At 39.2% G+C, this 57671-nt stretch carries 38 protein-coding genes and 2 pseudogenes (1 of these 40 running past the window's edge); 5 read left to right on the top strand and 35 right to left on the bottom strand.

What is annotated here, in order from left to right:
• Nucleotides 1-207, bottom strand: a pseudogene (locus MUB24_RS15255) (hypothetical protein); the annotation flags it as partial.
• 1240 nt (nt 208-1447) lie between these two features.
• On the opposite strand from MUB24_RS15255, the pseudogene MUB24_RS15260 reads away from it, so the two are divergent.
• Together MUB24_RS15260 and MUB24_RS15265 are read left to right on the top strand one after the other, a co-directional pair.
• Nucleotides 1448-3012 (top strand): annotated as a pseudogene (locus tag MUB24_RS15260) (endo-beta-N-acetylglucosaminidase); the annotation flags it as partial.
• A 6-nt stretch (nt 3013-3018) separates the two neighbouring features.
• Nucleotides 3019-4044 carry a discoidin domain-containing protein gene (locus MUB24_RS15265; protein ID WP_244705540.1) on the top strand — a complete coding sequence of 342 codons (1026 nt, stop codon included), beginning with the start codon at nt 3019-3021 and terminating at the stop codon, nt 4042-4044.
• A 356-nt stretch (nt 4045-4400) separates the two neighbouring features.
• Here the strand turns inward: MUB24_RS15265 and MUB24_RS15270 are convergent, their stop codons facing one another.
• From MUB24_RS15270 to MUB24_RS15320, 11 genes are all read right to left on the bottom strand, one after another.
• Nucleotides 4401-5186 (bottom strand): DeoR/GlpR family DNA-binding transcription regulator, encoded by a 786-nt coding sequence (locus MUB24_RS15270; RefSeq protein WP_244705541.1) that lies wholly within the window; start codon nt 5184-5186, stop codon nt 4401-4403.
• Nucleotides 5187-5390: 204 nt separating this feature from the next.
• Nucleotides 5391-6725 (bottom strand): ABC transporter substrate-binding protein, encoded by a 1335-nt coding sequence (locus MUB24_RS15275; RefSeq protein ID WP_244705543.1) that lies wholly within the window; start codon nt 6723-6725, stop codon nt 5391-5393.
• Between the two features lie 425 nt (nt 6726-7150).
• Nucleotides 7151-8161: a histidinol phosphate phosphatase domain-containing protein gene (locus MUB24_RS15280; protein ID WP_244705545.1), complete on the bottom strand. Its 1011-nt coding sequence runs from the start codon at nt 8159-8161 to the stop codon at nt 7151-7153.
• 22 nt (nt 8162-8183) lie between these two features.
• Nucleotides 8184-9092 (bottom strand): metallophosphoesterase family protein, encoded by a 909-nt coding sequence (locus tag MUB24_RS15285; protein WP_244705547.1) that lies wholly within the window; start codon nt 9090-9092, stop codon nt 8184-8186.
• A 251-nt stretch (nt 9093-9343) separates the two neighbouring features.
• A complete protein-coding gene (locus tag MUB24_RS15290; protein ID WP_244705549.1) occupies nt 9344-12451 on the bottom strand; it encodes an alpha-mannosidase in 3108 nt (1035 codons plus the stop codon).
• A 5-nt stretch (nt 12452-12456) separates the two neighbouring features.
• Nucleotides 12457-13071: a YesL family protein gene (locus MUB24_RS15295; RefSeq protein ID WP_244705551.1), complete on the bottom strand. Its 615-nt coding sequence runs from the start codon at nt 13069-13071 to the stop codon at nt 12457-12459.
• A gap of 157 nt (nt 13072-13228) precedes the next feature.
• A complete protein-coding gene (locus MUB24_RS15300; RefSeq protein ID WP_244705553.1) occupies nt 13229-14533 on the bottom strand; it encodes a glycoside hydrolase family 125 protein in 1305 nt (434 codons plus the stop codon).
• A gap of 2 nt (nt 14534-14535) precedes the next feature.
• Nucleotides 14536-17244 carry an alpha-mannosidase gene (locus tag MUB24_RS15305; protein WP_244705555.1) on the bottom strand — a complete coding sequence of 903 codons (2709 nt, stop codon included), beginning with the start codon at nt 17242-17244 and terminating at the stop codon, nt 14536-14538.
• A 268-nt stretch (nt 17245-17512) separates the two neighbouring features.
• Complete coding sequence (galT, locus tag MUB24_RS15310; protein ID WP_244705556.1) at nt 17513-19042, bottom strand: UDP-glucose--hexose-1-phosphate uridylyltransferase; 1530 nt, start codon at nt 19040-19042, stop codon at nt 17513-17515.
• 73 nt (nt 19043-19115) lie between these two features.
• On the bottom strand, nt 19116-20105 hold the full coding sequence (gene galE / locus MUB24_RS15315) for a UDP-glucose 4-epimerase GalE (protein WP_244705558.1): 990 nt from the start codon (nt 20103-20105) through the stop codon (nt 19116-19118).
• 49 nt (nt 20106-20154) lie between these two features.
• The gene (locus MUB24_RS15320; protein ID WP_244705560.1) at nt 20155-21327 is read right to left on the bottom strand and encodes a galactokinase; all 1173 of its coding nucleotides are present in this window, start codon (nt 21325-21327) and stop codon (nt 20155-20157) included.
• 240 nt (nt 21328-21567) lie between these two features.
• Between MUB24_RS15320 and MUB24_RS15325 the strand changes: the two genes are divergently transcribed.
• On the top strand, nt 21568-22761 hold the full coding sequence (locus MUB24_RS15325; RefSeq protein WP_244705561.1) for an ROK family transcriptional regulator: 1194 nt from the start codon (nt 21568-21570) through the stop codon (nt 22759-22761).
• A 206-nt stretch (nt 22762-22967) separates the two neighbouring features.
• Nucleotides 22968-24152 (top strand): M14 family metallopeptidase, encoded by a 1185-nt coding sequence (locus MUB24_RS15330; RefSeq protein WP_244705563.1) that lies wholly within the window; start codon nt 22968-22970, stop codon nt 24150-24152.
• An 80-nt stretch (nt 24153-24232) separates the two neighbouring features.
• On the opposite strand, the gene manA is transcribed toward MUB24_RS15330, so the two are convergent.
• From manA to MUB24_RS15435, 21 genes are all read right to left on the bottom strand, one after another.
• Complete coding sequence (manA, locus tag MUB24_RS15335) at nt 24233-25180, bottom strand: mannose-6-phosphate isomerase, class I (protein WP_244705565.1); 948 nt, start codon at nt 25178-25180, stop codon at nt 24233-24235.
• A gap of 4 nt (nt 25181-25184) precedes the next feature.
• Nucleotides 25185-25598, bottom strand: coding sequence for a VanZ family protein (locus MUB24_RS15340; RefSeq protein WP_244705567.1), 414 nt, complete (start codon nt 25596-25598; stop codon nt 25185-25187).
• A gap of 108 nt (nt 25599-25706) precedes the next feature.
• Nucleotides 25707-26318, bottom strand: coding sequence for an SGNH/GDSL hydrolase family protein (locus MUB24_RS15345; protein WP_244705569.1), 612 nt, complete (start codon nt 26316-26318; stop codon nt 25707-25709).
• Between the two features lie 282 nt (nt 26319-26600).
• Entirely contained in the window at nt 26601-27887 is a 1287-nt protein-coding gene (locus MUB24_RS15350; protein ID WP_244705571.1) for a DUF4129 domain-containing protein, read from the bottom strand.
• Between the two features lie 21 nt (nt 27888-27908).
• Complete coding sequence (locus tag MUB24_RS15355; RefSeq protein WP_244705573.1) at nt 27909-29009, bottom strand: DUF58 domain-containing protein; 1101 nt, start codon at nt 29007-29009, stop codon at nt 27909-27911.
• The gene (locus tag MUB24_RS15360; protein ID WP_244705622.1) at nt 29006-29980 is read right to left on the bottom strand and encodes an AAA family ATPase; all 975 of its coding nucleotides are present in this window, start codon (nt 29978-29980) and stop codon (nt 29006-29008) included. The genes MUB24_RS15355 and MUB24_RS15360 overlap by 4 nt, the downstream gene beginning before the upstream one ends.
• 305 nt (nt 29981-30285) lie before the next feature.
• Entirely contained in the window at nt 30286-31341 is a 1056-nt protein-coding gene (locus MUB24_RS15365; RefSeq protein WP_244705575.1) for an aldose epimerase family protein, read from the bottom strand.
• 306 nt (nt 31342-31647) lie between these two features.
• Nucleotides 31648-32196, bottom strand: a complete 549-nt coding sequence (locus MUB24_RS15370) for a DUF4870 domain-containing protein (RefSeq protein ID WP_244705577.1) — start codon at nt 32194-32196, stop codon at nt 31648-31650.
• 442 nt (nt 32197-32638) lie between these two features.
• A complete protein-coding gene (gene lacZ, locus MUB24_RS15375) occupies nt 32639-35761 on the bottom strand; it encodes a beta-galactosidase, LacZ type (protein WP_244705578.1) in 3123 nt (1040 codons plus the stop codon).
• Between the two features lie 54 nt (nt 35762-35815).
• On the bottom strand, nt 35816-36871 hold the full coding sequence (locus MUB24_RS15380; RefSeq protein ID WP_244705580.1) for a LacI family DNA-binding transcriptional regulator: 1056 nt from the start codon (nt 36869-36871) through the stop codon (nt 35816-35818).
• A gap of 122 nt (nt 36872-36993) precedes the next feature.
• Nucleotides 36994-37845, bottom strand: coding sequence for a carbohydrate ABC transporter permease (locus MUB24_RS15385; RefSeq protein ID WP_244705582.1), 852 nt, complete (start codon nt 37843-37845; stop codon nt 36994-36996).
• The gene (locus tag MUB24_RS15390; protein WP_244705584.1) at nt 37845-38786 is read right to left on the bottom strand and encodes a carbohydrate ABC transporter permease; all 942 of its coding nucleotides are present in this window, start codon (nt 38784-38786) and stop codon (nt 37845-37847) included. Before MUB24_RS15390 ends, MUB24_RS15385 begins: the two co-directional genes overlap by 1 nt.
• A 335-nt stretch (nt 38787-39121) precedes the next feature.
• On the bottom strand, nt 39122-40402 hold the full coding sequence (locus MUB24_RS15395) for an ABC transporter substrate-binding protein (protein WP_244705586.1): 1281 nt from the start codon (nt 40400-40402) through the stop codon (nt 39122-39124).
• A 63-nt stretch (nt 40403-40465) separates the two neighbouring features.
• On the bottom strand, nt 40466-41860 hold the full coding sequence (locus MUB24_RS15400; RefSeq protein ID WP_244705588.1) for a glycoside hydrolase family 30 protein: 1395 nt from the start codon (nt 41858-41860) through the stop codon (nt 40466-40468).
• A 682-nt stretch (nt 41861-42542) separates the two neighbouring features.
• Nucleotides 42543-44708, bottom strand: coding sequence for an FIMAH domain-containing protein (locus tag MUB24_RS15405; RefSeq protein WP_244705590.1), 2166 nt, complete (start codon nt 44706-44708; stop codon nt 42543-42545).
• Between the two features lie 719 nt (nt 44709-45427).
• Nucleotides 45428-46579: a mannitol-1-phosphate 5-dehydrogenase gene (locus MUB24_RS15410; RefSeq protein WP_244705592.1), complete on the bottom strand. Its 1152-nt coding sequence runs from the start codon at nt 46577-46579 to the stop codon at nt 45428-45430.
• 1 nt (nt 46580) lies between these two features.
• Complete coding sequence (locus tag MUB24_RS15415) at nt 46581-47015, bottom strand: PTS mannitol transporter subunit IIA (protein ID WP_244705594.1); 435 nt, start codon at nt 47013-47015, stop codon at nt 46581-46583.
• Nucleotides 47016-47030: 15 nt separating this feature from the next.
• Complete coding sequence (locus tag MUB24_RS15420; protein WP_244705596.1) at nt 47031-49121, bottom strand: BglG family transcription antiterminator; 2091 nt, start codon at nt 49119-49121, stop codon at nt 47031-47033.
• 19 nt (nt 49122-49140) lie between these two features.
• Nucleotides 49141-50583 (bottom strand): PTS mannitol transporter subunit IIBC, encoded by a 1443-nt coding sequence (locus MUB24_RS15425; protein WP_244705598.1) that lies wholly within the window; start codon nt 50581-50583, stop codon nt 49141-49143.
• Between the two features lie 492 nt (nt 50584-51075).
• Nucleotides 51076-52230, bottom strand: coding sequence for a DUF2264 domain-containing protein (locus tag MUB24_RS15430; protein ID WP_244705600.1), 1155 nt, complete (start codon nt 52228-52230; stop codon nt 51076-51078).
• Nucleotides 52231-52714: 484 nt separating this feature from the next.
• Complete coding sequence (locus tag MUB24_RS15435; protein ID WP_244705602.1) at nt 52715-53749, bottom strand: LacI family DNA-binding transcriptional regulator; 1035 nt, start codon at nt 53747-53749, stop codon at nt 52715-52717.
• 165 nt (nt 53750-53914) lie between these two features.
• Between MUB24_RS15435 and MUB24_RS15440 the strand changes: the two genes are divergently transcribed.
• Nucleotides 53915-55624, top strand: a complete 1710-nt coding sequence (locus MUB24_RS15440; RefSeq protein WP_244705604.1) for a heparinase II/III family protein — start codon at nt 53915-53917, stop codon at nt 55622-55624.
• 76 nt (nt 55625-55700) lie between these two features.
• On the opposite strand, the gene MUB24_RS15445 is transcribed toward MUB24_RS15440, so the two are convergent.
• Nucleotides 55701-56990 carry an ABC transporter substrate-binding protein gene (locus tag MUB24_RS15445; protein WP_244705606.1) on the bottom strand — a complete coding sequence of 430 codons (1290 nt, stop codon included), beginning with the start codon at nt 56988-56990 and terminating at the stop codon, nt 55701-55703.
• Nucleotides 56991-57406: 416 nt separating this feature from the next.
• Nucleotides 57407-57671 carry the 3' end of a sn-glycerol-1-phosphate dehydrogenase gene (locus MUB24_RS15450; RefSeq protein WP_313898457.1) on the bottom strand. It continues 905 nt past the right edge of the window, so only the last 265 of its 1170 coding nucleotides appear in the window; its start codon lies off the right edge, out of view — the gene reads right to left on this strand; its stop codon occupies nt 57407-57409.

The raw sequence follows: 57671 nt of genomic DNA on the forward strand, positions 1-57671 counted from the left end.
TTCCCCTCCTGCCGCCCGCGATGAAATGACGATCAATACAGCACAAACTAGCAGGATAATGAACAGGGTTGAAAGACAATTACTTATCCACTTTAAGATGGTTTTCCCTTTCATATTCGTCTCACTCCGATGGATCTGATTTTGCAAATCTGACTCTATTATGGTTTTGTCAGAATCTAGCTCGTGATCCTCTTGTTTTTCAAACAAACCCTCCTCATCCTAGTATAGTTCTATTATCCTGTCATTTTCTCCAAATTCATTTCCTTCTTTCTCACAAAATAGCCAGTCATCAGAATCTTCAATTCATATTTATCGCCACCTTCCATCAAAATCTATTTTTAGGGATCTACTTTCCTCTAATAATAGCTCTCCATGTGAACTTCCCCAGTAATAATCCGTTTATTTTCATCCTGTTTAGGAACTGGAAAACATTTTTAACAACTTATACTAAGCCGATCTTAAAAAAAGCACTAGAAAAATAGAAAGGTTTTTGAATATAGGTATTTATTGTTAGCGTATTCAATACAATCACTTGGGGAAAATGTAAAAATTTACCAACAAAGTATTATGACTAGCATACTCTTCAATAATCAGTTGGAACAAGTGTACAAACTTTATATTTACTGTGATAATTTTAAAATATAGGTTTCTAACTAGAAAAGAAGGAATTAGAAGCTTTTATATCACTTATGCCAAATGCTTCTAGTTGCCTCCGTTTTCAATATCTAGGTTAAGGAAAATAGACTCGAGCAGCTCCTTCTAACCTTCGAAATATTCTATGACTTCTCTGCATTCAACCAACTTACGGCACTTAACTATATCTGTTGAGTGTAACAAGTTATCCACTGCAATAAGGAAACTAACCATCTTTTTTGATAAAAGAATGGGATTTTTTGTGGACTAACCTTCGAAACGATGAAAAAAACTTACAATATTCAGTCGGTATATTGACATTCTAATTAGCGCGTTATAGTGTGCTTGGTAGACTGATTAAATGAAACGTTGTGTATTTTGGAAGCGCCTTCCGTAGCGGGAGGCAAATAGTATTGGGGAGCTCGCTTTAAGCTTCAAAATAAATTAATAGAAAAGAAGGTGTGGGAAAATGAATGATGTGAAAAAGCACCATTGGTTAATGACTGTCTTTTTCGGTTTGTGTTTTATGCTGTTATGGCCAGGTATCGGCTCAGCGGAGCAACCAGAATCATCCTATTGGTATCCGGAACAATTATTGAACTGGTCTCAAGACAGCGATCCAAACGCTGTATTTAACCGCAGCCAAACCCCATTAGCCAAACGAGAAGTATTATACAAAGTAAATGACAATGCACAATCAAAGAGTAAATTAGTGGCATTGTCTGCACTTAACCCCACTACTAGTGGGGTACCTTCCCAGGGTGGCAAGGATTTCTATGCAAACACGTTCAGCTATTGGCAGTATGTTGACCTGATGGTGTATTGGGCAGGTTCTGCCGGTGAGGGCATCATTGTACCGCCAAGTGCAGATGTGATTGATGCTGCTCATAAGAATGGTGTGCCAATTTTAGGAAACATTTTCTTTCCTCCCGCTGTTTACGGAGGCAAAATTGAGTGGCTAAATCAAATGCTTACCCAGCGTGAAGACGGTTCCTTCCCAGCGGCTGACAAGCTTCTCAAAGTGGCCGACTATTACGGATTTGATGGCTGGTTTATTAACCAGGAAACGGAAGGCGGAAATTCAAAAACTGCCCAAAAGATGAAAGAGTTCCTAGTTTATTTACAGGAGAATAAGCCTGAAGATATGCAGATCATGTGGTATGATTCAATGACGAATGATGGACGTATCAATTGGCAAAACGCTTTGACAGACAATAACAGTAGTTTTCTACAAGATGGTGAGACACGTGTTTCTGATAGCATGTTTTTAAATTTCTGGTGGAATAACCAGCAATCTTCCTTTGACAAAGCGAAGGAACTCGGCAGAAGCCCATATGATTTGTTCGCTGGGGTTGATGTAGAAGCGAATGGAATAAACACAAGAGTTGCTTGGGAAGGTATCTTTCCTAAGGGTAAGGAACCATTAACCTCTTTAGGGATTTATCGTCCAGATTGGACCTTTAAAACCTCCGAAAATATAGAGCAGTTTTATCAAAAAGAAAATGAATTTTGGATTGGAAGGTCCGGTAATCCTGCAGAAACAAACGAGAACGGTACTTGGAAGGGAATGGCACATTATTTCACTGCCAAAACGGCTATTGAGAAACTGCCTTTTGTCACTCACTTTAATACCGGAAGCGGAAAGTTTTTCTCTGTTGATGGGAATGTGGTAAGTGAACAGTCTTGGAACAACCGCAGCCTGCAGGATATTCTACCAACTTGGCGCTGGCTGATAGAGGGCGGACAAGCTGTAAACGTTAATTTTGATTGGGATAATGCTTATTATGGCGGAAGTTCTTTAAAGCTTTCAGGTGCAATTTCTGCTAACAATCCAACGCATATTAAGCTTTATAAAACCAATCTGCCTATTCAAAAGGGTACTGAAATCTCTTTGACATACAAAACAGATTTGAAAAATCCAAACATGAAGCTTGGGGTAAGCTTCACCGATAACCCCGATCAATTTGTCTTTTTCGATGTAAAAAAACAAAGCCAACATCAGTGGATAACCGATTCTTTTAAACTGAAAGAGTACAGTGATAAACAGATTGGAGCCCTCTCTTTGTTGGTAGATAGTGACCAGCAAGTGGAAGATTTTACGACAAATATTGGAGAAATTAAGATTTACAATAAACAAGAGAAAGATAATGACGTTCATTCTCCAAAGAACGGAAAGGTAAGTGATGTTAAGTTTAACGAAGGTATCTATGCTGATGTAGCACTTGCCTGGGAGTCATCTGATTCCGAGGTAAGTCACTATGAAATTTATCGGAAGCTGTCAAACAATAAAAAAGAGTTTTTGGCGCTACACCAAACCAAGTTTACTATATTTCAGATTTAAAACGAGAAGGTAAAGAAAGCAACACCAAATTGGAAACTGTTACAGTGAATAAAGAGTTCGAACGAAGCAAGCCAACCATGGTTACTTTCGATTGGCCAGCTTATCCAAAACCGAAGGCTGACTTCCTTGCTGACCAAACGGTGGCTGCGCCCGGAGGAAAAATTCAGTTTTTCAATCATTCATCGGAAGTAACGGAAGAAGTAGAATGGCATTTTGAGGGTGGAACCCCATCTATCAGCCATGAAAATAATCCAATTGTGACGTATGAAAAAGAGGGCGTTTACCCTGTCACCTTGATTGCGAAAAACAGTGAAGGGGAAAGTGTTCTTACAAAAGATGCGATGATTACCATTTCCGAGGCAGTTAAAGATATTGAAAATGTTGCTTTGAATAAAATTGCTACCGCTAGCGGGCAATGTGCCCCAAATGAAGCCGCAAAATATGCTGTTGACGGTAACGTAAACAGCAAATGGTGTGCCTTAGGAGATGCCCCACATTGGTTAAAGGTTGATCTTGGTGGTCAATATGCCATTTCAAAATTCGTCGTTCACCATGCACAAGCAGGTGGAGAGCCGAAAGCCTTTAATACACAAGCATTTAGAATTGAAATAAGCGATGACGGAGAAAACTGGGCAGAAGCTGTCAAAGTGACTGATAATACAGAGGCGGTTACGGAGCGCAGCATAAACTTAACTAATGCACGCTATGTACGATTAATGGTCGACAAACCCACACAAGGCGGGGACCAGGCTGCAAGAATTTATGAATTTGAAATCCATGGATTTCCTAATGAAAAGGTAGAGATAAAGAATTTAAGTCAATTGATTGAGGAGATGAATGAAGAAGGCGAAATTGCCGATGAAAAGACTGTCCAAGCTTTGACATTGCATGTGACTTCACTAGAACATTTTCATCGTCAAAATAAAATGGATAAAGTAATAAAACACTTGAATGGTTTTAATGTACTGCTAAACGGTCTGTTGGACAATGAACAAATTTCTGAAAAGGCATATCAGCTTTTATCACAACAGACTAAAAAATTGATTGCAAAATATCAAGACGAAAAGTAAAAAATTTTATAACTTGGTTAATGTGGGAGTCCAGTATTTTTAAAATGCTGGACTCCTTCTGCATCTCTTAAGTCGACACATTTAGCCTAAGTTTCGGCTTGAAGTCTTAGAAAGCCACGTATATGAATATTTTCATTTTTTGCCAATACTAACTTTTACTTTGAAAAGACATCTAACTTTGCGAAAAGCTTGATTTCTTTGCAACTCGGGAATTGAATCCATTTTTAACTTTAGGATTTATTCAGATCCTCATACTCTTTTTGTGGTTAAAAGTCACCAAAAATGATTCTAACTAAATTAGAACTGTCCCAATTTAAAATGCTAAGCGTTAAAAATAGGACAGCTATCTATTAAAACTAATCAGCCATAATCCAGTCAACATTTTTTTGCTCTAATACGACCTCCCATGAAGGTGGTTGTTTTTTGTCACATATAATCGCATCTACCTGATCCAAAGTTGTAATCTTGGTGAAGGATTGGACGCCAATTTTACTATGATCTGCTAGTACGATGACTTCCTTGGCATTGGTAGCCGCTAATTTTGAAATGGAGGATTCATTAAAATCATAATCACTTATCCCGTTTTTAAGGGATACACCGCCAACAGATAGGAAGGCTTTATCAACATAAAAGTTTTTCAACATTTCTTCACAAAGATGGCCACTCACGGACTGCTGGTCAGGGGAGAGTTCTCCCCCTAAAAGAATGACTTTCCCACGGAACAATCCTTGTGCTAAGGAATCTTTTAAAACATTGGCTGCAGGCAAGGAATTTGTGAGGATCATCAGTCGATTGAGATTTTTTATAAACTCAGCCAATTTTAAGACCGTGGTGCCCGTATCCAAAAATATCGTATCTCCATCTTTGATTAAGGAAGCCGCCCTTCTCCCGATGAGTTTTTTTTCCGTATAATGAATAATCTGCCGTTGTTGGTAAGGAGGTTCCCCATCTTCATAAGATACCTTTACTGCTCCCCCATAAACCCGTTTTAATTTCTTATGTTTTTCTAGGGCTTCCAAATCTCTGCGGATCGTTTCATTGGAGACATTTAATTTTTGTGCCAATTCAGACACGCGCACTTTTCCATGTGTATCAATTTCATCGATTAATAGTTTCTTCCTTTCTTCAGATAGAAGAGACATTGTTCACCTTCTCTCTTTCGCATTTCTCTAATCTTATGTCTCAATTTTCGCAATTCGGGGCTCAATCAATGCTTCTACCCGTTGCAAAGCTTCATAAATTATCGTACCGTTTTCCTATCATATTTTCAAATGAGTTGTAAAAAAAGCGCTGGAGCAAATCCAACATTGTCCAAATCGCAAAACTGTATAGGTCTAATCCGAAAGCTATTCCTGATCTTTGGCATTTTGGATTTTGGTCGTTGACTCTTCTTCCAATTTCCTTAAAAGTGTAGGCACATCGATATCCGTTGTGGCCAGCTCTTCAATTGCTTTATTGATATCGACGTAAGCATCCCATTTGGCGCTTCGTCTTTCTTCCCCAAGCGCAGGCTCAAGCGCAAATAGGGCGGAAACATTTTTCCCATCATAGAATTCATGATCAGCCGCAAAGTTCTCAAGCACTTTTGGATAGACAGTTGTCGGCCCTGCTGATACGGTTTTCGCCATATTTAACTGGTTTTCTTCTGAAACATATTCCATTAAAACTTGAAACGCTTCATCGGGATGTTCACTGTAGGATGAGATCATAATCGGCCAACCTTGTAATTTCGGTGCTGTATTTGGAAGATCCGGCCAGACGGGAAGGGGGGCTATATCCATATTTTCCACATTGGAAACATCATCATCCCATCCCCAAAGAAACATACCGTGCCAACCAATTGACATAGCTGCTCCTTTTTCACAAAAAAAGCATGTATCATTATAATCAACCCCAGGGATATTATAATAGTCTTGCAGCAAATTAAAGAAGGATTGCAACTCAGGTTTGTCTGCTATCTGTACTTCACCTGTTTGCGGATCTGTATAATTGACAGCAAACTGCCACAAAGGGGGATCAAAGTCATTCCCATCAAACTCTAAACCGATATAATCGGTCCCATTCCGTTTCCCTGTTAATTGCCTGCTTAACTCGACCACTTCATTCCATGTCATCGATTTATCAGGATCAGGATACGCAACGCCGAATAAATCGAATATTTCTTTATTATAATACAAACCATACCGGGAGGAGCCATCGGAAATTCCAATCATACTTTGTTCATCATTAAATGATCTTAAAAAGGTAACGATCGATGGATCAATAACTGAAGTATCAAACCCATGTTTTTCGATTAATCCATCCATCGGTAGAATGGCATCATATTCCTGAAGTAATGCAACATTCCCTGTATTAAAAATATCTGGAACAGTCTTACTTGCAAATAGTTCTTCTAACCCTTCAGATGTTCCATCAAAGTAAACCATTTCCAAGTTAATGTTGGGCAATTTTTCCTGAATGATGCCATAACGATCTTGAAAAATATCTTCTCCGAACGGAAGAGCAATGGTGATCGTGACTGGCTCTCCATTGTCTCCTGATTGTTTATTTTCTTCCGATTGTTGATCTTCTCCTCCATCCGTCTCCACTTCCGTGGAACCTGTTTTTTCTCCGACACATCCGCCCATTAGAATAAGAGAAAACAAGCATAGAAGGAAATACATCCCATTTCTTTTGTTCAAGTTGACAACCCCCAAATTGTTTTTTACTTGCATTACATCTTGGCATACCAAAACAAGAAATACATAATACTCTGTTTCGATTCCTACTTATCATTTCACCCGGTTAGTGTACTTCCTCCGTAGTCATCTAGCTAGTGTTAGAACACCCCCTGATGAAACCGCATACATTTTTGGATAAATTCTTACTTCATTCCCCCTTAATTTGTGACATTTTATTATATACCTACCTCTTATTCGTCTTAGCTGAACACTTGTTATTGCTTTGTTCACGTGCTGAACCAATCTACAAACCTTTTAACATTGTTATTTGTCACACGTTTGCTCCATCAACTTTAGGAAGTCATCTATCTTCGTTTGCACCTCACCCCCTCTCATTGCCTTTTCTCTCTCCTCATACTAAAAAGGATTATTTCCAAACATTTAGATTAAATATGGCCAGTCTCAATTGGATGTTTGATCTTTTCTCTCTTTGCAAATGTAACCACCTCATGGATGCCCACGTTTTGTAATATCTCCAATTGCATCTCAGCAAATTTCCCAAGATCATCCGGATAATGAGCATCCGAAGAAACGGTCAGCGGTACTTGATATTCGGCTAGCACCTTTAAAAACGTTGGGCTTGGACACATCTCCTTAATCGGATAGCGATAATAAAGACCTGCATTGATCTCGGTAGCCGTATTTGTCTGTAATAATCTCTTCGCTATTTTACGATAAGCCGGGATCAGTTTTTCTTCATCAGGTCGATAACCAAAGACCTTTAGGTTGTCCAGATGGGCAACAAAGTCAAATAACTTTGATGAAATCGCCTTTTCCACTACATGGAAAAACTCATCATACAGACTAGATAGATCATAGTTTAAAAATAAATCCTTGGTTTCCGGGTTATCAAATCCCCAGCCATTTAGAAAATGCACAGAGCCGATCACATAATCATAAGGTTGATTTCCCAGAATTTCCGTCAATTCCTCTTCACTATCGAGAAAATAATCTGCCTCCACTCCTAAGCAAAGCTTCACACCATTTTCTTCCCATTTTTGCTTAGCATTTTCAATAAGTGCGATAAATTCATCGATCGATTCTACACAAACTTGGTCCAGCCATTTCCTCTGCAGCTTGCCAAGCTCATCATCTTTTAGATGAATATGTTTTTCATAATAAGCTTTATATTCCTTAAACCGATATAAATGGTCAACGATTCCAACTTCTTGAATACCTAGATCCTTCGCTTGTTGCAAATATAAATCCAACCAGTCCATTGAAAAAGGACCACTCATCAGTCGTTTATGTAATTTTTTTGTCTGCTCCAGCATCCATTCACGTGAATGCTGTGGATGGGCGTTATTGTCCAAATGATTTACTGCATCGAATGTTCTTTTCAGCCAGTTTGAAGAATAAGGTCCTTCCTCCAAATGTAAATGATAGTCAATTTTCAAGATGTCCACCCTTTTTTTGAAATTATTCCTTTGGTTTATGCTCATGTGTATAAGAGGCTATAACATTCCCATCATCTAACCGAATCCATGTATCAAATTTGCGCTGTCCTTCAGATAACTGAATGACTCTCGCACCACGTTGCAATTTTCCATATGTATTATATCCACTTACGCGTCCATAACATAAGGAAATACCACAGAGTTCACCACAGTAATCATTGTCATGATCATGCCCGACAAATGTCCCCATGACCTCACCCGATTCTAGCAAAGCTGTAAATAAACCACTATTGATCATTGGCGCACAGACTTGTTCCAATTTATTTCCTGATACCTTTCCAAAGCTTAGAACATCACGATATTCAGGTAATGGGATATGAAAAAAGGCTAGTGCTGGAAGGGCATACTTTTTTGCTTCTGACATAAACCAGCTTACTTGATCGGGATGAACCCATGCATAGCCGCCAACAGATTTAGGAGCATAGTCCCCTGAATCCAGAAAATATAAAACGGCTTCATTTGCTAGTTTAGTTGATGATTGAATAGAAAGGGAATAATTCCCTACCCCATGAATATGATCAGGTCCAGCCATCGTTAATGAATTTGTATATTCGGAATGAATTTGCAATAACTGCTCCCGAGTAATATTTGCTTCTGCATCATGATTTCCGAAAACAGTTGCAAATGGAATATCCCACTCGGAAATTTGGTCTAATACCCTGCGATAAGATTGATCGGGATGTTTGACCCCCTCACTCCAGATAAGATCACCTGTCACAACAATTAAATCAGGCTTTTCACATTCCACGACTTTTCTAATGACATGAAACGTTTTTTTATCCTCTTGATTCTCTTCTCCACCAACATGCAAATCAGTAAACTGTACTATTTTAAATGACTGATTTTTATGAAATTTTAGCTGTTTCCCCATTGCATCCCACTCCTATTCTTGTATGGAAATAATCTAACTGCCAAATAAACACACAAAATACAATCAAAATTCACAAAGAACGAATTAAAACCACAAACCCAATATACAGCACTTAATAATATTCGTCAATATATTTTTTAAAAATTTTAACTAGATAGACATTATCAAACTACAATCATTTATTCGTTATAGATGACTCTGGACACAAAAAACCAGCCCCCAATGAGGAGCCGGTCATAAATATCACTGTCTTATAGATTTGTAATTCTAAACGTTTTAATTTCATATGGTTTGATCGTGAATTCGATGACTGAACCATTTTGCTTTTCCCCGATCGCTTCTTCCATCAAATTCGTTTCTATCCAGTTTTCGATTGGTTTATGAATGTTCAATGCCGCTTTTCCACGACGACCTTCGTATTCATGAACACGAATGATTAGGCTATTTCCATCTTGGGCAGGCTTGACGGCATCGACCCAAATATGGTCAGAATGTAGATCAAGGAAGGATTCCTCATTCTTCCATTCCCCTTGGAGGGCCAAAATCGGATCATTTAAATCCCAAGCTTTTTCCACCGTTTTCGCTTCACGCCAGTCACCAGCATGAGGGTAAAGGGAATACGTAAAAGTGTGATGTCCTTGATCCGCATGTGGGTCTGGGTGTGTTGCAGACTTGAGTAGAGTCAAACGCATCCGATTTTCTTTAATGTCATACCCATATTTCGAATCATTCAAAAGACTAACTCCATAACCCGCTTCTGATAAATCGGCCCATTGGTGTCCAACCGATTCAAAGCGAGCCATATCCCAGCTTGTATTCCAATGGTTAGGACGTTTCACGTTTCCGTATTGCACGTCATAGGTCGCTTCTGTCGCCCGAATTTCAACAGGGAAGGAGGTTTTCAACAATTTATGTTTTTCATGCCAATCTACATTTGTTTTGAAGTCAATCCGGCGTTCATTCGCATAAAACGTGATGTTTTGGGTGAATTCGGATTGGTGATAACGCCATTTTGCCTGAACGACAAAGGATAATTGGCCGTTTTCTACTACTTCAAATTTTAGTAATTCCCGGATTTCCTCCATTTTTTCTTGATAGAAAATATCAATATCCCATGCATCATGAGCAAGCGGCTTGTCTTCAAAAATTTGCAAGACATTCCCGTTTTCGCCTTCCGCTAGAATGGAACGTTCTGCTTCCTTGTCATAGAGCCTTGCTAGCTGACCGTATTCATTAAATTCAGCTGTATAGAAAGGTGTGTCCAGTTTATTATTTTCAAAGTGGAAAGATGGATCATTTTTTGTTTCAGCTATTGCTTCAAAATACAAGGTCTTCGCTCCAAAAGCTGGTAGAGAATCCACTTCAACAAGCCAACCATTTGCTTGTTTTTGGGCCGGTAAAATGTCCCCGTTCGCTGTTTTCCAAACGCCTTCTTCTCCTGCATGCTCAGAAATCCAAACATTTCTTTTTCCCTTTATATGGGAAGCATTATATAGCGTTACAGCCTGATCAGCTTTTTGCAATTGCTTGTTTAAAAGATCGGACTCCACTTGGTCAACAATCACAAAGGCCTCTTCATATTCTTTTCTCGCATCCTTGTAAACTTCTGTGATGGAGGAGCCTGGAATAATATCATGGAATTGGTTCCGCAAAATAATCTTCCAGCCTTGCTTCAACTCTTCATTTCCCGTCCACTCGCCTGGTCGGGAAAGCCAGCTAGTGAGCATTTCGGCCCGACGGTATTGTAATTCTAATTGGCGGTTCATCTTTTTCATAAAGGCTTGGCTCGTATACGTACCACGGTGATATTCGAGATATAACTCGCCATCCCATTTATGAATATAGCCGTCTGCTGCTTTTACATTTTCATGAAGTTTTTCGAAAAATTCTCCTGCTGTCGATGTTTTGACATTGGGCATACCAGGAAGTTTGTCAAGGCGGCGTCTCATTTCGAGCATATGTCGGTTAACACCACCGCCTCCATCACCGTATCCGTAGGAAACAAGAAGATCCTTTGTCAATTCCTTATCGCGGTAGCCTTCCCATGCACCTTTTACGGTTTTCGCTGTAATAAAGCCATTATATGTGTAGAACCACGAATCAGGTCCATTCCAAGGTTCAGGAGTGGTAATAAAATGAGTAAGAATCTCCGACCCATCGATCCCTTTCCAATAGAAGGTATCATGTGGCATCCGGTTATATTGATTCCAACTAATTTTCGTTGTCATCATTGTTTTGATCCCTGACTTTTTCAAAATCTGCGGAAGAGCCCAGCTATAGCCAAACACATCTGGCAGCCATAGATAAGTACTGTCCGCATTAAATTCCTTTTTGAAAAATTCTTTTCCGTACAGGATTTGTCGTACAAGTGACTCACCACTCGGAATATTGCAATCAGCCTCAAGCCACATTGCACCGGCAGCTTCCCACTTACCATCAGCAATCCGGGCTTTCATTTGTTCATAGATTTCCGGGTAATCCGTTTTAATATAGTCATATAATTGTGGTTGCGTTTGTAAAAATAGATATTCCGGGAATCTTTTCATTAAGTTTAGGACCGTTGAAAAAGAACGGGCTGATTTTTCACGAGTATTCTTGAGTCTCCAAAGCCAAGCGACATCGATATGCGTATGTCCAACAGTATGGATTGTGATTTCTGAAGAAGAATCAATCGCATCGATCGCATCCATAAGCTGAGCTTCGGCTTCATAACAGGATTGATAAAAGCTTGCGCTGCCTGGTTCTGTCCAATCGATCAGTTTCAACGCATCGCCAATCAGTTTGCTTAAAGTTAAGTGAGCAGGATCGGCTTCTGTTGTTTCCTTCAAGACTTCAAACGCTGCGTATAAAGTAAAGAAAAGATTATCTACCTTTGTATCCAACCAAGCGATTTCGGCTTTTTCTAGCTTATACTCCTGTTCGCGTGGAGCGCCTCCCCCTTCCATCCCAGACCATAAACGGAAATCAAGCTGGAGCGGGCCTTGTCCATATTCATCATCAAACAGAACTTCTTCATGATTGGAGTCCACACCTTGATAGGGTTTACCATTGACGAATAAGAGAGATTCAAAGCCAGAATTATTCCCCCCGCCCGTTCGACCAAATGAGAAAAGACCGACTAATGGTTTCCCAGATAGTTTTTGATGGTCCTCCACTATCGCATGAAGCCATAAATACCGATCGCGGCCTTTCCAACGATCTCCCAACTGCATTTTATTCTCATATTGAGCGGGTGGATAAGCACCGATCTCCCCTGAATCTTCCTTGCTTAAAAATTCTCTAATGGGAATGGTGTCTCGATAACGAAAATCAGCTAGTTCACGAATTCGATGTTCAAATTTATTTTCTGTTAAAAACAAGCTCCTCACTCCTTAATGGTTTGTTGTTGTTTTTCTAGCTTGCGGAATCGTTTCATACAAATAGTCATAATCCAATAACTGGGCAGGACCACACCTAGGAAAGGGATCAACCCAGGGATCTTTGTTAATAGATAGCCAATAAAGATAAGCCCAAGCAAAAGAATAATAATATCTTTTATACTGGCAATCGCATGGATCAAAGATTGCTTGATATATTCCTTTATCGTAAAAGTATACTGCACATAGAGCGGGAAAAAGAAAGCAAGGGTTAAGAAATAAATCAAGAATAGAAAAAGAAAAAAGACATAGAGAAAAAGCGAGAAAAAGCCCTTCATTTGTTCAGAAAAACTGAGATCAAGAAAAAGAAAGAGACCAATCAGCGCAAAAATCACACCGATTTTATTACTCTTTTTCCATTCTTTAAAATATGTAGATGTAAATAACGGCCAAATGGGTGTATCAAATTCCTTCATCGTCCATTTACGTAAAACTGTGAACATCGCCACAGTCGCAGGCATAAAACCTAAAATACCTAACCCGAGCAGCGTGAATCCAATCCACAAGAGGTTGGTCCATATCAAACGAAGAAGCCACTCACTTGCTATTTGAAATAATTTCATATCTGACCAACCTCCTGATTATTATATTTGAGTGCCCGAATAAGGCCATTGAACCCCAAGATTGAACCGTTGAGCCTCAATCACAAGTATTTGACGCTACTCTTAAGCCCTTGCTTAGTCTACATCATTGCTGATCCCGCATAGAAAAGTAATTTGTTTATTGTTTTCCATGCAATGGACTGCCTTGAACCGTCTTGCCGATATAGCTAAGCACAAATTCACTGAACATGGTATTGGACCAAGCAAACCATTCACGGGTGAATTCTTCTGGGTTAGAGGCATTAAAGCCTTCATGCATAAAGCCTGTTCCCCCGTCCGTATTCAAGAGCGTGCGCAGGATCCATTCTTTTTCCTTTTGATCAATGCTTGTCATTCCTTGCACGGAAAGGGCAATATGCCAAATATAATGGTCAGGCGTGTGTGGGCTGCCAATTCCGCGAGCCGTTTTTCCTTCGTAATAATAAGGATTGTCGCGACTTAAAATAAAATTCCTTGTGTTTTGATAGATTTCATCGTCAAAATCACAATAGCCAAGGTATGGAGCGGACATTAAGCTTGGGACATTCGCATCATCCATTAGATTGTACCCGCCCGTCCCATCTACTTCATAAGCATATATTTTTCCGTACATCGGATGGTCAATCACTGCATGGTTTTCGATTCCTTCACGGATTTCTTGACCTAACCCGGCGCATTTTTTTCCAAGTTCTGCATCGTTTAAAATGGTCTCACAGATTTCTGCCGCATACCCCATCACAACGGAAGCAAACATATTTGCAGGAACGAGATAGCCATATGTGCAGGCATCATCACTTGGACGAAATCCACTCCAAGTCATCCCAGTTGGAACCACTTTTGAGCCTTTTCCGTCCCTGATCAATGTATCTTGCGGTCTATCCCCTGTTCGCTCAAAACGATAAGGAGAGTTTTGCTCGTGATCTTGTTCTGTTTTCCATACTTGAACAATCGTACGAACTGCTTTATGAAATTCTTCATTTAAATGACTTGTTTCACCCGTTGCTTTCCAAAGCAAATAAGCCAATTGAATCGGATAACATAAGGAATCCACTTCATATTTCCGTTCCCAAATCCAAGCTGTCATCTCTGTTTGATCTGTTTGATGTCCTTTTCCATTTGCTGAATCATTAAATGCATTCGCATAGGGGTCATGTAAAACAAATTGAATTTGTCGATTGACCACTCCAACAAGCATATCTTTAATAGCTGTATCCTGGTCAGCCGCCATTAAATAAGGACGAACTTGGGCTGCAGAATCGCGCAGCCACATAGCCGGGATATCTCCTGTAATCACAAAGGTTGTCCCATCATCTAGATGTTTTAAGGTTGTCGAATACGTATTAACAAAGCATTGGGCAAACATTTCATGGAGCTTTTCCTCCCCTGGGAAAGCTTCTTTTACTTGCTCTATAATTGCTTGTAATGATGCTGGTACATTTGTCATGATTAATTGGCTCCTTCCATACCCACCGTGATAATTTTATAAGCATCCACTGGTCTATTTTGATAATTTTTGCCAATGGTTTCTACTTTTTCTTCCATCAAATTACTTTCATAATAGTTTACAGTATCTGGAAGATGAATCGTTAAGACTTTCTCCTGATTGGATGGATTATACACTCTCAAGAAAAGATCTTTACTGGTTTCTCCTCTTTTCACACTTGTTAACACAAGTCCATCGCTTTCCCACTGGATAAAATCTCCCTGTGCAGCTAATTCCCCAGCATGTTCGTTTGTTTGTACACATACTATCGGAATTTGGAAATCATAGGCTGCTTCATAGGCTTTGGCGGAAATGGCGTCTCCCGCATGAGGGATAACATACCATTCAGCGCTTTGTTTCCCTAGGCACTGTGCTTCAGGTGTTGGGAAATAGCCCCAGTCCCCTAGTTCAGAAACGGCTCGTAATACTGTTATCGCTAAAGTTGTATCTTCTTCCACAATTTCGTATTCTTGTAAACCTTTTGTTGCCACAGTCAATCCATTTTTACCATCTGATACAGAAGCAAAAGATTGTTGATGATGGTCAAAACTTGGATTGCTCCATTCCATTTCAGGCTTATTCGGTCTTTCGACGATTTCAAAAGCACTTTCGGCTAAATGATGGTCTGTCGCAAATCCGGTTGGGTACACAACACGAAGGCGATGATCTTTCGCCGTATTGTCAAAGTCTAGTTTGACAGCTACTCCTTTTGCATACTGATCCAAGGTTAATGTTGTCTTCAATTCTAGTGTTGTCATTTCATTGGAGCGGCGTGCTTCACGGTCTCTGTGCCAGACAAGTTTGTCTTTCAAAGCTTCTAGTTCTTCATGTGCCGCAGCTGGAATTTCAAATGAATGAGAAATTTCTATAATGCCTCTTGATGCATTGTTCTCTACCATTTTCACTTTTGCTTGTAACCCTTTTGTGGTAAAAGCTTTTTCTCCCGTTGCTTTTTTAAACATGTATTCATTGCCGATATCACTTGTATCTTCATAGCTTCCTATATGTTTGAATTCTTTTCCTGTTGCTTTATCAAGAACGTCGTATGTTCCATCTTCATGGACGCTTACACGAATATAATCATTTTCAAGTGTACGGTCGTTTTTAACCATTCGATCTGCTGTAGAAGTTGGTTCTTTTTCCACTAAGAAGTAAGTGTCATAACCAAATTCTGAAAGCTCCTCTGTTGTAAAAATCACTTTCACTTTTTTTGTATAATAAGGTTGTCTAAATTTATCATCAGGTAAATCATAGCCAAATTCTGACCCTAAATCTTCAATTGTTGCAGGAATTTCTTCTCCTTTCGCATTCACAATCGCCAATTTAGGTAAAGCTTTATTTTTTAAATGTCCGTGAATTTCTTGTAAAGGCATTTCTCCAAAATATACTTTTTCAAAATCAATGACTTTTTCAATAGTAGTATGACGTTTATAGCCTGCAGTATTCATGACGATCAGAGGAATCGCTGAATCAAACCCGTCAGGCGCTGTTGTCTTAATTTTCACCGCTATTTTCTCCGCTTGTTCTTCGATCAACATATCGGCTATTTGATCTACTTTTTTGAAACGAGTCACCATTTCTTCATGAACTTCATCAATGGAACAACCACAAATACTGTCATGCGGATGATTTTGCATCAATTGTTTCCAAGCGAAACGGAGATAATCCTCCGGATATTCTTCCCCATTCCTATAAGCAAATGCAGCAAGTGGTTCCACTAAACGTTCGAGCTTGATTTGCGCGGAATGATTCATTTGCTTTAAATAAATTCGAGCAGAAGCTGTATTCACTAGCGTTGACCAGCCATCTGTCCGTTGATTACGCAGCTCCCCTTTAACAGTCTGCAGTTTCTCTGGAAGGCTATTTTTTACCTCTTCCATGTACTCTTCAAAACTTGAATGTTTAAATTCAATGTCTGGATATAATTCATTCGCTAGTTTGATAGCTGCCGGAAGATCCTTTTGTAATGGTTGGTGGTCACAACCATTCATATAAAGTAAATGTGGAGTGGATGCATATTTTTTGGCATCCGCTAATTTCTGCTCCCAAAACTTTACTGCTTCCTCTTTTGATGAAGGAATTTCATTCCCATTTGAATACCAATTCGCAAACAAGACACCCAATACACTAGAACCATCAGGGGATTGCCACTCCAGTTCAGAATAGGGCGATTCAAAATTCTCGGAATCACTGACCATATTATTAAAGCCGGTTGGTTTTACCCCACGCCCAAATGCTGCTGTATCAATTCCTGCCTGCCTTAACATTTGTGGCGCTTGTCCGTAGATGCCAAATGTATCTGGGAAATAACCAAGCTTCGAATAGGAACCATATTTTTTCGCTTCATTCATCCCGATCATTAGGTTGCGTACGTTGGCTTCCGCACTTGTCAAAAAGGCATCTTGTAAAATATACCAAGGGCCAATGATGATTCTATTTTCTTCAATATATTTTTTCACTGATTCATATTTTTCAGGACGAACCTCTAGATAATCATCTAAAGCAATCGTCTGTCCATCTAAATGGAAACTTTTATAATCTGGATCATTCTCCAATTTTTCAAGCAAAGCATCCATTAATTTAACTAAATAATAACGATGCTTTTCAAAAGGTAGATACCATTCACGATCCCAATGGGAATGAGAAATAATATGTGCCGTAGTATTCGCCATGTTGTTCACAATCCTTTCCTATACTCAAAATGGGGCAACTCTCGGAAACCGCTGTCAAACACCAACATACTATCCGAATGTATAACTTGTACATTTACACTCTCCTATCATACATCTATACCTTAGTAATCTCAAAAAACAAAGTCAATCCTATAAACCAGTTACATAACATTTTTTCAGCTTTTTTAAACAAAATCAACCAAAAATTAATTTCATCAAAATTCGGAAAGTGCCAGACACCAAAAAGCCAGCTCTGAAGCTGACTTTTTTAGGATGTGGAGATGGTATGGAGGAATGTTCGGAAAGCTGCTTTTCCTTCAGCTGTTCTTTTAAATACTCCAGCATGTTCTAGTACGGTCCGGAAGGCATGGCCGACTTCTTCCTGTAAAATTCTTTGTACATTGTCTTGAGTAAGGTCTGTTTGATCTGCTTTAATTTGGCAGGCCCAATTGGCATGTTTTCGGGTCAATTCGTTTTCCGTTAATCTCTTTTCGTAATCCGGTTGGAGTAAATATTCGCCAACCAGTTGCAGTTCCTCTTTTAAACGACCTGGTAATACAGCAAGTCCCATTACTTCAATTAAGCCAATATTTTCTTTTTTGATATGATGAACCTCGTCATGTGGATGAAAAATCCCTAGTGGATGTTGTTCACTTGTACGATTATTTCTTAATACAAGATCAAATTCATAATGCTCTCCCGACTGTCGCGCAATGGGGGTAATCGTATTATGCGGAACTCCATCCGTTGAAGCGATTACCTCAACATTTGGATCACTGTATTCTTTCCACCGCCCCAAAATATAATCGGCCAACTCTGCAATTTGATGGCGGTCCTTTCCTCTTAAACGAATGACAGACATAGGCCAGCGCACAATCCCAGCTTCCACTCCTTCATATCCAGCAAAGGAAAAAGTATCTTCTATTTCCGCTTTCGCCATTGGGAAAAGATGATGTCCGCCCTGAAAATGATCATGGCTTAAAATCGAACCCCCTACAATCGGTAAATCAGCATTTGAACCAATGAAATAATGGGGAAATTGTTCGACAAATGCTAGCAGCCGCTGAAAACCTTCCTTTGAGATTTTCATCGGGACATGTTCACCAGAGAAAATAATGGCATGCTCGTTATAATATACATAAGGAGAAAATTGCAAATACCATTGATCTCCTTCTAATTCGACGGGAATAATCCGATGGTTTTGCCGAGCTGGATGATCGACTCTGCCTGAATAGCCCATATTTTCTTTACAAAGTAAACATTGCGGATAGGTGACAGCCTTTTTTGTTTTTTCCGCTGATATCGCAATAGGATCCTTCTCAGGCTTCGATAAATTGACCGTTATTTCTAAGTCACCATAGGGGGTAGCGGATACCCAATGTTCGTTTTTAGCAATTCGATCTGTCCGAATATAATGAGAATCCTTTGCAAGCTGATAAAAATATTCTGTTGCTGCTTGGGGACCTTCTTCTTCATAAATGGAATAAAATTTTTGAATAATTGTAGAAGGTCTTGCGATCAAGATTCCCATTAATTTTGTATCAAGCAAATCGCGAAAAGTCACTGTATTATGTTCCAATTTATCATGATCCGCAGCCCAATCTAAAATGTTAGCTAAACTATCAACAGGTGATGCTGCTTGGGAAATCTTACCTTCTTCCGTTTGAGGTAATTCCCAATCTTCTAATCCAAGGGCTTCAAGTAATTGATTACGAACAAAATCAACATCCCATTGTTCAATCAGCTTTTTTTGCAGCCCATACTGGATCAGTTGTTCCAATGCTGTGTAAATATTCATGGCTCAGCCTCCTCATCTCTACAGAATGAACGAATCAGGCGAAGGATTCTCTTCACCTGATTCTGTATATGAATTATTTTTCATAGCCATCAGGATGGTTGACAAACCAATCCCATGCACTTCCGATCATCGATTCCAATGAAGCATGCTGCGGTTTCCAACCAAGTTCTTTTTTCGCTTTTTCAGAGGATGCAACGAGTTTAGCGGGATCCCCGGCTCGTCTTGGAGCTACGACGGCAGGAATGTCTTTTTTCGTTACTTTTCTAGCGGCTTCAATGACTTCTTTTACACTGAAGCCATTCCCATTTCCTAAATTATAGATGCCACTTTCACCTGTTTTGCGCAATTTTTCAATTGCCAGAAGATGAGCCTCCACAAGATCGATCACATGGATATAATCACGAATACATGTACCATCTGGGGTATCATAGTCATCCCCAAAAATGGAGATTTGCTCCCGTTTTCCAAGTGCGACTTGTAAGATAATTGGAATTAAATGAGTTTCGGGTTCATGATCCTCTCCCACAATTCCATTTGGATGGGCACCTGCCACGTTAAAATAACGCAGAACAACATAGTGAATCCCATGGGCTTGTTCCGCCCATTTTAACATCTTCTCGATCGCAAGTTTTGTCTCACCATAAGGATTCGTTGGACTTGTTTCAGCGGTTTCTAAAATCGGAATTTCTTTCGGTTCTCCAAAAACGGCTGCTGTAGAGGAAAAGACAATTTTATGAACCTGATGCTTTTTCATCGCTTGCAGTAAAGAAATCGCCCCACCAACATTATTATCATAATAATCTAGAGGGACGTGCACACTTTCTCCCACAAGAGAATTCGCTGCAAAATGCATAACAGCTTCAATATTATTTTCAGTAAAGACCTTATCTAGAAAAGCCAAATCCCTTATATCTCCTTCATAGAACTTCGCATCATCCAATAAAGCCGCCTGATGGCCCTTCTGTAAATTATCAACAACAACAACCTCTTCACCGCGCCCAAGCAACTCCGCAACCGCATGGCTTCCAATATAACCTGCTCCACCACAAACTAAAATCGCCATCCGTTTCTCCTCCTATCCATTAAATTCAACATTTTTCAGGGCGTGCCTGTCACTGTAGTTCTTTTGCACCATCCCCAATTTTTACGTTATAGAAGTCTGCTTTGAGGCCTGTTGCTTCTTGATAGCTAGCACCGACGTTTTGAATGAAGGTGTCTAGATGGGTTTTTTTGACGAGGTTGACAGTACAGCCTCCAAAGCCCGCTCCGGTCATTCTTGCCCCAAGGGCGTCTTCGTTCCAAGCAGCTTCTACCAGTGTGTCCAATTCCTTGCCTGTGACTTCATAGTCGTCTCTTAAGGATAAATGGGAGGCACTCATCAGTTTTCCGAAAGCGGCAAGATCCCCAGCATTTAATTTATCGACAGCAACCAACGTCCGGGCATTTTCAGATACAGCATGTTTCGCTCTCCTGCGTTCGGTTTCATTTTCTATTAAATATTTATGAGCTTCAAATTCATCTACGGTTAAATCTCCGAAAGATTGAATATCCAATTCTTTTTGCAATTGCTTTAACGCACGCTCACATTCCGCTCGACGTTCATTATACTTGGAATCTGTCAATCCTCGGCTTTTATTTGTATTCGCAATCACTAATGCGTAATCCTCCAGTTGGAAGGGGGTATAATGGTATTCAAGTGTATGACAATCCAATAAAACGGCATGATCTTTCTTTCCCATTCCACATGCGAATTGATCTAAGATTCCGCAATTCACGCCAACAAATTCGTTTTCTGCTTTTTGAGAAAGCTTCACCAAATCCAACATCTCTTTATGAAAGGCAAATAATTCATTGACCATCACCGCTGTTGCCAGTTCAATTGAGGCAGATGAAGATAGCCCGGCACTATTAGGAATATTTCCAAAGTACAATATATCCAAACCACTAGAAAGCTTATGACCGGCTTTTTGGAAAACATCAATGACCCCTTTTGGATAATTCGCCCAATCATCCCTTTCCTTGTTAACAATCTCATCCAAGTTTGCTTCCATAATCCCCTTTTCAGTAAAATTAAGGGAATAGAATCTAAGTGTTCGATCCTCTCTTTTTTTCGCTAAGCAGTAAGTTCCAACATCTAATGCACATGGAAAAACATGACCGCCATTATAATCCGTATGTTCCCCAATTAAATTGACCCGTCCTGGAGCAAAAAAGACTCGTACACCCTCGCTATCGCCATAAACGTTTGCAAATTCTTTTTTTAACTTGTCTAGATTTTCCAACATGGTCACCTCTTTATTCATTATTTTGTGAAAAGATAATAGCCCATTCAACTTAATTAATTAACTTAACTTACTTTATATGTTATTATACATATAACCTTTTTGCAACCATTATTTTTACGAACAAAAAATAAGATGGGGATAAAACCCAGACCATTTCAGTAGGAAGCTATGCATCTTCCCCCTCGTTTTTTTAACAAAGAAAGGATTTGTCATACAATGATAAAGGGAAGTTTCAAATGGATGAAATCATTGAATCGAATGATCATATTAAATAAAATTCGCACAGAGGGACCGATTTCCCGCGCCTCCATTGCGAAACAAACAAAGCTCACACCACCAACGGTTAGTAAGCTTGTCAGTGAGTTAATCACTTCCGGCCTCGTGCTTGAAAGTGAGCAAGGTGAATCTGTCGGCGGGCGCAAACCGACCATGTTAGTGATTGATAATACCCGCTTTCATATTATCGGTCTAGATGTTGGCACCAAAATGGTCCGGGCAGTGCTTGTCGATTTATCCGGTTTCATGATAGATAAAATAGAATCCCCTATTCCTTTATCTATCTCCAAAGATTCCTTGGTTAAACTGATTGAAAGAACAATCAGCAAACTACTCCACTTACACAAAGATAAGGAAATGATCGGAATCGGGATTGGGATGCACGGGGTCGTTGATGTGACATCCGGAATAAGTCTCTATGCACCCGGATTGAATTTACGTGATATTCCTTTAAAAGAGGCATTGGAAAAAAAGTTTGAGCTACTCGTAAAAGTAGATAATGATGTCCGAGCAATGGCATTTGGAGAATACTGGTTCTCAAACGGGAAAAAGAATGACAATATGGTGATTGTCAATATTGGGCGTGGAGTTGGAGCGGGAATCGTCCTAAACGGGAAGCTTTTTCATGGGGAGCACGATTTGGCTGGAGAAATTGGCCATATGACGATTGATCTTCACGGCAGGCGGTGCTCCTGTGGAAATTATGGCTGTTGGGAAACGCTTATTTCCGGTCCAGCCATCGGTAAAGAAGCGCAACAAAGAATTGAAGAAGGGCGAGAAACCATTTTAAAAGATATGGTCGCTGAAAATGGTGAGAAACTGGATGGAGAATTCGTTTATAAAGCCGCTATGGCTGGGGACAAAGTAGCTCAGGATATTTTAGGAAAAACAGGAGAATATATTGGATTTGGGTTAACTAATTTAATTCATATCCTTAATCCAACTAAAATTATTCTTGGTGGCGGAGTGGCCCATGCCGAACCATTCATCCTCCCGAAAATAAAAGAAACCATCGCCGTAAAAGCACTGACGAAACAAGCAAAGGAAACAGAAATCTTGTGTTCAAAGCAAGGGGTTTTCGCAACCGCGATTGGGGCTGCTGCCTTGGTGTTAGGGGAAATTTTCGAAGGGGATTTTCCGGTGGGAGAAGAAAGCTAGACACGGTCTCATAAAGCAAAGCGGCTTCATGGATGAACAAGGTTATAAAGAATTGCCGCTTGGCTTTGTGTATCTGCCTATTCAATGCCAGCAATCTTTTTTAAAGAAGCTGTGTCTTTCCAGCAAAGACTTTCACACTTTTTTTGTCATGTTTCACATCTCGCTTCATACAACTAATATGATCAAATCATTTGGAGGGAAACCCTATGAAAATACAAGTTAGAGCGGGAGATACTCTAGAATATTATAGTCGATTATTTTCTATCCCCCTCGTCTTAATCGCTGATGCCAATCCGGGGATTGATCCGGAACAACTCCAAATAGATGAAACCGTCCATATACCGGGATTTAGGGAAAATACGTATACCATTCGTTATGGAGATACATTATCGGGGATTGCCAAGTCGTACCAACTCAAACTGGACACTTTATTCCTTTTAAATCAAGAGGTGGATCCGAATAATCTTTCAGTAGGAGATGAACTTTTTATTCCTATAAGGATGAGCAAAAGAGTCGTCGATCCAAAAGCCCATTATGATTTTACCCGTTTAAAAGCGGATATCGAGGCGCTTGCGGAGCTTTATCCTTTCATTCAAAAACGAGAAGCCGGACGCAGTGTTCTCCATCAGCCTCTTTATGATTTACGGATTGGCAAAGGACAGAGAAAAGTACAAATCAACGCTTCCTTTCATGCTAATGAATGGATTACAACTTGTGTACTTATGACCTTTTTAAATGATTACTTGATTATGCTAACAAACGGGCAAAAAATTAGTCAAACTCCTGCTCTCTCCCTCTACGAGCAAGCAGCGCTTTCCGCTATCCCAATGGTCAATCCTGATGGCGTGAATCTTGTACGAAATGGCCCACCGAAAGAGCTTGAAAAAGAACTGATTACCTTAAATAACGGAAGTGCTGATTTTTCAGGCTGGAAAGCGAATATTCGTGGGATCGATTTGAATAAGCAATTCCCTGCCAACTGGGAATTTGAAAAGAAACGAAAGCCTAAAAAACCTGGTCCTCGTGATTTTCTTGGATTTAAGCCAATTAGTGAACCTGAAACGATGGCGATGGCTGAATTGGTGCAAAAGGAACGATTTGCTCGGCTGCTTTCCTTACATACTCAAGGACAAGAAATTTATTGGGGATATGAGGGACTAGAGCCTCTTGAATCGAAAAGACTTGCCCATGACTTTGCCAAGCTAAGTGGTTATGAAGCGGTTCAATATGTCGATAGTTTTGTAGGGTACAAGGATTGGTTTATCCAAGAATTTCGCAAACCTGGATTTACGATCGAACTGGGAATCGGCCAAAACCCTCTTCCCATTTCGCAATTCGATGAAATCTATACAGATATACAACCACTTTTAGTAAGGGCATTAGAAAGTTAGATGGTTTATGAGCCGTTGCTTGCAAAAGGGGCTGTCTTTTCAAAAGACGCCCCTTTTGCAAATCTGCTACTTTATACTACTTACACATGCGAGACAATCAATTTTGCGTTTCCATCCAGTTCAATCGTTCCTACTTCAGCCGGTAGAATGAAATGATCGCCTTTTTGAATCGGATAAAATTGACCGCCCACCATCATATCTGCCTTCCCTTCAATGACACTGGCAAGCATGAAGGGCTTGTCTTGTTCAAAGGTCGCTTTTCCATCGATTTCCCATTTATAAACAGTAAAATATTCCGCCTCCACAAATGTCGTAATTTCGGCACCTGGAATTTTACTAATTGCTTCTTGAACATCAGCATTCTTATGAGGAATGGTAGCGACTGCGATCGATTGATCAATATGTAGTTCACGCGGCTGTCCATCTTGTCCAAGGCGATCATAATCATAAAGTCGGTACGTCGTATCGGAGCTTTGTTGCGTTTCTAGGACAAGTGTTCCTTCACCCAACGCATGAATCGTTCCACTTGGAACATAGAAAAAATCACCTGGCTTAATGTTCACTCTCCGCAGTAACTGGTCCCATTCGTCTCTTTCAATCATACTGACGAATTCCTCTTTTGTCTTCGCTGTATGACCATAAATCAGTTCTGCTCCTTCTTTACAATCAATAATATACCAGCATTCCGTTTTTCCAAGCTCCCCATTCTCATGCACATTTGCATACGCATCATCTGGATGAACTTGCACAGATAAATCTGCGTTCGCATCCAATATCTTCGTCAGCAATGGAAACACCTTTGTGGGATGATTACCAAATAATTCGGGTTGCTCCTCCCAAAGCTCAATCAATGTCTTTCCAGCTAACGGACCATTTTTAATGATCGAAGGACCATTAGGATGGGCGGAAATGGCCCAGCATTCTCCTGTATGATCAGATGGTATATCATATCCAAATTTGGTTTTAAGGGCAGTCCCTCCCCAAATTCTCTCTTGAAAAACAGGTTGTAAAAATAAAGGTTCCATCATGCTGTCATCCTTTCTTCCGTCTTACTACACATTTTCGAAAAAACTCCAACGCCAATAAAGCGAGTAAGGCCCCTAGTGAATCTAGGCCTACATCAAGCCATGAACCTGTTCGTTCTGGAATGAAGACTTGGTGAAACTCATCTGTTGCCGCATAAAAAGTTGTGAGACCCCAAGCGATTAAAAATCTATTTTTCTCAAAACTATTGTAAAATAAAATGGCTAGAAAGCCAAATGCTGTCAGATGAACCAATTTTCGAAATAGAACATTTAAGCTAGCCGCCACTTCTTCAGAGATGGGCAAAATCTTTAAAATGAATAGTTTTGTCTGTCCACCTGTTGATGCAGGTGAGGCCGTTGTGATAAAGATTGCGACACAGACAAGCATCGCTGCGGCAAGCCAAATATGCCTCTTTTTCATTTACTGAATACCTCGGTTGCTGTTTTCTCTTTCTCGTTTACTGCCCATATAGTATAAGGTGAAGCATCAAATGTGTCAAAATAATCACTGATTTGCTTTCTTCCCCTATCAAAATAATGCAGCACACGCCTTCATCCAGGATCTGGCCATTAGCATATTACCGGCAGAGTTCATGTGAACCCCATCCGTTGTTAACGGATGTTCATTTCCTGATAGGAGATAGTATTGAAAGTCTTGATGAGTCGGTACAAGAATCGCATGATATTGTTTTGCAAGCCTGCGGACAATTTCGACATAGTCTACTAGCTTCCGATTCCCTTCAGAATCTAAATCCTCTTCAATGACCGTTGGTTCCATCAAGATAAGTTGGGCTTTTGTTTTTTGACATAATTCATGATAAATTTCTTCAAATTGTTCAGGATAAACTTGTTCCATTTGTGGCTGATCTAGCTGACGCCATACATCATTAATCCCAATCGAGATAGATACATAATCTGGTTCCTCGCTTAGTACATCTTCATCCCATCTGGCTTGTAGATTGGTCACACGATCCCCACCAATTCCTCTATTGATAATCTCGATATTTTTTTCAGGATATGTAACGAGGAGTTCGTCATGAATAAGACGGACATATCCAAAACCAAGCCCCTCTGGATCTTCCCTTCTTCCTGTATCCGTAATGCTATCGCCAATCAATAAAATACGAGAATTTTTTTCCATTCCTATTTCCTCCCTGTTCCTATCAAATTAAGCTAGTTTAACATTAAAAGTTCCATTGATATATCATTCTTTCCCTTTTACATACCCATAAAGTAAGTGTTCAAAAAGGAGGATAAAAAGGACCAAGAAGTTCGAGGCGGCGCAGTTTCGAGCAGCGGACTTGTACAGGATGTACTGACTTCCGCGTTGCCCACAGGACGTGGGCGGTTTTAGCGGAAGATCCTTATCCTAATACATGAGCAGCGGAGAAACAAGCCAACGAAGAAATTCGCAGTGTCATTTTTACCGGACTTTTTGAACTTCCTCATAAAGCTTTTGCAAGGTTTGTTCATCTACATCCAACTCCCCATATCGCGCTTGTTCATAGGCTTCTCTTAATAAATTCAAGTCTTGCTTGGATTCAACATGACGAAGCACTTCACGAGGAGTCATGGAAAAACGAAATTCAACTCCTTTCGTTTGTCGCTCTATAAATTTCCTGTAAATAAACCTTACTTTCTCCCGATTCATCAGGGTCTCATAGCGTGGTTCTCGATTAAATAACTGTTTCATTATATTTTTCGCTTTAGTCTGCTGCTCTTTTTTCCATTCCTCCCAATCAAAAAGGCTTTCTTTTTCGTCTATATATTGCTCCGTTTCCCGCTGTCCTGGTGAACGATTTAAAAGGTCCTTAATGAACCGGAAGAATCTGCGAAGGACAGAGACAAGTCGACGGCGCACTTCTTTAATCAACAATAATAAAAGGAAAAGGACGATGACTCCGACAACAACATAAGCTATATAAGTCATCACCATATCCAAGAATTCAGCGAAGGCCGACTTTTCCCCTGCCGGAAGATCTGGGAGCATAGGGGATGATGGGGCCCCCTCCTCAATAATCGGTTCAGGATTGGTTTCAGAAGTTTGCCCAAACAGGAATCGTAATACTGCCTTAAATCCATTCCAAAGCCATTCACGAATTTTCCCAAAATTAGAGATCACTAAAATAACTAGAAAAGTACCCAGCAAAAAAAAGCGATTTTGCCTTTGAATGGTCCGACTAATATACGGTTTCTGCTTCTTAGATAGTGTTGACGTATTTAAAGCTTCATCATTCGAAAGCAGTAATATAATGCCAACGAGCACAATGCCGCAAATCGAAAATACCGTTAAATAGGGTTGAAAGAGAGACTGATAGCGAAACAGAAAATAGCCGCCGAAATAAATAAGCAAACCACTATACCACATAAAAAGGAGCGGGATGGCGGAGGAATCACCTTGATACGTTAAACCTCTAAACGCAAAAACAACCTGAATGATTGCTAGAGGTATTTGCATATACCAAATGTCGGAAAAAATCCATGTAGGTAATAGACCAAGACAGAGAGCTAGAAAAGTATAAAACCACCATTCTTGCTGTGGCCATAATGCTCTTAATAAGATCCCAATTAAAAATAATCCCCATAAACTAAAAAGCCAAACCCACAATTTTTCAGATCCTATTAAGAGTACACCCGCCATGAGGACAAGCGGAAACGTAAGTAATAACTCTGTAAACCCATGGTAAAAGGAGGTTTTTAATTGTTTCAATTCGATCTTCTCCTCTCCATACTAATTAGCCTGTTTTAATGGAGTAGCTGGTTCTAATTCTAGAATTTCGACAGAATTTCCCTTAGCCTCCAATTGCTTGATCCATTCACTCATTTTTTCCGTCACGACCGCCGTAATAATTAGGATATCCGTTCCTTCCATTTCCCTTTCCACTTCATCCTTCAGAAAAAAATCAAAATACGTACTAGAACCAATTTTTAACTTGGCCATCGTTTCTAATACATACATTAACTGCTGACTGCCATTAGCGGGATCAATCCGAATCGACTGTTTATCCGTTTCATCAAAATAGCTATTACAACCAAATCCTGTATCAATCCCATTATCAAGCGCATATTGGGCAATCGAAGCGGCATAAGAAATAGCTCTTTCCATCAATGGCTCATCAACAATCGGCCTCCATATATCCTCTGTTTGGTTAAAATTCACATAAATCATTAAATGATGATCCGCTGAAAAATCCTTTTGGCTCACCTGTAATGCCTGGGCCCTCGCTGTCGCCTTCCAATTAATCGTATTTAATGGATCACCCGCACTGTATTCTCGAACCCCTGCAGTCAGGAAGGGATCCTCCATAATCCAACGACGGACGATCACATCTCCTAACCAGCTATGAGCCGGTAAGGGAATTTGATCCATTGGAATTAGGCTAGGATATACAATAATTTCCGCTTGGGATGGAACAGTTTTAAATACTTGATCAAAACCAAATATATCACCTGTCGTTAAAGAAACTGTTTCAAAACGATAATGTCCCCTTTTCGTACACGTTAACGTTTGTCTTCGTCGTACTTTTTGATAAGGCATTAAACTGAAAAGAGTCCGATGAAAATCGCCGCCAGCATGGACTTCATTATCAAGGTCAGATTTTTTCTGGAACTGAAGATGGGCATTGATTTTCGATTCTAAGCGGAGCCAAGGAACAGGCAATAATTTTCTATTAGAAATTTCATCAATTATCTCAATGCTTTCTCCAGTGAAAACCGACCGTTTGCTAAAGGAGCGACGATATTGCACTTTCGAAAGACCCCAGCGACCAAATACAAACATTTGCCCAACAATGACGATAATCGTCATGACAATAAACCAGGCGATATTCATCTTGCAGCCAAACCTTTTCGAATACTTTCCTCCGTTGGCACTCTTATTTGCCCTAAAATATCATCCAATATTTGATAGGCTTGATTTTCTCCTACACGTTTCATTTGGGTCAACAAAATTCGGTGTCCCAAAACAGGCTTCACCATCGCTTTCACATCATCAGGAATCACATATTCTCTCCCTTTTATCACCGCATAAGCCTGTACCGCTCTTAATAATGCCTGACTGCCGCGTGGACTAACCCCTAAAGCAATATGTTCATGTGATCTTGTTTTTTCAATAATATCCATCATGTAATGATACAGATCTTCGCTCACATGTACATGTGAATAAAGCTGTTGTGCTTCCAAGATCTGCTCTCGATCAGCTACAGCTTCTATTTCCTCTGCTGGATTTCCCTCCTTAAAGCGTTTCAGAATCGTCATTCCCTCTTCTTTGGAAGGATAGCCTAAATGGACTTTTAATAAAAAACGATCCAATTGAGCTTCAGGTAATGGGAAGGTCCCTTGGCTTTCTAACGGATTTTGCGTCGCAATCACCATAAAGGGTCGATCTAAAAAATGTGTTTCTCCATCAATCGTTGTCTGCCTTTCTTCCATACATTCTAGCAAACTGGATTGAGTTCTCGGTGTCGCTCGATTGATTTCATCCGCTAACACGATATTCGTAAAAATAGGGCCTGAGCGAAACTCGAACTCTCCTATTTTCTGATTGTAAAAGTGAATTCCCGTTACATCAGAGGGCAACAAATCAGGGGTAAACTGAATGCGTTTAAAAGAACAGGATAAAGATTTAGCTAATGTTTTAGCCATTAACGTTTTCCCAGTTCCGGGAACATCCTCTAGTAGAACATGACCTGAAGAAATAAGCGCAACAAGCAACAAATCGATTGTTTCATCTTTTCCTACTATGACCTTTTGTACATTTTCCTTTAGCTGATTCGCCAATTCTTTTACTTTAAGTAGATCCATCTGTACGTCCTCCTTCGTTGTAACATTTTCGGATCTTTGTTGTGATTTCAGACATGACCAATGCTTCGGTTGTGACTGCTTTTGGACTTCTGCTGCGAATTTGGACACAGCCAATGCTTCCGTTGTGATCGCTTTAGAACCACTACGATATTTTGGGCCGACCAATGCTTCGTTTGGAGTTTCCATCCTTATTTTATGTAAATGTTATATAAAACTATGTATTTCTAAACGCTTCTGTTGTAAGCGGAATCATCTATTTGCAGAAAGGAAACCACTTATAAGCGGTTTCGAACAAAATTTATTTATTATTGCTCATCTAATAGTCCAAAATAATATTTAGTAACTGATGAAAATGGTTTATTTTTTTCTAAAACCCAGGACGGAAATTCAGGCTGATTCACAGCATCTGGTAAACCTTGTGTTTCAAGACAAATCCCTAAGTGCTTGCGCGCTGGTACGCCAAGAATTTCTCCTTCTTCCTTCAGTTGATTTGCTGTATAAACCACAACCCCCACTTCATCTGTTTCCACAGTAAGTGTACGGCCACTTTCCGGGTCAGCAAGTATGATTTCATCGGAATGGTGATTATTTAATAAAAATGGATGATCATATCCTCCAGCCACTAACTGATTTTGTGGATGATCAGACTCGACCCCATTCTTAATTACTTGTCCTTTGCGGAAATCAAAAGCTGTACCTTCTACATCAACCAATGTGCCTGTTGGTAATAATTCTTCATCCAATTCAGCAAATTGATCACTTTTCATTGTAAGAGAATGATGAAGGATATCTCTTTTCAAATCCCCGCTTAAATTGAAATAAGAATGGTTAGTAACATTGAGGACCGTTTTAGCATCAGCCTTACCAGAATAATGGATCATAAATTCATTGTCATTTGTAAGGGTATAGGTCACCCTCATAGCAAGATTACCTGGGTATCCTTCTTCCCCATCACGGCTAAAATAGGTAAAATTTACCTTAGCCCGATTTATATCCTCCTCAAAGGAAGAATTCCAGAGTACCTTACCAAAACCTTTTATACCACCATGAAGATGATTGCCATTTTCATTTTTTGCAAGTTTGTAGGTGTTTCCATCTAAAGTAAAAGTAGCCCCCCTTATCCTTCCAGCGACACGTCCTACCACACAACCAAAATTGGCAGAATCCTGAATATACTCTTCAAGCTGGTTATATCCTAAAACAATATTCTCCAAGCGCCCATTACGATCCGGCGTCACCATTTTGGTAATGATACAACCATAATCAATGCAAGTGACTTCAACACCATGCACATTTTTCATGGTATAGGAATATACGGGTGTATCCTCTAAATATCCGTATATACTTTTTGTTACCTCCATATCCATCCGCCTTTCCTGAGTTATACATATTAAATGATAGACTTCCTTGAGCAAACAGTCAATTTGAAATGCAAGAATCGTCGAATCTTTTTGATTTTAATTGGCATAAAAAGGGGGGATAGGAAAGGATTGGCACCGCTCTTCCGTACAAAGCAATATCTTCTAGTAAATATAACCAAAATATAACAAATAGCTCCATTCGCACACGCAAATTGAACTGGATCAGTTCAGGATTGCACACGAAAGGAGCTATAAAAGGGAGAAAATCAAAAAACTAGCCAATTCTTTGTCGTGTCTATGAAACTATCATTTGTATTGATCAGCTAAATCTCCAATAACCGGAAGTTTAAATGATTGTTTCTGGTAGGCTTTTACCATACAAACAATCCATATGGCCAACGTGAGGCCATTTACTAGAAAAACAAGTAACCAACCGATAAATGGAATATGGCCTAACACAAATTTAATAATTAGCCAGGCTGCTGTTAAGATTGCAGATTGTAAGGCATGAAAACGAATAAATTTATTATCCTTTTCCAAAAAGAAGAAGATAATTCCTGTGACAAATCCACCGATATACGAAATCAGCGCTGCGATATTTTCATCCAAACCTGTTGAAGTTTTTGGATGATCGCTATTTGATTGATGAGATGACCCATTATTTGCAACAAGATTATTTTTTGTTTCTCCTTGACTGTCTGCATGTTCTTCCATTGATTCCTTCGTTTCCTTAGCATTTTCGTGTATCTCTTCATCTGTTACAATGTTATCTTCGTTTGAACTATGATTCTCTTCATTTTGATTTCCGGAATTCGATTCTTCTTCATTTGAATTTACTGGATCTTCCTGACTCATAATAATCCCTCCTCCTGTAAAATAGTGAACATTCGCATATCTGTTAAAGTGCAATACTTTTATTGTATTAAAAAACAATACACTTTTCCTGTAACTTAAGACTCATGTGTTATTTCCCGTATATTTTACTAGGTATCTTACATTTACAGAATTGGCTTCTCTTCATATTTAAATGGAGTTGGTATTCGCTTGGAATGTTCAGGATTTAAAATGGGGAGGATTTCCCTCGTTGTTCCTGTAACAAGAAGGCTTTTAGATCGACGTTTTGCCGGTTTTCCTCCTTGTTCGTGCATCATAAGGGCTTCTGGATCAACGTTTTGCCCTTTTCTCTCCCTTCAAAAAACAAAAGTAAATGGAGAAAAACGAGGCGTTTTCCCCATTTACTTTATTTCAAGGACTTTTTGGACAACTTCTTAGATGAACGCTACTTAATCCTACCTTCTCACCTTATTGCTTGCAAAACAAATGAATAGGAGTAGATTTTGTCCGCATATAGTGTAAACTCTGGATGTGTTTTTTGCCCCCAGCTATCGTCACCGCCAACACCCATCTGCTTATCATTCACTCGTATAACCGAATGCTTACTTTCAGGCAATTTATACCCATGGCTATGTTTCTCTAACTCAAATGGGGTGTAGGGAAGGGCATTTACTTCCACTGTTGGTAGGCCTGATATAAGTAAACCCACTCCCGATTCGTTTGTAATGGATGCCCATCTGACACCCGTTTTGTTTCCGCATTCTTGCGGCTTTAAGTAAGGAACATATTGGTCCTTCACTTTACCGCTATAAAGGCCGATTTTCGCCCCTTTTTCCCGATCTATATAAGTTTCATGTGGTCCCTTTCCATACCATTCAAGGTTTTCAAAACTTTTGTTCATTGTAAGCATCATGCCAACCTCTGGAATTTCCGGCAACCCCTCACCTGGAGTTAGTTGATAATCCACTTTCACTTTCCCGTCACCACTAACAGTGTAGCGGATATGGCATTTGGACACATTTGTTGTCGGAAGTTTGTAAGAAACTTCAAAGATGACTGTATCTTTTATTTGTTCATAATGAAAAGACTCCAATACTCGATTTCTACCAGCCTCTCTCCAAGTTGAACTGCGCTGATCAAGCTTGCTCCCCCTGTCATTATCTGTCATCGCCCGCCAATAATTTGGTGCAGGTGCAGATTCGAATAATTCCACCCCAGCGATCCTGTAAGACTCCATATCACCGGTTTGCTTATGAAAACAAATGGAAAAATCCTCCCCGGCTACAATGAACTCGGCAGATTGATCATCCGTCCGCAAAACTGCTTGTTCTTCGATTTCTACTCGTTTTTGACTTGATTCACGTAAAACAAACTGCTCAAAGGCGATTTCATGACCCTGATCTGCCCACAATGTAGTCTCTTTTAAATGGAAACTAACGGTAAGTATTAGTTCTCCCGAAAAATCATCCATAGAATAGTCTAGTTGAATTTGTTCAGAAGAAGCAGCTTCAATATTTACAAACTCTGTTCCATTCTTTATCTTTCGCCCATTTTCACTGATTTCCCAGCGGCATTCGAATTGATTCAAATTCGTAAAAAGAAATTTGTTTGTAATAGCTATAATGCCTTTTTCTAGATCTACGGCCGTAAACTCAATATTTTGATAGCATTTTTTCACTTCATAGATTTTTGGAGAAACCGTACCATCTGCAAAAATGATTCCATCTCCAGAAAAATTCCCATCATGAGGCGATTCGCCAAAATCTCCTCCATACGCCAAAAATTCTATTCCTTCTTCTGACTTTGTTCGAATCGCTTGATCGCGCCAATCCCAGATAAATCCACCTTGCAAAATAGGGTATCGATCAAATAGATCAGTATATTTATAGAGATTCCCACAGGAGTTCCCCATCGCATGACTGTATTCGCAAATAATATACGGCTTCACTTGCTCATCTGACTTTTCCGCATTTAATGCATATTCCTCCATGAGATCAGGGCGAATATACATTGTACTTTCAATATCTGAAGCGGCATCTGATTCGCGAAAATGAAAGGTACCTTCATAATGAACTAGACGTGAAGGGTCTTTTTCTTTCAACATTTGATGCATTTTTATAAAATTATTACCGCCAAAAGATTCATTCCCAAGTGACCAAATAAGAATGCACGGATGATTTTTATCTCTTTCAAACATAGAATTGCAGCGATCTAATACGTTCTCTGTCCATTCCGGTTTACTACCTGGCAGTGCATCTCCTTCTTCCTGCTGACCATACTCCCAAGTTCCATGAGTTTCCAAATTCGTTTCATCAATGACATAGAGACCATATTCATCACATAAATCATAAAATAATGGATGATTGGGATAATGGGAGGTTCGCACAGCATTGATATTATGTTGTTTCATTAATTGGAGATCATGGACCATATCATCGTAATCAATTGCTCGTCCCTTTTTATCAGAAAACTCATGACGATTAACACCTTTAAATACGATCCGCTTTCCATTAATCTTCATTAAACCATCTTTTAATTCAAATTTGCGGAATCCAATTTTACAACTTATAAACTCTATTGCCTGACCTGCTTGATCCTTGAGACAAAGCACTAGGGTATATAAATTTGGCTGCTCCGCACTCCATTTCAAAGGATTTTCAACAAATATAGAAGTGCTGATTTCCCCTCTTTCCACCATTGAAAGATCATATTGAACTTGATGAGGTTCCTGAAACAAGGGAAGCCCATTTTGATCAAAAATCATTGCTTCCAAAGCTATTTTTGCATTGCTTTCCGCAAAGTAGTTGGATAACTTTGCCTCTATATTCAATTCTGCATCTTTATGTTGTTCATCTAGTTCTGTTTTTACAAAAAAGTCTTGAATATGAATTCGCGGTGTAGCATATAGATAGACATCTCGAAAGATCCCGCTCAATCTCCAAAAATCTTGATCCTCGAGCCAACTCGCATCACACCAACGATATACTTCAACTGCAAGCTTATTTTCACCAGTTTGTATATACGGAGTTAAATCAAATTCCGCCGGAGTAAAGGTATCCTCACTATACCCAACAAGTTCCCCATTCACCCATAGATAAAAAGCGGATTCAACCCCCTGAAAACTTATGTAGACAGGAAGTCCTTCCCAAGTATCTGGGATAGTAAATGTTGTGATATATTGGCCGACAGGATTATATTTCGTTGGCGCAAAAGGAGCCTTGATCTGCTCCGTATCTTCCCATGGATAACGCACATTTGTATATTGTGGATAATCATACCCTTGAAATTGCCAGTGGGCAGGAACCTTAATCTCATCCCACTCACGACTATCATAATGTTGCTCAAAAAAGTTTTTAATTCTTTTATCTGGCGTGTCAGAAAGTGAAAATTTCCATTGACCATTTAAAGATTTATAATAATTTGAAGCGGCTCGGTCCCCTTCCAAAGCCTCTTCTTCTGTTTGGTATGGCATAAAAGTAGCATGTGCCTCTAGGCGATTTAATTGGAAAATTTCCGGATTATTATTCCACTCTGGATAGCCATTTTTCGGTCGCTGATATTCGAATTTCTTTAACTGTTTTAACATTTAGATCCCTCTCTCTACATCCTTGTACCAATCTGCATTTTTTCACTTATACCGTTACATTTCCTTGCTGTTAAAATAATGCTCATTTACTGTATGACTTGATTCTCGAATAATTAATTTTGTTTCGATCAAAATCTCTTTTTGTGAATCCTTCCTATCAATGATTTTCATGATCGTCTCGATAATTTCAGACGTTAACTGATCATAATTGTGATTGACCGTTGTTAAGCTTGGATAGACGATGTCAGATGGAAAAATGTCGTCAAAACCAACGAATGAAAAGTTGTGAATGGGTACATTTTGCTTGCGACATTCTTTCAAAGCCCCGTAAATCACCATATCGTTCATCCCAATAATGGCGGTAGGCATTTTTTTACTTGCAAGCAGTTGTCTCATTGCAACTCTACCGTCATCGATCCCAAATCCTGAATAAATTTGCCATTCGTTGTGGCATTCCAAACCGTATTTCTTTAACTCTTCTCGAAAAGCCAAAACCTTAAGATCCACCGTGGAAACACCCTTTTGCCCCCCTATGAAAGCAATATCCCTATGACCAAGTGAAACGAGATGATGTACAATCGATCTCATTCCCTCTTCTTCATCCGTCCTAATGGTATGGCAATCTACCCCTTCCATCCAGCCATTCACCATAATAAGGGGAACCCGTTTCATTACCTCTTTCATTTCAGTCATTTCTTTTTCTGTCGGTTTAGATTTATTAATCCGTCCCCCCATAAAAACAATACATTCGACTCGTCTTTCCACAAACTCACGCAGGTAAGCCGATTCCATTTCACTACTACTCATCGAATTTCTTAACAAAACGGTATAACCTTTTTCAAAGGCCTTTCTCTCTACATCAATATACGTTTGTGAGAAAAATGGATTGGTAATATCCGGTAAAATAAACCCAATCATATTGGTTTGATTTCTCGTTAAGCTTCTGGCAGCTTCATTCGGGGTAAACTCCAGCTCCTCCATTTTTTCAAGCACACGTTTTCTAGTACTATCTTTTACTAATGGATTTCCTGTGAGTACCCTTGAAACTGTTGTTGGAGAAACATTCGCTACTTTGGCAATATCATATATCGTAATATTCTTCTTTTTCATATTGGCTTCCCTCATTTTGAAAACGTATTCCATACTTATATATAGAATTATACATTGAATGATGGTAATTTCATCCTTTATCTTTACTAAAGTTGTTTTTTCCTCATACAGTAGCTATGCCCTTATTTAATTCCAGCTGAACCAGCATTGATATTTGCCTGGAACATATATTTTTGCCCGAAGAAAAACACAATGATCATCGGCCCTGTCAGTAGTAAGGAAGCGACCATCACAATATTCCAATCTGGAATGGCGTTCGTACTAAATGTTGCACTAATAATTTGTACACCTAAAGCAAGAGGCATCTTAGCTACATCATTAATATAAATGAGCGGCTCCATAAACATTCCCCAGTTGGCATTAAAAGTAAAAATACCAATTGCAATCAGAATCGGAGTTAAGAGCGGCATGATAATCCTCCAGTAAATTCCGAAATAGCCAAGCCCATCAATTTTGGCTGCTTCATCCAATTCTCTTGGGATACCTGAAATAAACTGTCTTAATAAAAATACATTAAACGCATTGGCAAAAAAATTAGGAACAATGAGTGGTAAAAGTGTATTCACCCAACCAAGTTTCGAAAAAATAATGAATTGCGGGATCATCATCACTTGCCCAGGAATCATCATGGTTCCAAGTAAAATGATAAAAAGTAAATTTTTCCCGCGGCCGTGTAACCGAGAAAAACCATAGGCTACAAAGGAACTGGATAACACTTGACCAATAATGGCGAACACAACAAGAATGACACTGTTTTTAAAATAGGTGAGAATTTCCTTATTTTGATAAACTTGTAGAAAGTTTTGCCAATGAAACTCACGCGGAAATATCGTAAAATCCATTTTCACCGTAGTGGCAGGTGATGTTAAAGCGATTGAAATCATATATATAAAAGGGACAATTAAGGCAAAACCGATCACACATAACAATAGATACAATATGGGTTTTTCTACTGAGCCTGTTTTATCAAACATTATTTTTTTACCTCACTTTCATAATAAACCCACATTGAGGAAGATTTAAAAACGATAACAGTAAAGATAATAATAATAATAAATAGAACCCAAGCAATACTTGAAGCATAGCCCATTTTGTAAAATTCGAATGCATTAGAGAACAGGTAAGGAACCATCATATTACTTGCATTATTAGGGCCACCGCCAGTCAAAATATAAATTTGTGAAAAAGCCTGCAAACTTCCAATAATTCCCATTATAAGATTAAAGAAAATAACCGGAGATATGATTGGAATGGTAATATGGATAAACTTCTTAAACTTTGATGCCCCATCCATGTCGGCTGACTCATACAACTCCTCGGGAACACCTTGGATAGCAGCTAGTAATAGTACCATATTGGCCCCTACTCCCCAAATGGCGAGGAAGACAAAACTCATTTTCACCCACGTTGGATCAAGTAGCCAAGCAGGTCCTTCAATACCGAAAAAGGCTAAAAAGTGATTGATTACTCCGTTATCCGGTGCAAGAATGAATTTAAAAATCATCGAAGACGCGACAATAGGAACTAAAGCAGGCAAATAAAAGATTGTTCGAAAAAAAGACATGCCCCTCATTTTATGTGCTAATAAATAGGCCATTCCTAATGACAAAATCATCGTTAAAGGCACCGAGATTAAGGCGAAATAAAAAGTGTTATACACTGTTTTCCAAAATATTTTATCTTGCACCAAGTTTTTATAGTTATCTAATCCAACCCATTTTGCTGGGGTAAATAAATCCCAGTCCGTAAAACTCAAAAAGAAAGAAGCCACAATCGGACCTAATATAAAACATAGAAAACCAATAATCCAAGGGGAGATAAATAGATAAAACCATTTTTCTTCCGTTCTTTTTCCGGGTATTTTTTTAATCTTTTTCGTTCCATTTTTCTGTAACTCTACTGTTTGGTTATTCAAAGCGCACCCCTCCTAATAAGCTGGGACTAACCAGTATTGGAATAGTCCCTATACGAGCGTGTTCAAAAAGGAGGATAAAAAGGACCCGTCGGCTAAAGGCGCTGACGTCCTGTCAGCAACGCCGACACTAGCACGTCCTGTGCATTGAAAGTTCGAGGCGGCGTAGCTTTGAGCAGCGGACTTGTACAGGATGTACTGGCTTCTGCGTTGCCCACAGGACGTGGGCGATTTTAGCAGAAGAACCTCATCCCGATACGTGAGCAGCGGAAAAGCAGGCCAACGAAGAAATTCGCTTATGTCTTTTTACCGGACTTTTTGAACATCCTCTATACCTATTATTTTTTCAATAATGCTTCTAAATCTTTCTGTGTCTTATTTAAAGCATCCTCAACAGAAGCATTACTCGTCCAAACATCAGCAAAATTATCTGTAAATAGTTTTTGCATCTCGTTCCACTCAGGGATTAAAGGCAATTCAATGATCATATTTGCTGATTTTGTAAATGTTTCTGTGTCAATAGGGTGGTTTGCAAAGTCCCTTTTAAGAAAAGTGTCACTATTTAATAACTCCATATTCGCAGGGGCATCCTGATTGTTTTCTACAATCGGCAATTGCCCTTCTTTTCCTGTTAAGAATTCAATAATTTTAAAGGCTTCTTCTTTATGTTTCGATTGATTGGTGATTGCTAAGCCGCTTCCAAATGGGATCGTCCCTTTTTCTTTTTTCTTCCATAGGGGAGCAATATCCCAATTCAAATCTTCCACTTCACTTGCTCCCCCAATATTCCAAAAACCAGTGTAGTCGATAGCTAACTTTCCTTGAGCAAATAACTGGTCTGCGCCTATATCGCCCATATTCGCGTAATCTTTATTAGAAGGAGCTACTTTATATTTGTGAATGAGATCTACGACAAACTGCATCGCTTCAATATTTTCAGGAGAATTAATGATTGGATTTCCATCAGCATCTAATACTCCGCCACCATTTTGATACATAAAGGACATCCACAATGGCCACCAATCCCCTACTCCAACACCCCACTGTACCGTTTTATCTCCCTCTTTTTTCGTCAGTTTTTTTGAAGCATCTAGTAAATCATCCCAAGTCCAATCTTCGGTCGGATAATCCACTCCCGCTTCATCAAATAAATCTTTATTATAATAAACGATTAAAGATCCACCTCTATCTGGCAGCGCATAGACGTTTCCATCTTGAGAGTAGTTATTATAAACGCTACCAAATCGGGCATCTAAGTCGATATCTGCCTCTTCAATAAACTCATTTAATGGAGCTAGTTGATTTTTACTTGAATAAATATGCACTTCTTCTGCCAACTGCATAATATCGGGAGCCGTATTTCCGGCTATCATCGTTTGTACTTTTTGCGCATATTCTTTCGGAATATAAATTAATTCCACATCAATGTCAGGATATTTTTCTTTGGCTAAATCAAGACGCTCTTGATATGTTTCTTTATCAGCCTCTCCCCCCCACATCGTAAAGGTCAATTTCGTTTTCCCATCCGAAGATTTCGAATCCGTGTCTGATGAACAAGCTGCTAAGGTCACACCCAAACAAAGCATGATCGCTAAAAGGAAAATATGAAACTTTTTCAATTCACTCACTCCTTGTATTTGTTAATTCGCATTGGAACCGGTTGCAATTTACGTCAAAAATATTCATTTTATTTCTACATTGGATAGAACGATCGTCGTTACCGACTGATTCTCCACTGGGATTTTAAAACCATGACTAAAAATTGGAATTTGCGATTTTTCTAGATTTTTTTGTAACGTTGTTTCGTAAACATCTGCAAACCTCGTATCAAACTGAAATGCACTCAAGTCATACTCGAGTTCCTCTTTTGCGTGTTCATTTCGGATCACAATCGTAAGCTGCTTTGCCTTCTGATGGTAGGCCGCAACAGAATGTCCATGATCCGTCTTGATGATGTCACTTCCTGGTCGAATAAAGCGGCTGAAATTTGCCATGGCATAATATTGCTTTGTCAGCTGATAATTTTCTTTCCCTCGAAAATCAGAGTGAATAAATCCCCAATTATTTTTTGCACTTTCATCTTCGACCGCTTGCCAATACACCCAGGCCGCGGGTTGAAGCACACGCAGATCAAAAATAATCCGCTCAGCCAGTTCCATCACACTGCTCATATCCTCATGATTATGTGGTTCTGTCCCGCCTGTTCCATATTCAGACATCCATAGCCTTTTCTTCTTCTCTGCAGCTAATTCACGAAGTTCTTCTAACTGGCTGCCGTTATAGGAATGTGTATTCATTTGCGCTATTTTATCGATGGTTTCTTCATCATAGCCTTGTAACATGTCCACTGTCTCATCGATACTATTTTCATCGGGAGCACTGATTCCAGTGTCACTCAGTCCTTTTTCCTCTAGGGAGTCAGCGACTTTTTTGATGATCTCCATTTGTTTATCAAGACTAAAATGAGCCCCTTCCTGAATATTTCCCTTTATCCACCAATTAGAAGCAGGTTCATTTAAAGGGTTCAAAGTACGGAAGGTAACACCATGTTTATCTTTATAGAACTTGACAACCTCGGTTAAATAATCCGCAAACTGACCATAATATTCCTCTTTTAAGTTATTTCCCCCATCTTCTGCGCCAGTTACGGAACCACTTTTGGTCATCCAGTATGGAGGAGAATTAGAAAATGCCTCAGCAATTGTTGCTCCGCGTTCAAAAGCAGCGAATAAAACTGCTCTTTGACCTTTATCTGCTTCCCAATCCCACTCTCCTTCTTCAGGTTGAAAACCTGGAACATCGCCACCTGGACGCAGTGTATTCGGCTTTATTTCAGGATTTTCTCCGCCCCCAATATTGTAACGAACAATATTGAGACCAAGTCCCTTCCTTTCATCAAACACAAGATCCATCACTTCATTCAGTTTTTCTTTATCCTCCCATTGCCCAAGAATATGGGCCCACCATGCAAGCGAGGTACCCCAACCTTCGAAATTGGCATAACCTTCATTAGGTTGAACCCGAATCGGCGTTGGATCAAAAAACAATGGATCTTTTTGCTGCTTAAATTGGCTCACTACTATCCCTCCTGTTAAAAGGATTACGATTATTACCATGAAAACAAGAAAACTTTTTCGACGGTTTGTACTCATTCATCCTCCTAAATGCGGCATCTTTTTCTACCCTTTAGTTTTTTATCAACCTTCCCTTTCCCAAAGCCCCCTCCTTGCACGGCTTTTTTAATGCAACCGGTGTCAATACAGAATAAAAAAATATGGATTCTTCCTCCTTAATCCATGAATCTATTTTATGCTAAATTGATGGTACCGGTTTCAATTCTTAATATATCATTTTTATTTTTCATTTGTCAATAACTTCGTTAAAAAATTCTACACTCTTTTACATTTTTCAACAAATTGTAACTAGAATAGTATAGTTCTTATTATGAGGCTGGGACAAAACTAAAACGTTCGACTCTAAAGACGAACAACGAACTATCTTAGCGGAGGAAATATACGTAGACTCCTGCGGAATGAAAGGCGTCGGTGAGACTCCGCAGTGCGAATGAGGATCGAAGGCTAAGTACGCGCCGTCCTGGCGCAACGCCTTTGTGACCTACATCCTGTAGGCCTGAGGAGGCTCACCAGCCGCCCGCGGAAAGCGAAGTATATTTCCGGAGCGGATTATATGCACCAACCATAGTTTCTAGTTAGTTCGGATTCAACTTTGATAGAAACACTTTTGTCCCAATCCCAAGATTTATTGCCAATCAGCCATTACGGTCTCTGCATCACGCTTTAATACGTTAAAAATATCATCAGAAACTTGCCCATTGTCTTTCTGATGTTCCATTAATTTTATAAAACGACTCATATGTTTGACGATCTTTTCTCCTTTTTCTTGACGTTCATAATGTTGAACCGCGGTAAGATGTACATGTAAAGAATGAAAAACAGATTCTGGCAGTTCTGATTGATGATCCGTCAATGTTTCCAACATCGATGAAACATTCACGTCTTTTTTTTGCTCATCGCCAACAATCATGATCCAACTAATTTGTGGATCTGGTGAATTTGTTTTGCGAATCGTCACATCCAATAGATTGTTAGAGATTTCCACATTTCCACCAATGACATCATAGGCGTCTGTAAACACATAATCCTTCGTATGGACTTCTCCATTGAATAAAATATCCGCTTTTCGACTTCCTTTTGTTGAATTATACCAAGGATCATACAAGCCAAGGTAAACGGTATAGTCTCCATTATCAAGATTGAATGTATACGTAAGATCTGTGCCAGAATTAGGAGTGAGATATCGTAAAGCAGAGAATAGATCTCCCCCTTCACTTCCCGCCGGACTTGTACGATCTCCAACATAACCCCATGTTTGGTCATTTTCCGGATCATATTGTTGATCAATGATATCTTTATTCAAAAGTGTTTCTTGCATATAGGAAGTCCAAAGCTTGTAATCGTTTGTTTCAGCGCCGCCAGCATGAACAAAATATTTCACATCATTCGGAATCACAAGAATCTCGATTCTGACCACCTTATCTGCCAATTCAGGAAGTGTTCCTTCAATTGTCACCATTCCAGGCTTGGAAAAGTCTTCGGTATCCATTTCCCATATAATCGATGTATCCATTTGTTTTCCTTCAGAATCTGTTACATTTATTGTATCCGGTAAGTTCGGTGTTTCACCTAAAGTTACTTTTTTGGGAAGCTCTGTGTTAATGGTGACTCTACCCATTTTATCAAGGATTGACAAATCCCATTCATCATACCATTGCAAAATGATCTCATCCTCTTGCCCAAACTCAATAGGGAGCCATACATAGGTTGAGTTTTTTAAATCACTGGCTTTCCAACGATCACCCATAAAGATGAATTTCCCTTTTTCCGGATCGACGGGAATTACATGGGTACTCTGCGAATCAAAAGTTGTCGAAGCCTTTTCTCCAATCGCTGGATTTCTCATTGGCTGCCAATCTCCAAAAATATCATCAGCTACTGTGTATCGAGCTGGATTCGGATCCCAGCCAGTCGCACCCGATGTAATCATATAATACTTCCCTTGATACTTAAAAAGAGCCGGTGCTTCCCTTTGCGCACCTGGAAATACTCTAATATAATCTTCCCCGTACACTGCTTTATAAGTCGAATCCCGGTCTTCCTTGCCATCTCTATGCCAGCCGACCACATCTGTATAACTATCATTTAATTTTGAAATATACATCGTCATATTTTCTTCACTTGAATAAATTAAATAGGCTGTTCCGTCGTCATCTTTAAATAATGTCATATCCCGTGCCATTCCTGGCTGGTCTGGCATTCCATTATAATCGGCATCTTCAGGGGCCCTATCCATTCGATTACTTTCTTGATAAACAAAAGGACCAGTGGGCGAATCACTTAATGCATAGCCAGCATGAGCCTTCGCGTACATGGCTTCAGAAGTTTCTGATGGACCATCGATATGCATCCACATCACATATTTCCTCGTTTTTTCGTTGTAAATTACTTTCGGTCTTTCTATGACCCGATCTGTACCGATATCATTTAAAATATCTGCTTTATCCTCTCTTCCCTTATAAAGCTGTGAAATTAAGGGATCATCTGTAAATTGTTCCATTGATTCAATCGCTGTTAAGGCTAAACCTTCGTCTTTCCAATTATAAAGATCCTTGGAAGAATAAACCCGTACCCCTCTTGCTGGCAGATAGCCATTGGTCTTATCTTCCCCATACCAATAATAGGTTTTTATTTGCTCATCATACATAATCCCGCCGCCATGTGCCTGGATCGCTTTTCCGTCTGTATCCATCCATATTTGTCCCGGTTTGAAGGAGTCATTTTCCTTATACAGCTCTAGTCCATCTACCGTTTCCGGTGTTGGATCACCTGCATGGACAAAATTAAGCATATCCTCCCCTTCTTTCAAATCACTATCAGCTGCCTTCGTTATTATAGGAGAATTCATTAGCAAACAGGAAAACAACATCATTATTGGGAAAAATAAACAAAGCCTTTTCTTCGTAGGCAACTTCCACCCACCTCCAAGTATTAATAATCGAACTAGCTTTTATTTGACTTGCAACTAGGTTAAAATTGATCAGTGAATTTCCTCTCCTCCTTTCATTTTGCAACCGGTTTCAAAACGTGTGAAAGTTTTAGCCTTTTTAATCACTTAATTTGAAACCGGTGTCAAAAAACTATAATAAAAGCCAATAGCTAGTTCGTTACATACTAGCTTACGTCCTTTTGGTAATTTTTGTCAATACAAATTTATTTAACTTTCTTTGGAATATAGATAAAATATACAATTTGAAGCTTTGGGAAGGTTCGTTACCGCCATCCCATGTGAATGGGTTACTAATATTGAGGAGATATTATCATATTTTATCACCACTTACTGGAAATCTAGTAAATGAAATTTTCATAAAGGGGGCTGTCAATACAGTCGGCGTTATTCATTTACAATTCAAGAATTGGAGTACATATGTATAGGGAGGGATCATATACATTTTGATGGTCAATGAATGAGGCGATTCCAAAAAGGAGGTTAAAGCTAGTTTTCTCCTATAAAGCAGCCTTATTAGGTGAATGAAACCTAATAAGGCCTTCTCGCGTATTTAGGAATAATTAATCGCTTATTTGTTTTAAAGCCTCTAATATAGCTGGGATTAATTTATCATTCGTTTCTAGCTTGGATACATTTTGTATTGTTTTTTCATATCCATCATCAGCTATCATTTTTTGCAGCTGTACTGCTTCCTCATCAAGCGGATTATCGTATTTTAATACCGCAGCAATCACTTGGCTAAGATATTTTGGTTGTTTGCCAGTTACTTCCATATACAGCTTTGCTGGACGAATGAGGCGATCGTGAAAGCCAAGCTTACGAATCGGCCCCCGCCCGACTCTTGTAACCTCATCGGAAATATATGGGTTTTTAAATCGCGTAATAATCTTTTCAATATATGCCTGATGCTTGTTTCTGTCAAAGTGATAGGTTTGGATTAATGCTTCCCCTGATTCTTGCAGCGCACCATGAATGATCGCTTGTACTTTTTCATCCTTCATTGCCTCACTTATTGTCTCATATCCCATGTAGCGGCCGATATAAGCTGGCACCGTATGACCTGTGTTCACCGTAAACAGCTTTCGTTCAATATAAGGTGCTAGTTCATTGACATAGGTGATACCAGGAATATGGGGTACTTCTCCCTTCATTGCGGATTGTTCAACCACCCATTCAAAATAGGGTTCAACCGAAACCGTAAGCATCTCTTCATTTGCTTGGTTTGGCACAATCCGGTCTACAGCTGCATTAGGGAAAGCAAAATAACTAGAAAATGCCGCTTGTTCATCAGCCGATAGGTGTCTATAAACCTTCTCCTGTAATTGTGAACTACCGCCAATCATGTTTTCACATGCAATAATGTTCACTGGCTGAGGATTCATTTCTAACCGCTTGCGCAGGCCTTTTGCAATCAATTCAGAAATGACGGTCAGAATATTAGGCCCGACTGCAGTTGTAATGATGTCTGCTTTAACAATCGCATCTATGACAGCTTCTGGTTTTTTTACACTGTTAATGCCGGAAACATTTTCCACGATCATTGTTTCCTGCTGCTCATCTGCGAGCACGACTTTGTATTTCTGTTTTTGATTTAATTCCTCAATGATAGCATCATTCACATCTATAAAAGTAGTATGGTAATTTGCTAGATTTAGTAATGCACCAATAAATCCCCGACCAATATTCCCTGCGCCAAAATGGACTGCTTGCATGTTAATTCACCTCATCAAAAATGCGAATAATTTCTGCTTTGGAATCTGCGTGGACAATGGTATCAATACTTTCTTCCTCGCTGAGCACGATGGCAATTTTGGAAAGAACCTCCAAATGTTCGTCCCCTTTACCCGCGATACCGATCAATATTTTTACTAGATTCCCATTGAAATCAACCCCATTTGGTACTGTTACAACGGAGATACCCGTTTCATGTACAGACCCCTTGGCGTCTTCTGTACCATGAGGAATCGCTACATAATTACCCATATAGGTGGAGGTTACTTTTTCCCTTTCCAGCATTTTTTCAATGTAGGATGCATCAACATAGCCGTTTTTAACTAGGATACCGCCTGCAAAACGGATGGCCTCTTCTTTGCTGTTTAATGTCACGTTCAATTCAATATTGTCTTTGCCCAAAATTTCTTTTGCCATTTTACATGCACTCCTTTAATCATTTTGCATAAAACGATAAAACTGTTCAGAAAGGAAGTCTCTGATTTCCTCGATTTCACCAGATTCAAATAGCTTAATGCTACCTTTGCTTTGAATGATGGCACTACTTAAAAAGCTGATTGCCTCCAATGTTTCATGGTTTGTATCTTGTGGAGCTAGCATGATCATTAGTCGGTTCATTTCCAGCCTTTTCCCATCCATGCCTTTAATATCCAATGGATTTTCCAAATCACAAATAAGAAAGGTCGGTTTCCTTATATCGTTTGATCGCATATGATAAAGCGCCATCGATGTCTCTGGAATGCCCAAGCCTCCAACCTTTTCTCTTTTCAGCAGTTCTTTCAAGACAGCATCTGGGGCTGTGATCCTTCCATCCTTTTCTAACTGTAGACAAGCCAATTTCAAAATAGATGGAACAGATTGTCTATTTGTTATTTTGATGATCGTGAAATAATCAAGTACATTTAAAATTGCCTGTAGTGACCGTTCCATCCCTTTTAATTCACGTGAATAATTTTTTTTAGTCGTAGCGAATGTCCTATCAAGCGTTTTTTCATACGGAATGGTCACCTTATATTTACGAATGGCCTTTTTTACACGATGAACTTCTTCCTTATTAAGCATTGGTGAAACCAAAATATATTTGTTGCGATCAAAGTCTTTTAACGGGATCGTTGATAAAATCAAATCATAATGATCTGTATCTGTTTTCTCGATCTCGAGCATTGATTTATTGTCTACTTGTTTAATTTCCGGTATATATTGCTTCAGCCTTGTAGCCAATATCTTTGCCGAACCTATGCCAGTCGAGCATAAAACAAGCACTTTCAATCCGGCTTTATTTTCACCGTATAGAATAACAGCCGCAAAATGAAGCACTAAATACGCAACCTCATCATCAGGAAAATTCAAATCAGGAAAGACCTTTTTTACACCATCGGCAATTAAATGAAATAGATCATCATAATCTTGCTTGATCTCCACTGTCATGGGATTCTTAATATTCATTCCTTTTGCCAAACGAAACATTGTCGGCTTTAAATGAGCCACAAGATCATTTAACAATTGATTATTATGAGTGAGATCCAAATCGATATAGTTGCTGACAAAGCGAATCAATGATTTTGCTTTAAAAGCGACATCAATACTTGGATCCTCCAACAAATAGTCTTTTCCATTTCTAAGCTTTGCACCTAATAAGTGCATCGTGATATAACCAATTTCATCATCAGGAATATTTATGGCAAAGGATTCTTCCAGTTCTCGAATCATCCCGCTCGCAATATCAAATTCTTTTGTATCTTCCAGCTGATGCAGATAAGGCTGATCAAATGTAATTGTATCCCCTTTTTGCAAACGTTCAATTGCCAAAGCCAAGTGGACAATCAACCCAATATAAGCACTATCTGCTAAATCATGTGGCAATTGCGTTTTTGCTTGCTGTACCAGTTTTTCAATTGTCTGTAGCTTTTTGGGATTGATTAAACCGAGCAGCCGATTGGAAATCGCATTTAACGGCTGCACTGCTTTCTGTTGGATATTTTCTTTCACCAGTGCAATATAATCAAAAGGGTTGAGAAAGGTTGCAATCATATTGGTAATGGCAGAACGCTTTGCCGCCTCATCTCCAGAGATTTCAACCCCATACCCTCGCTTGCGAACGATTGCCAGCTTGTTGGATTGAAGTTCTGCGTCCATTTGATCTAAATCGTTGCTAACCGTGGCAATCGTTACATTCATTTCATTCGCTAATGCGTAAAGTTTTACCGGACCATTTGCTTCTAGTAGCGTGGATAAAATGATAGCCCTTCGTTCATCTGGTGAAAATTCTGTTGTGCTCATATTCATTAATTCCATTTTCAAGCGTTGTTTTGCCTGTAATTGTCCTATTAATTGAATACCTACGCCTGTTTTTCTCACTAATTTCAATTCAAAATCAGCAACCAATGCTTCGATATTTTTTAGATCACGATGTGCAGTTCTTTCACTGACATTCAGCATTTCAGCTATTTCTTTTACAGTCGTATTTTTCTGGGTGTCTAGCAAGTGTTCAAGTATTTTTCGTTCTCGGGCTGAAACATGCATTCACTCACCTTCAGTCAAATTATTTCAACCGATCAACAAGTTCATCATATTTAGGGCTGTTCAAGAAATTTTCCACTGAGATATGTTCTGCTGTTGGTAATTTTTGCTTCGCACGATCAGTCAAATCTTGATGTGTGATCACAATATCTGCATCACCGGGAATTTCATTAATGGCTTTGTTTGTTACAGAGACATCAATACCTGCTTGTTTAAATTTATTTCTTAATAAAGAGGCTCCCATCGCGCTTGAACCCATTCCAGCATCACAAGCAAAAATAATCTTATTGATCTCATGATTATCTCTTAAATTACCCAGTTTTTCTTCTTTTGTATCATTTGCATTTTCGCTAGCTTTGTTTAGAGCATCAGCAACTGAACTCTTTTTGCCTTTCATTTGCTCCATTTTGCCAGTTGCAGTAGATAGATCCCCTTCCTCATTATTCTTACTTCCCTTAAGAATAAGAGAAGCAATTACAAATGATACAACAGTTGCAACAATTACACCGGCAATCACACCTAGATAACTTCCTTTAGGCGTCATCGCAAGTACTGCAATAATACTTCCTGGAGATGCAGGAGCTTTTAATCCTGCGTTGAATAAGTTCAAAGTGAAGACACCACTTATGCCCCCACCGATTGCAGCAAGGATTAATGTTGGTTTCATTAATACGTAAGGGAAGTAAATTTCATGAATACCACCAATAAAATGGATAATCGCGGCTCCCGGTGCAGAGCTTTTTGACATTCCTTTTCCAAAAATCGCAAATGCCAATAAAATACCAAGTCCTGGACCCGGATTCGCCTCAACTAGAAACAGAATGGATTTTCCTATTGATGTCGATTGCTCAACGCCCAGCGGACTCAAAATACCATGGTTGATCGCATTATTTAAGAATAGTATTTTTGCTGGTTCAATAATAATGTTTGCTAAAGGCAGTAATCCGGCATTAATGATTGCTTCTACCCCAGAAGCCAATAGGTGATTTAAGCCACCGACAACGGGACCAATGCGCCATGCAGCGAGACAAGCCAAGATTGCTCCAAGAATTCCAGCTGAGAAATTATTATAGAGCATTTCAAATCCGGAACGAATTTTATCTTGAAACAATTGGTCGATTTTCTTCATCAAATAACCTGCAAGGGGACCCAAAATCATCGCGCCAAGAAACATTGTAATATCTGCCCCAACAATGACCCCCATTGTTGCCGTAGCCCCTACAACTCCTCCACGAAACCCGTGAACAAGTCGACCCCCGGTAAATCCAATCAATAATGGCAGTAAATAAGTAATCATTGGATCGACGAGTGTAGCCAAGTTTGCATTTGGCCACCATCCATCTTCAATAAATAAAGCGGTAATAATCCCCCAAGCAATAAATGCACCGATGTTAGGCAAAATCATGCTACTTAAGAAGCTGCCAAAAGATTGTACTCTTACACGTATACCTTTATTCTGGGCCATCTTTTTTCTCCCCTTTATAAAAAGATATTTGTTTCCTAATTAAATTTTATGCTGCAAATAACACGACCACAATCAAATCAAAATACCAATTTGGCGAAACAGATGTTGACAAAATTAAATAAAACATACCTAGAATATTAAAAAAGAAAAAAGACGAGCGGTAATCAATTTAGTTTCATTTGCATAAGAAATAGGCATCAAACCTTTTGATGCCCATTTCTATTTTATATTCCTTCTAGTTTTTCATCATTTATATATTTAAAATTGATATAAATGAGAAGTGTCGACTTTTTCATCTGTATTACTGCATGCAAACAATATCATACTACAAACATTTATCATGACTTGATATATAGCTAAACATTGGATAGGCTGGATCTATTAATCATTTCTCGTTAAAACGATCGTCTGTTTCTTCTATTTCATAAATCTTTGCTCGGGATTCAGAGGTATTGAAGGGATGATGGAGAATGAGCTTCCAGTTTTCAATACCTAATCGTCAATGGCATGATCAATCGTAAATTCCGCACCTTCCCACGCTTTCTTGGCTGTCCATGCCTCCCATGGATCTGACCAAAATGGATCTGTCTGTGCGAGTCCTAATGGAAGAAAAACAGCCGAACATAAGTAAAGACTCCCTGTTGAAATATAGTGCTCCCCTATATCTGGTTGATGACCGCTAAAACCTATTGATAACCATCCCCCTTCTAAGAAGGTACCCGATGACTCGATTGTTTTCTGGATCACAGCCGTTAACCCCGAACGAACTTGTGCTGGTGTTACCCCATCTGGCAAATCCCCTCGAAGAGCATGTTGCGCAAGCGTTTGAAAAGCACCAAATCGATAAGCAAGTGAGCGGCCAATGGGAGGAAAGGTTCCTTCAGGTGAAATGAGACGCTCTTGAACCGCTGCAAATCTCTGCGATCTTTTAATAATAATTTCTTTTCTATGACTCCAATCCGGATACTCTTGGCTTACTGTTTCCATCAGATCGACCAACATCGGATGAATCACAAAACTATTATAATAATCGAAGTGAAAATCTGGGCCATCACTATACACGCCATCGCCTAAATACCATTGATCGAATTGCTTAATGGCAAAATCAATCCGCATTGGATCCCAATCTTTTTCTCCAACTTTGTATAGTACAGCCTCAATTATTGCTGAAAACAAGAGCCAATTTGAGAACACAGGTTTACTTGTCCTTGTTGATTTAAAGGCAGAAATGACATTATGCTTAACCCTTTCCTCAAGTTGATCCCATAGTTCATTGGGCGACCTTAATATGGCATGGGCAAGAAAAGCCGTATCAACGATCGGTTGTCCACCATCTTTAAAATTCATAAAATCTGGGGAATCTGGTGCAGTACCTGCGTCGATTGCTTCTCTAGCCAAAGAGCAAAAGCGGACCCGCAGCTTTTCTTCCTCTTCATCCTCACATGGTTTCTCCAACCAAGGGGCCATACCCACTAGCAATCTTGCCATTGCTTCCAAATGAGCATAAGGTGTTCGATTAGAACCATCTTTGGATTCCACCGGCATCAACTCTTTTAAACGCCTTTGTTCCAAAGCTTCTAAAACAGGGGTTGCAATCGTAATCATTGTATTTAGCCAAAATTTTCGATTATCATTCTTTGTATTCATACGAATCACCAATCCTAATGAATTAATACTTACCATTTATTCTATGATGCTAGTATTTAACAAAACCATGAAATGAGTTTCAAATTTGCAAAAATGTTCCTGCTTAATCTGTATATGTTTACCTTGTATCGTGAATAAAAATAGAAGGAAGCGGGCATTATTTTTTTCTATTTCATTCTTTCTAGCGAAAACGCTTCATTACCCCTTATCATATTATCGCCAGCGAGGAAAGTAAATATAAAATGGTGAAATATTCCCATATGGTAAATACGTCTCTTTCCAATCGTTTTACTCCTTCATCTCACTATATGAATCCTAATTTCTTTAATGCCAATTCTACCTGCTTTTACCTTGCTCTATTGTTTCGACCATTTATTCCGTTGTTTCGACCATTTAGGCAAGAGTTTCGACCATTTATCCCGTTGTTTCGACCATTTACTCAAGAGTTTCGACCAATTAGGCAAGAGTTCGGACCAATTCTATTTTATTCAGCAAGAGCCTTACAAGAATCTCTTAAAACAAGTGCTGTTGAAACAACGGTTTCCTTTTTAGGATTCTTCTCTTTCATTAAATCTACTAATATGTCCACTGCTGTTCTGCCTAATTGTTCATAGTTTTGACTGATGGTTGTGATGCCCGGTGGAAAATGCTTTGCCAAATAAATATCATCAAACCCTACTACAGAAATATCATCTGGAACTTTTAACCCAAATTTAGTAAGAACTTTTATGACTCCAATGGCGACAAAGTCATTGACACATAAAACCGCCGTAGGCCTCTCTTTTAAATTGAGCAACCGTGAAGCGACTTCTTCTCCTGATTCAATAGAAAATCCAGAACCTAAAATCCAATGATTGTTGACCTCTAATCCTTTTCGATTTATCGCTTTTATAAAAGCATTTCTTTTTACATCTGTTGAAGTAATCCCTTCTTTTCCACCAAGAAATCCAATTTTCTTATGATTGAGATTGACCAAAAGCTCCACAAGGTGATCAACCCCAGCTTCCTCGTCTGTCTTGACAATGTGAGCATCTACTCCAGCCAATTGCCCATTTACAAACACAACAGGGATTCTCTCCATGACCTTTTTCATTTCATCTGCATACTGTTCACCCGTGTTACTGTCATTAATTCTACCGCCCAGATAAATAATGCCATCTACTTGCTTTTCTACCAAACTTTGTAAATATTTGGATTCATTCTTGGAATTATTCAGCGTATTGCATAAGAATGATGTATAGCCTAATTCCAGAGCATGTGCCTCACTATTTAAGACAAATGTTGAAAAAAAAGGATGGTTGATGTCAGGTAAGATGAATCCAATCGTTTTAGATTGTTTATGTAATAAACTTCTCGCTAAACTGTTCGGTCTAAAATTATGTTTTTCAATCACAGAAACTATTTTTTGCATGGTTTGCGGACGCACTTTCGCATTTCCAGTTAAAACTCGGGAAACCGTTGCTGGAGAAACGTTCGCCTCCCTAGCAATGTCATAGATTGTTATATTTTCCTTTTTCATCGCTTTCCTCCATTCCTTGCTTGTGAATTTTCATGAAACCCTTTTCGTTCTTTTGCGTTATAATAACTGTGCACCATGATTACTATTATACATACTTTCTTCGTCCTAAACAGAAAATCCTAAAAACATGAACTTTTATCCTGAAAAATTAAAGGAGGACTAAACATGTTCCAGCATCCACCTACCAAAAAACTAACAAATGATATATTGGAAGAGGCGGCCAATTATAGTTTGAAAAATCGAGTTGAACCGATTGGCTTGAAAGGCTACCAAACCTATCTTAAAACGGGTGATCGCTTACCTTTTGAACATCAATATTTTGCGCGAAGAAAACAATTAAATGTGTTAGCTTTAGATGTTTTGATCCGAAATAATGATGAGAGTATTCCACTTTTGGAAGAAGTGATGTTCCAAATCTGTAATGAATACTCTTGGGCCTTACCAGCACATATTCCGCTCATGGACCATAGCTTCAGTAAAGAAAGCAAAACGATTATTGACTTATTTGCAGCAGAAACAGCCCAAGCACTTGCAGAGATTGTTGAATTGATTGGTGCTCAACTCTCAGATTTTATTAAACAACGTATTTATGAAGAAATAGATATTCGCATTTTCATACCATTCGAGGAAAAAGATTGGCATTGGGAACGTTTAAGAAATAACTGGAGTTCGGTCATCGCCGGAAGCATTGGGTTGGCCGCTTTATCCATTTTGCCCCTGCACTCAGAAAGACAAAAACAGATTTTGAACCGTCTCCAAATATCGTTCGATCATTATCTTGAGGGATTTAAGGAGGACGGTGTATGTGTAGAGGGAGTCGATTATTGGGCTTATGGCTTTGGTTATTACTGCTATTTTGCCGAAAAATATACCAGACTCTATCACGATGATCGATATATTCGTGATCAAAAGATTAAGAGCATTGCTGAATTTCCATTTTATTCTATGATTGGTGAGAATCGCTATGTTCCCTATTCTGATACTAGTAACCATTCAGAACTGCCAAGTGGCTTGCTTTGTTACTGCCAAAAGACGTTTGATGTAGCCATTCCACCAGTAGCAGAAGCGACCTCACTTGACTCCGATCATTGTTATCGTTGGGCGCCGATGTACCGTAATTTAATGTGGACGACGGATGCTAGCGTGACAGAGGCTGTGAAAGCAAGTAGACATTATTTTCCTGATTTTGAATGGTTGGTGATACGAGATTTAGAAAGTCGTTTCATTTTTTCGGCCAAAGGTGGAGCGAATAATGAAAGCCATAATCACAATGACATTGGTCACTTTATCATTGGGGATGGCCTAGATCTATTATTAACAGACCTAGGAGCAGGAGAGTATACGAGAGATTATTTTGGCAACAAACGCTATACATTTTTACCCAATCGGGCTCTTGGTCATTCTTTACCATTGATTCAGGGAAAGGAGCAAAAAGAAGGTGAATTTCAAGCACAAAATGTTCACTTTAAGGTAATGGATGAACTTACTAGTGAATTTTCACTCGAGTTGGCGAAAACATACCCAGAAGTGAAGGGATTAAAATCTTTTCATCGTAAATGGATTGTGAATGAGCAGGAAAAATGCGTACTGCTGGACGATGTTCTACAATTTAATTCTGCTGAACAGGCAAGCGTAACTGAAAATTTCGTCAGTCTTTTTGAACCAATGATAGTGGAAAACCGAATTGTTTGGCGAGGGAACGAGAGTGAATTAATCTTAGATTTTGACCAAAATAGCGACACACCAATAATCCGAGAAGACGCATTTTTTAATCATGATGGCGTAGAAACGAAGGTTTATTTGACCCAACTAGAGAACAAAAAAAAGAGGTGTCAATATATCCTGCGTTATGCATTCAAACTTCATGAATTATGATGGACATTAACTTACCGATGATAAAAAGGGATCAGCGTTTTTGATCCCTTTTTCTATTAATCCTTTAAATTGCAAACTATTTCTGGGCCTTTTCTTCTTCAATTCGGGTTAATTCTTCTTCGTATTTTTCCCTCATAAGGGTATTTAAATCCATCTGATCATCCTTAATATATTCATATAGAGCATCATAAACCTTGTCATCATTTTGATATTTGGATTTTTCCTCAAGCGGTTCTGCTACTGGAAGGGAGAAAAGTGCTTCCATATTCCGGTCCTCCCAAAGATCCAGATCTAATTCTAAAGCTTTTTCTACTGCTGTACCATCATCATAAAGATGGGCGTACGGTACGGAGAGGGGGCCACCTATAAAGGTGTTATTCATTAGCTGCTCATCTGAATACCAAAAGTCAAAAACCTTCATGACTTCTTCCTTATACTCACTAGTAGAGCTAATCCCCATTGCCCAGCCGCCGGCAGGAACACCATTTTCTGGTTCTGGATAGGTTGCAATATCCCAGTTAACATTTGCCTCCTCACCTGGATGCATGAACCAATGTGGAGCCATTGCTAATTTTCCTTGTGCAAATAATTCCGGCCAACCACCTTCTTCCCAATGTTCAGGAATAAACGGGTTTCCTGGTATGGAGTAAGCTTCCTTATACAATTCAAAGTAATTTCTAACCGTTTCATTATTTGGCCATAATGGTTCATCCGTTTCTGGATCAACTAGATTCCCTGCTGTCCAAGAAATAGGAGCCCCGGACTTCGGCATATATAATCCTTGATACTCGTTGCCATTTCTTTCTCCGGTTACTTGTTCTGCCAGGGAAATCACTTCCTCCCAAGTCATTCCATCTTTAGGATACTCAACACCAAATTGGTCAAAGATATCTTTATTATACATGAGCGCAAAACGGTCGGTACTCATAGGGAGAACCCACATTTCCCCTCCCGAAACCGCTTGCCATTCCTTCAAATGATTGGGGTTAAAACGGGAAATATCAAAGCCAGTTTGATCGATTAATTCAGTCATATCATACGTCATTTCGAGCTCACCTGCATATTCAAGCCAACCTTGATCCCAAAACCACAAAATATCCGGAGTATTCCCTGCCGCAATCAATTCTTGTAAATCCCCTTCAACAAGTTCAAAGGTAATATAAGGAAATTCCTCTTCCGCTGGCTTGATAAATGCGTTGATAAAATTCTCATCTTCCCCAAATTGTATCTTTAATGTGATTGGCTCTGGTTCACCGCTAGCCGGTGAATCAGTCTTTGTTTCAGATGTACATCCAGTAAAAATAACCGTACTACTAAGCAATAGGAAAATAAACAGTGAAGTGCGAACGCTGAATACTAATTTCATTACGAACAAACCCCCATTTATAAATTTACAAACCTTTGCCTAAATCCAGCGACTTCGTATTCTTACACCTCCTCCCATAATGTGAAATCGGTTTCAAAAAATGAATAGCAAATACCTTTTCCGAGTTTTTCTCCCCTTGCAAAGCTAGAACAGCTGACAAAAAAGAAAGCAACCAGGTTAGCCAATTCATAATGAAATCAGTTTCATAATGTTGTAAGGGTTTCCATTTATATGATTATCTTACTTATTTATATTACATATGTCAATCATTTTTTTAAAATTTGCTAATCTTCCAAAAGAAAAAAGAAATGGATGTTCGTTAAGTTAACAGGTTAACTTAACGAACGTAAATGCCGCCTTTTCTACTGGGCTCCGTTTTTTAATTCCAAGATTAGTTCAACTAGGAAAAACTAACATTAGCCCTGAGTATTAAAGCTTTTTAATATCGTAAAACGATCTCTTAACTGGTAGGCTTCCCTTAAACTTCTGGCCACAAGTTCTGGCTCAATTCCCAGTTGTTCTGGGGTTGTTGGCCCACCCAATTGTTCCAATATCCGTATTAAGTTTGCCGGATTTGGAACGGATTGAATAATTTCTATTATTTCTGCCTGATTCTGTAAATCTTTCGGATGCAGTTTTCCTTCCTTAAACCATTTTGGGTAAAGGGATAAGAGTAAAATT

This window comes from Lederbergia sp. NSJ-179, from assembly GCF_022867885.1.
In the GTDB taxonomy this organism is placed as follows: domain Bacteria; phylum Bacillota; class Bacilli; order Bacillales; family Bacillaceae_C; genus Lederbergia.

Coding starts and splice junctions, on each gene's coding strand:
- MUB24_RS15445 (WP_244705606.1), bottom strand. CDS start 56,990: ATGAAATTAGTATTCAGCGTTCGCACTTCACTGTTTATTTTCCTATTG.
- MUB24_RS15285 (WP_244705547.1), bottom strand. CDS start 9,092: ATGGGGAAACAGCTAAAATTTCATAAAAATCAGTCATTTAAAATAGTA.
- MUB24_RS15420 (WP_244705596.1), bottom strand. CDS start 49,121: ATGCATGTTTCAGCCCGAGAACGAAAAATACTTGAACACTTGCTAGAC.
- MUB24_RS15270 (WP_244705541.1), bottom strand. CDS start 5,186: ATGTCTCTTCTATCTGAAGAAAGGAAGAAACTATTAATCGATGAAATT.
- MUB24_RS15370 (WP_244705577.1), bottom strand. CDS start 32,196: ATGAGTCAGGAAGATCCAGTAAATTCAAATGAAGAAGAATCGAATTCC.
- MUB24_RS15330 (WP_244705563.1), top strand. CDS start 22,968: ATGAAAATACAAGTTAGAGCGGGAGATACTCTAGAATATTATAGTCGA.
- MUB24_RS15425 (WP_244705598.1), bottom strand. CDS start 50,583: ATGGCCCAGAATAAAGGTATACGTGTAAGAGTACAATCTTTTGGCAGC.
- MUB24_RS15405 (WP_244705590.1), bottom strand. CDS start 44,708: ATGCTTAATTTTGTCCATGCAGGTGATCCAACACCGGAAACGGTAGAT.
- galT (WP_244705556.1), bottom strand. CDS start 19,042: ATGAATATTTACACAGCATTGGAACAACTGATCCAGTATGGGCTGCAA.
- MUB24_RS15440 (WP_244705604.1), top strand. CDS start 53,915: ATGTTCCAGCATCCACCTACCAAAAAACTAACAAATGATATATTGGAA.
- MUB24_RS15365 (WP_244705575.1), bottom strand. CDS start 31,341: ATGGAGGTAACAAAAAGTATATACGGATATTTAGAGGATACACCCGTA.
- MUB24_RS15385 (WP_244705582.1), bottom strand. CDS start 37,845: ATGTTTGATAAAACAGGCTCAGTAGAAAAACCCATATTGTATCTATTG.
- MUB24_RS15305 (WP_244705555.1), bottom strand. CDS start 17,244: ATGGCGAATACTACGGCACATATTATTTCTCATTCCCATTGGGATCGT.
- MUB24_RS15435 (WP_244705602.1), bottom strand. CDS start 53,749: ATGAAAAAGGAAAATATAACAATCTATGACATTGCTAGGGAGGCGAAC.
- MUB24_RS15415 (WP_244705594.1), bottom strand. CDS start 47,015: ATGGCAAAAGAAATTTTGGGCAAAGACAATATTGAATTGAACGTGACA.
- galE (WP_244705558.1), bottom strand. CDS start 20,105: ATGGCGATTTTAGTTTGTGGTGGAGCAGGTTATATTGGAAGCCATGCG.
- MUB24_RS15380 (WP_244705580.1), bottom strand. CDS start 36,871: ATGAAAAAGAAGAATATTACGATATATGATATTGCCAAAGTAGCGAAT.
- MUB24_RS15320 (WP_244705560.1), bottom strand. CDS start 21,327: ATGTTGGAAAATCTAGACAAGTTAAAAAAAGAATTTGCAAACGTTTAT.
- MUB24_RS15300 (WP_244705553.1), bottom strand. CDS start 14,533: ATGACAAATGTACCAGCATCATTACAAGCAATTATAGAGCAAGTAAAA.
- MUB24_RS15410 (WP_244705592.1), bottom strand. CDS start 46,579: ATGCAAGCAGTCCATTTTGGCGCAGGGAATATTGGTCGGGGATTTATT.
- MUB24_RS15355 (WP_244705573.1), bottom strand. CDS start 29,009: ATGAATATCGCCTGGTTTATTGTCATGACGATTATCGTCATTGTTGGG.
- manA (WP_244705565.1), bottom strand. CDS start 25,180: ATGATGGAACCTTTATTTTTACAACCTGTTTTTCAAGAGAGAATTTGG.
- MUB24_RS15345 (WP_244705569.1), bottom strand. CDS start 26,318: ATGGAAAAAAATTCTCGTATTTTATTGATTGGCGATAGCATTACGGAT.
- MUB24_RS15295 (WP_244705551.1), bottom strand. CDS start 13,071: ATGAAATTATTTCAAATAGCAAGTGAGTGGCTTCTTCGTTTGATATGG.
- MUB24_RS15430 (WP_244705600.1), bottom strand. CDS start 52,230: ATGAATACAAAGAATGATAATCGAAAATTTTGGCTAAATACAATGATT.
- MUB24_RS15340 (WP_244705567.1), bottom strand. CDS start 25,598: ATGAAAAAGAGGCATATTTGGCTTGCCGCAGCGATGCTTGTCTGTGTC.
- lacZ (WP_244705578.1), bottom strand. CDS start 35,761: ATGTTAAAACAGTTAAAGAAATTCGAATATCAGCGACCGAAAAATGGC.
- MUB24_RS15360 (WP_244705622.1), bottom strand. CDS start 29,980: ATGGATCTACTTAAAGTAAAAGAATTGGCGAATCAGCTAAAGGAAAAT.
- MUB24_RS15325 (WP_244705561.1), top strand. CDS start 21,568: ATGAAATCATTGAATCGAATGATCATATTAAATAAAATTCGCACAGAG.